The following is a 56,308-nucleotide window of genomic DNA, read 5'->3' on the forward strand; positions in this document are numbered from 1 at the left end:
GCAGACTTCCATGGAAAAGTCGCAGCATGGCTTCCGGGAGAATCGGTCGATTTCGTATTTGATTTCGTGACAGCACCCGGAGCGGATCAAATTGCGCCGATCAGCGGTGATGCACTCGAAACAAAAGGAAATTTCGAATTCTTCATGGTGAAAAAACAGACACGTAAAAAATTAGGTGAGCTGTTGGCACTTTGGAAAGCGCCACGCACAAAAGAAACATTAAACCAAATCGATGCGATTGGTCTGAAGAAATGGTTGGCACGTAATGAATTCCGCTCGGAAGATAAGCCGTGGGATTACCTGAACCGCCTGCATGTCTTGTTATTCCTTGATCAAATGACGACGGTCATCGATGATCATCAATTGACGACGTTGTATGAGCAAATCGTCCGGAAAACACCGGTGCCGACAAGCTTCGTCCGTCGCCAAGGTGAAGTCCGTCGTGTCGTGAATCAGTTTGCGGATAAAACGGAGTTCACACAAGTCGATTTAGTCCGTGCGTCACTCGTCCGTTACTTGTAAAACATACGAAAACGCAGAAACCCCCCGTCTCCTCACTGTACAGTGAATCGAGGCGGGGGGTTGTTTAGTTAGCGGGCACGATAAAAAGTGATCGTCTCGGCAGTCGTATCATAGAGCAACCATTCACGTTCGACGAGAACGGGTCCGACGTTGATCGCGTAACGTCCACGCTTGATTGAAATCGGAATGCCGGGATGGACGACCAATCGTTTTCCGTTTTTGAACAATCCCCGGACATGACTGTGTCCAAAAAACAACAGCCGGTCCGGATATTCGGATGTGTCAGGCGTTAAGTCGTAACTCCACTTCAGCTGGTCGCCGTGAATGAAGCGGGCGGACGCCAGTTGTTTTGTCCGATCGGATAAGCGGAGTTGGTCGAGAACACGCGACACTCCGACCGGGATGAGGGAAAACAACCGTTCTTCCTGATTTCCGAGTAAGGTTTCAAAAAAAACCAGCTTCAAAAAATCCGGATCCAGTGTCACGACATGTTCGATTTCTTCAAACACATACCGTTTCGCACGTTTTTTTCCGATATGACATTCATGGACATCGCCGAGTGAAAAAACGACCGCATTTGGCGCGGTCGTCTGAATGTCTTTTAGGACAGCCCGGGTGTCGGGCAATGAACTGTGCAAATCCGTGATGAGTGCATACTGCATGTGGCATCGCTCCCTTGTACTAAGAGTATACCCTGCGTTGCATGCGGCTCATCCTCTTTTAATTAAGCCGGATCAACGGTAACGCCACGTTCGGCAAAGACGACTTTGGCGACTTCGAGTGCATTCAGGACACGCGGGAATCCTGTGTAGGGAACAAGGTGCATGATGGCTTCAACGATCTCGTTGCCTGTTAATCCAGCTGTCAGACCGGTATTGATATGAAGGGCAAGTTGCGGTTCCGTCCCTTGGGTGACAAGGGAAGCAATCGTGACGATCGCCCGGTCGCGGTTAACAAGTCCGTTCCGGCTGTAAACTTCACCGTAAGCAAAATCCGTGATCCATTCACCGACAGCAGGTGCGATATCTTTTAATGATTCAGCGATTTTTTCATGTGTCGACTGTGCCGAATTGACATCCGTGAACTCGTTTAATTTTTTAAGACCTACTTCATGTCGTGTATCTAAGTTTGTTGCCATGAGTAATAACTTCCTTTCTGTTGTGAACGATACAACTTATCTTAAAGGAAGAATATTCATGCTACAAATACATGGTTTTTATACATATCATTCATTTTTAGAATGAATTTCTTGGACGAAGCGGATCCATTCGCGTGTCACGTACGATTGGTAACGCCCCGTCGGAACCGCGACACCGAGTTGCCAAGGGACACTTGTATCCAGTGGAATGGTTTTGACCCCGTTGATCGTCATCTGTTTCGCAAGAGAGCGCGGAAGCAGCGTGACGGCATTTCCTTCCGCGACAAGGAGACAAAGGAAGTCCCACTGGGAACTGACATGATTGACGGTCGGATGAAAACCGGCTGCGTCACATGCCTGCAAAACGACATCATGAAGCGAAAACGTTTCGTTGAATAGAACAAACGGCATTTCGGCGACCTCTTCGAGCGCAATCGATGTCCGCGTAGCGAGCGGATGGTGTTCCGGTAAAAACAGATGAAGTTCTTCCTCGATGAACGGAAAGACCGTCAAGTGTTCGTCGGCCGGAAAGACCGTCGCAATCAAATCAACTTCGCCCGCAACAACAGCTTTTTCAAGCGCATGTCCGCCGGCTTCCGTGATTTCAATCGTGATCATCGGATAGCGTTCGCGGAACAGTCGGAGCAGGCGGGGGAAAAATAAGGAACCAATCAATGGCGGGACACCGATCCGGATGGTTCCTTTCGTCAGATGCATGACGTCATAAAGATGTGAAGGCAGGTCCGCCAATTGATTTAAAATCTTTTCACCTTCTTCGAGTAGCGTCACGCCGGCATCGGTCAAGACGATTTGCCGCTTGCTCCGGTCAAACAATTCGATATCGAGTTCTTCTTCTAAATGGCGCACCATCTTACTGAGTGTCGGCTGTGTGACATGCAGGTGATCGGCTGCCCGGGTAAAGCTCTTAAAGCGTGCTACTTCTGTAAAGTATTCCAATTGACGGAAATCCATCGGCTCCACTCCTATTCTTTTAGGTTATATATATCATAACAAGTATTCATTTTTATTATTCGTTTTCTAAGCGTACAGTAAAAGAAACGAATCAGTAAAGAAGGAGCAGATCATCATGAAACAACTCGAAGGAAAAGTAGCATTAATCACTGGAGCAGCAAGTGGTATCGGTCTTGAAATCGCGGAAGAATTTGCACAGGAAGGTGCGAAAGTCGTCATCGTTGATTTGCAGGAAGTGGCGGCAAAACAAGCGGCGGAAACACTTCAAGGCAAAGGATTCGAAGCTTTTGCAGTAGCGGGAGACGTCACGAGTGAGGCGGCCATCAAGTCGAGCATCGAACAGACGATGTCGCATTACGGACGGATCGATATCGTCATCAACAATGCCGGTATGCAGCACGTCTCACCGATTGAAGAATTCTCGACTGAAAAATTCGATTTATTGCAAAGCATCATGTTACGGGCACCGTTCCTGTATACAAAATATGTTTTCCCGATCATGAAAGAACAAGGATTCGGCCGTATTTTGAACATGTCATCGATCAACGGACTCATCGGCTTTGCCGGTAAAGCTGCGTACAACAGTGCGAAACACGGCGTCATTGGTTTGACGAAAGTTGCAGCCCTTGAAGGGGCGACATCCGGTATTACCGTCAATGCGATTTGCCCGGGGTATGTCGATACACCACTCGTTCAAAAACAATTGTCTTCGCTTGCTGAAACACGGAATGTCCCGCTGGACCGTGTGCTGGAAGAAGTCATTTATCCGCTCGTCCCGCAACATCGTTTACTTCAAGTAAAAGAAATTGCCGACTACGCGATTTTCTTGGCGAGTGATAAAGCGGCGGGCGTCACAGGTCAAGCCGTTGTGCTCGATGGCGGCTATACAGCGCAATGACGATAAAAAATCCCTTTCTCCGGTAGGAGAAAGGGATTTTTTTGTGCTTAACGGAAATTGATGAACTGAACGTCGACGGATAGTGGTAACTCACGTACGATTTGCATGACTTGTTGCAGGTCGTCGCGTGATTTTGCCGTGACACGGATTTGATCATCTTGAATCTGTGTTTTTACTTTGAGTTTCGATTCCTTGACGGCCGTGTTGATTTTTTTCGCATCATCACGGTCGATTCCGCTTTTGAGGATGACGCGTTGACGCACTGTGTTACCAGCCGCCTGCTCGACCTTTTCATATTGCAGGTTTTTTGTCGGGACTTCACGTTTGATCAGTTTTGCCGTCAATACGTCTTTGACTTGGTCCAGTTTGAAATCGTCATCAGAAATGAGGATCAAGTCCTCTTTCTCCAATTTCATATCACTTTTTGAACCTTTGAAGTCAAATCGGTTCGTGATTTCCTTTAACGCAACCTGCATTGCGTTTTTAACTTCCTCGATGTTGATCTGTGACACGATGTCGAATGAATTATCTTTTGCTGCCATTTAAAATCTCTCCTTTCGTTCCTTCATCATTTTAGCATATTTGTCTGAAAATGCCCTGACTTCTCAACGAAGTGGAAAGAAAAGAACGAGAAAGGTGAACAGTCGAAACGTTCACGGTTCTGAAATTTTGCTATAATGAAAACCATGAAATGAAAGGGGTGCATGGCTTTGAAACAAACAGCAGATATGTTGACGCTCACACCAGAAGAGCTGGATGAGCGGTATGCCTATAAAGGATCGGATTTAGGAGCGACGTTTGATGAGACGACGATACAAGTTCGGTTATGGGCACCGACAGCCGAACGTGTCGCCATTCGATTGTACCGAACATTACGAGCGAGGAAAGTCGAAGAACTCGAAATGACAGCAGATCAGCAGGGGACATTTGTCGTCACACTGGATCGAGCTGTGTATGAAGGGTACTTCTATACGTTTCAAGCCAGCATCGCTGGACAGAAAATCGAAGCGGTGGATCCGTACGCCAAAGCCGTCGGGACGAATGGCAAGCGGGGGGCATTGATTGATCCATCGACGATTCAACCGGAGCGTTGGATTGAAGAGCGCCCATTGTTCCACTCGTCACAAGAAGCGGTCATCTATGAATTACATGTGCGAGACGCGACAAGCCATCCGGCGAGTGGGGTCATCGAGCGTGGAACTTTCCGCGGTCTGACGGAAGCCGGAACACGGACACCGTCTGGCGGATTGACAGGTCTTGATTATCTGTCTGATTTAGGTGTGACGCACGTCCAGCTTCTCCCGATCTATGATTTTGGTTCGGTGAATGAAACGGCACCCCGGGATCCGGATAACTACAACTGGGGTTATGATCCGGTCAATTACTTTGCGCCGGAAGGATCATACGCGTCGAATGCCGATGATCCGACTGTACGGATTTTAGAGCTCAAAGCGTTGATTCAGGCGCTGCACGACCGGGGAATCCGTGTCGTGATGGATGTTGTCTTTAACCATGTCCATGACGCGGAAACGGCACCGCTCGGACAATTCGTGCCCGGTTATTTTTACCGCCACGAAGCAGACGGTACGCTGTCGAACGGCAGTTTTTGCGGAAATGATACGGCGTCAGAACGACTGATGATGCGTAAGTTCATTCTCGATTGTGTGACGTACTGGGCAAAAGAATACCACCTCGACGGATTCCGGTTTGATTTGATGGGGTTACACGATGTGGAGACGATGAACCAAGTTCGTCATGCGCTTGACCGGATTGATCCATCGATTTTAATCATCGGAGAAGGATGGGATCTTGATACACCCCTGCCACTCGAGGATAAAGCCAATTACTTTAATGCACCGCAAATGCCCGGTATCGCGCACTTCAACAATGGGTTGCGGGACGGCGTCAAAGGAGACGTTCAAACGCCGACCGATCGTGGTTTCATCAGCGGAGCGTTTGAACGGACGAATGAGGTCAAACGGGGAATCGCCGGGAACGTTTCATCGCAAGGATTTGCGGATGAGCCAAATCAGGTCGTCTCTTATGTCGAAGCACATGACGATTTAACGATCTGGGATAAGTTATCCGTGTCGCGTCCGGAAGATACGGATGAAATCCGCCGGAAACGGCAAATGCTTGCGAATGCCATCATTTTGACCGGGCAGGGCATTCCCTTCTTACATGCGGGACAAGAATTCTTCCGGACGAAAGATGGGATTCGTGACAGTTTTAACGCAGGTGAAGTCGTGAATCAACTGGATTACGAACGGGCTGACGAGTTCCGTTACAGCGTTGAATATGTCAAAGGATTGATTGCGTTACGTCGTCAATATCCGATGTTCCGCCTCGAAAACACGGCGATGATCCGGAAGCACCTTCGTTTTCTGGAAGAAGGAGAAGGCATCATTGCGTATGAACTGAAGCGGACGTATGAAGGATATGTCGAACGGCAACGTGTGTATCACAACGCGACAGAGCACGATGTGACAATCGAGTTACCGAGCGGTGAGTTTGAAGTTCTCGTTGAAGAAGGGGCAGTAAAAATTCACGCACCCCGTCTTCACGAAGAAAAAGTAATCGTCGTCAAGGCCTTATCGACGACTGTGATTGCAGAGCGTAAGGCAGACTATAAAAAGTACGCGGTAGCAGGTGGAGCCGCATTGACGATTCTTGGTTTGTTATACGCAGCGAGCAAACGACGCAATAAAAACAAATAATGATGGTTTAGTGTTTCTTTTAAACGAGGCGTAGTTGGAGAAATCGGAGTTCACGAACGTGGACTTCGATTTTTTGGTGTGGACATACATGGAATTCATCCGGATGACAGTCCTGTTGCGGTGTCATCAGAATGACTTAATGATTTTGAGCCTTTTCTGTTTTAATTCAAACCTTTCGGGAACATACTATAAGTAGTATTTAGAGTGCTGGTTTTTGAGAGGATGTAATCTATGTTTGGCTTCAACGATATTTGGAAATTTTTCTTTTCGTTCTTTTTGCTGTTACCGATTGTGACGTTAATTCACGAAATGGGTCATTACTTTTTTGCCCGTCTGTTCGGCGGCAATATGGAGATCAATATCGGATCCGGCAAGTCTTTGTTGCGGGTGGGACCGATTCGGTTAAACCGTGTTTATTTTTGGGACGGCTGGTGTCAGTATGAGGCGCTGCGTTACGAAAATAAATTTACGAACATCATGGTTTATGCTGGCGGCGCGATTTTCAATCTGGCGAGTATTCTGATTGTAAACGGTTTGATTTACGCCGGGCTGTTCGAGACGTCGATCTTTACGTACCAATTTGCGTACTTCTCGTTTTATTTCATCTTTTTCTCATTGTTCCCGATTGACCATCCGAATGGTTATCCGAGCGACGGGAAAGCGATCGTCAATGTGTTCCGTTACGGAAAGTCCAAATACAATCCGCAGGCTTAAGACATCGGGTCGGTTGGATGAAACGAATGAATGCCCTTCTTTTAGCGAACAGCGCATAAGAGAAGGGCATTTTGAAAAGAATTAATCTGATGACGGCGGCGTGTCATCTTTTGATGCAGCATCCGACTGTTCACTTTCAAGCTCAACCAGTTTTTGAATCAAAATGTGTCGCGGCATGTGCATCAATTGTTCGAGCGGCACATTGAGACGTTTCGAAAGTTCAACAGCTGTTTCTGCTGACAGTTGTAGGGGTTTCATCGTAAATATTCCTCCTTTTCGTATAACTTCAGTATACAGGAGGTGCTCGCAGAGCGCATCGACAGTAGCTAGAAACAGAGAAGGTTGATACCGTAGGAAGTAGGAAGTGATGCGTATGTATAAACCAGCTGCTGAGCTGTTGCTCCATGAGTCTGTATCTCTTTTTGACCGGTTCGGTGATGATCTGATTTTATATCGGGATCAGTACGGATTTACAAAGTGTGACGCAGACTTAAGAATACGATGGGAAACAGCGTGTGCATATGTTCCGTTCACCTGGTATTTTGAACCAGAAGGACATCGGGTATTCATCGTTTTTAACGAAACATCGACCTTTGGTTTGTTGGATTTAGAAGACGGACGTCTTCAATATATGAAACGGCCGGCACTCTTTTCGGATGCTTGGTTCAGTAATCTGTATTATTGGCAGGGTGAAGAAATTTTTATGTATTCAGCCGAAACGGATGTTGTCCGTTATTGTTTTGAAACCGAGCAAGGAACATTTTCAGACTATGCCGAAGCCCCTTTATTTGGACGTCTCATTGAACGCGGGTACGATCCGGAGTTCGCATTTGAACGTTTGATTGCTCCGGCAACAATCATTTCGTATGATATGATCCAAACACGTTATGTGATTTGGGACGCTATGACCGAGGCGGAAAACGTCATTCCTTTCTCGGAGTATGAAGAATATCTGCTTGTAGATCGCCATCAGAATCTATTTTCGATTACCGATGCGACACGCTTTTATTTATATGAAGAAGATAAATTGAAGTTTAAGTTTGATGGTTGTCAGTCCTCCGTTTTACTTAAGACGGTATTGTTGGACGGAGCGGCACAACGTCTTGCCATCGTTTCAACCTCTTCCAATTTCGGCACGACGTGGCTGCAGATTTTTCAAAAGACGTAAGCACATCCTTTGTCCTATCAGGCGAAGGATGTGTTTCTTGTATACGAAAAGAGGGGGATGACAGATGGAACGATTTGGTCAGTACGTAGTCCGGTTTCGAAAAACCATCAGTTTGCTGTGGTTGATTCTTTTGATTGTCCTTGGTTATTTTGCGGTGCAGCTTCCGGATCAATTAAAAGGGAACGGCTTCACCCGGGACGGCGAGTTTCAGCAGGTCGAACGGATCTTGGAACAAGAATTTACGCAGGATCCGCATCAAATCATCGTCTTGTTTGAAGGGGATGACGAGATCATCGAACAAGAGATGAACCGTCATGTCACCGCGTTTCGGACGATTGAGGGAGTCGGACAAGTCGTCGGGAATAAGGAAAATCCGGAAGCTTTGAAGGACGGTAAGGGGTACGTGTCGGTCGGGATACCCGACATCGAACCGTCTTGGGTGAAGGCGGTTCAAGACAAACTCGATCCGCAGGACGGCAGTACGATTCGATTGACGGGTGAGCCGTTGATCGTCGACGACTTGAATACAGCATCGAAAAACGATTTGGTACGGGCCGAGTTGATTGGTGTGCCGGCCGCCATGCTCGTGTTACTCCTCGTCTTCGGCACACCTCTTGCTGCCGTCCTACCGCTCATCATGGGACTCGTGACCTTCATTTTCGGGGCAGGGACCTTGTATTTCATTGCGGGTCAACAAGAGTTATCGATTTTTGTCTTGAATGCCGTCGCGATGATTTCACTGGCACTCGGTATTGATTTTTCTTTGCTGTACGTCAATCGTTTTCGGGAAGAACGGACAGCCGGACGGTCGATTACAGCAGCGGCTGAAGTGTCCGTCGCAACAGCCGGACGATCGATTTTATTCTCCGGGATTTGTGTGTTCGTCGGGTTAGCCGGACTGCTCGTAATTGACGTCGACGTCTTTCAAGCAGTCGCCATCGGCACGTTGGTATCAGTGCTCGGAGCAGTCATCAGCGCCGTCACGTTACTGCCGGCTTTGCTTGCACTGCTGGGTTCCGGGCTGGAAAAAGGCCGGATTTTTAAAGCCGACTCGGAGCAGGGCGAAGTCCGATGGCGCAAGCTGGCGCGTTTCGTCATGAAGCGTCCCGTTGCGATCACGTTATTTTCTTTACTGTTGCTGTTGCCGTGCTTAATTCCGCTGCGCGATCTGGAACTGAACATTCCGCAAGCGAGCGCCTTACCGGAAGACTATGAATCACGTCTGGCATTTGAAGCATGGGAAAAAACCTTTGGGGATGATGGCACGGATGCCGTCGTTTTACTGAAAGCTGATTTTCAGACAGAACAGGGGCTGGAGCAACTCGAGGCACTGACGACACGCCTCGAAGCGGACGAAGGCGTCCGGGGAGTAGTTTCCGCAAGCTCGCTCGCTGAAGCGAACGGACTCGAGGTCACGCAGGTCGCAGCAACGGAGCAGGGGAAACAACAACTGGCCTCCTTGATTGCGTTTGAGAACGGGATTGCCCGGGTGAATGTGAATTTAACGGGAGATCCCGGCGATAAGGCGTCACAAGAATGGGTCCGTGAAATTCGGGAGCAAGGGTACCAAGTCGGAGGACCGGCTGCGTTTAACCAGGAAATCTACGATGAAATTTATTCGAAGATGCCGCTTGCTTTGGGACTCGTCCTGCTTGCGACATTCATCATTTTATTGTTTGCCTTCCGATCCATTCTGATTCCGATCAAAGCCATCTTGATGAACCTGCTCAGCCTTGGCGCAACCTTTGGTTTACTCGTCATCTTGTTTGAATCGGGCTGGGTTTTCCCGGCAGAGACGATCGGGATTTTGACACCGGTCTTCATCTTTTCACTTGTGTTTGGGCTGTCGATGGATTACGAAGTATTCCTTGTTTCACGGATGGAAGAGTACTACGAGGAAACAGGCGACAATGATATTGCGACAGAGATGGGTCTTGCGAAGACCAGTAAAATCATTACATCGGCCGCCTTGATCATGATCGTCGTCACGGGTGCCTTTGCCTTCACCGGGGTGAGCCCGATCAAGCAGCTGGGCGTCGGGATTGCCTTGGCGATTTTCATTGATGCGACCATCATTCGGATGTTTTTAGTCCCGGCACTGATGAAGCTGTTTGGACACTGGAACTGGTGGTGGCCGGGCGGACGGACAAAACGAAAAATCAAAGTCCATTAAGCGGACCGAACATCGGCTAGGCACATCATTGGTCATTTGACGGAACACGGGCGTATACTGACGATATTCAAGTTAAGATTTCAGAGGAGGATATGCTTCAATGGCTAATGAAAAGATGTTTGATACGTTTACACTTCCAAACGGAGTAATATTAAAAAACCGGATTATGATGGCGCCGATGACAAACTACGCGGCAGAAGAAAACGGTGAAGTGTCGGAAGCGGAACTTGCTTATTACGCAGAACGCTCGGGTGGGGTTGGTGCAGTCATCACAGCCTGTGCCAACGTCACAGCTGACGGGCAAGGATTCCCGAATGAGTTCGGAGCAGAGCGCGACGAATTGGTACCAAGCTTAAAACGTCTTGCAACAACGATTCAAGATCAAGGCGCAAAAGCAATTCTGCAGATTTTCCACGCGGGTCGTATGGCGCCGCCGGAACTCGTCGGCGGACAAACTGTCAGTGCGAGCGCAGTGGCTCCGGAACGTGAAGGTGCAATGACACCACGTGCCCTCGAGGCAGAAGAAGTGGACGCAATCATCGAAGCGTTTGGTCAAGCAACACGCCGTGCGATGGAAGCTGGATTTGATGGAGTAGAGATTCACGGTGCGAACACGTACTTAATTCAACAGTTCGTCTCGCCACACTCAAACCGTCGCGATGATAAATGGGGCGGCAGTCTCGAAAAACGTCTTGCGTTCCCGCTTGCGGTCGTTGATGCGGTCGAAGCAGTCGCAAAACAAGACCCGTCGTTCATCGTCGGTTACCGCTTCTCACCGGAAGAAGTCGAAAACCCGGGAATCACTCTCGATGATACGATGCAACTCGTCGACGCTCTTGCGAAAAAAGACCTCGACTACTTGCACGTTTCCGTCATGGACTTCTTTGCAGGATCGATTCGTGATCAAAACGAAACACGTTCGCCGATCAGTTTGGTGCAAGAACGTGTTGGACAACATGTTCCGGTCATCGGTGTCGGATCACTCCACACACCGGAAGAAGTCGAGCGTTCGCTTGAAGTGGTTCCACTCGTCGCGCTTGGTCGTGAACTGATCATGGAACCAAAATGGGTCGAAAAAGTCGAAGCAGGCGACACGGCTTCGATTCGGACTGAACTTGATCCGTCGGCACAAGCAGAACTTGTTGTACCGGATGCTTTATGGCAAGGAATCACAAGCCGTCCGGGCTGGTTCCCAATCAAACAAACAACGAAATAAGCAACAAACAGATAGAAAAGGAGCGGCTCAGAATATGAGCCGCTCCTTTTTCAGATGAAGAGAATTAATAAGCAACTTCACCCATCCGGACACCACAAAAACGGTGCAGTTCGACCGGATGTTCGATGTTCGTCCGGTCCAACATATCCTGCAGCAACAAGGCACAGATATAGGCATCTTCTTTCGCATCGTGGTGTTTAAAGGAAACCCCCAAAAATTCTGCCATCGTATTTAACTTATGGTTCGGCAACCAGGGGTAGAGTTTCCGTGACAACTTGACCGTACAGCCATACTGAAAAGACGGCATTTGATACAAATCATATTTTTGAATCGCTTTTTGAAGTGCCCCCATATCGAAAGAAGCGTTGTGGGCGACAATGAGTTCCGCGTTTTCAATCAGCTCGAATAAACCGTGTGTTGCCATCGCTTCGGGTAGCGCCGGCGCATCCCAGACGTCGCTCGGACGAATGCCGTGGACACGAATGTTGCCGGCATCAAAGTCTTCCTCCGGATTGATTAAAACTTGTTGGCTTGTAATGACTTTCCCTTCGGATAAAACCGACCATCCGAAGGCACAAATGCTGCGACTGTTCCGGTTGGCCGTTTCAAAATCAATTGCCAGTGTGTAAGGTGACATATCAGCACTCCTTTTTTAACAGCATACCGTATTTTGATTTAGAATGCATGTTCGTCTTTTCTTTTCGTGAAAAAAGCCCGTCTGCCGAGCGGCAGGACGGACTGTCGGTTATTTGGCCTGTGCGGCTTTTGTTTCCGGTTCGGCGTACTCATTTGGTTTAAAGAGCATGATCCGGTCCCGGTAGGCAAAGACGATGGCTGTCAAGACGGCCATCAAATCGGCGATCGGAAAGGCGAACCAGACCCCCTGGACTCCGAAGAAGACCGGCAAAATCAGGACGAGCGGAATCGTATACAACGTTTGTCGGGACAAAGACAGGAACAAGGCGATCCGTGCCTTTGCCAGTGATTGATACATCCCGTTGATGATCATCTGAATACCGTAGACAAATGAGATCGCAAACAGAATCCGCATCGCCGTGGAACCATCATCCAGTAAAGTGGCGTCTTCGGTAAACATCCCGACCCAGAAACGAGGGAACAGTTGAATCAACAGCCAGAGCGTGATCGATAACGTCAAACCATAACGAATCGCCAGTTTGATGGCTTGCGACATCCGGTCAAACTGTTTTGAACCGAAATTATAGCCGACAATCGGTTGCATCCCTTGGACGATTCCCATGATTGGCATCCCGACGAGCGCCATGAATTTGTTGATGACAGCAAATGTCGCCAGTTCCGTCGTCCCGCCGTACCGAACGAGCATGTGGTTGACGGTAATGAACAAAACGGATTGCGAGACTTGCATAATGAAGGAGGAAGATCCGATTTGTCCCATCCGGACAACGAGTTTCGGATCAAAACGGAACGCTTCCCGATTAAGTACTAAACTCGTTTTTTTGGCTTTCGTAAAAAAGAACCGGAAAATCAGGATTGAACCGACGATTTGAGCGACGACCGTTCCGAGTGCCGCTCCTTGAATTCCCCAGTCGAGTCCGAAAATGAACAATGGGGTTAAGACAATGTTGATTGCGACCGTCGTCAGCATGACACGCATCTGGTAGCTTGCACGGCCTTCCGCCCGCAACATGGCGCTTGAGGCCATTGTCAGCATGAAGAACGGGGAACCGAGCAGCAGGACACGTAAGAAATCAATACTGTACGGCATGATTTCCGGTGTCGCCCCGAACACACGCAACAACGGTTCAACAAAGATGAACGCTGCCACGATCGCAAGCATACTGACGACGAAGACGACCATTAAAACATTCGCATACGCCCGGCTGGCCCCGTCAAGGTTTTTCTGACCGAGCCGTTGGGAAGCAATCGCTGCCCCGCCGATCCCAACGGAGTTGGAGATTGCCATCAAGACGAGCTGGACGGGAAACGCAATTCCGACGGCAGCAACAGCCGCCGTCCCGATGCCTTGCGCAACAAAAATCGTGTCGACGATATTGTAAAGCGCAGTCACGAGCATACCGATCATTGCCGGAAGCGACAGACCGATCAGGAGTTTATTGATGGGTGCTTCTCCCAACCGAGCCGTATTTTTATTCATCATCAGGAGAGCCTCCTTTTTTTAAAAACAGGTGGATTGATTTTCATTCAGATTAGTCGCTTCTCCGGACGGATGCAAGCAATCCATCCAGGCAATGTGCAAAATGAGATATTCTCATCACAAAAGGCATCCCGCAGGTGAACAGCGGAATGCCTTTTTTCTGTTTATGGGTTAAGACGGGGTCGGAAGATATCCTTTGGAATATTCAAAGGCGATAAAGAGAATCGCACCAAGTGCCAAGTAGGCAAACAGCGTAATCGTCTGCTGTTTTTTCGGCATCTGATGGTACTCGACCGACTTTTCTGCTTCGATCAACGGTTCGATCCGCTGGTCCAACCGGCGTAATAACGCATCATAGTCATTGGCGGAGTCATATTGATAACGCAACATGTCGTCCGCATCTTTTTTGGCATCTTCCGGGCTGGCACTGCGTAAATCTTGGAGATCTTGACGGAGTGACCAAGCAATCGGATCATACGTCGCAACCGGTGTGTCATCGGCATCGACGGCTTCGTCGCTTGTCGATGGAACGGTTTCTGTCGCCGCCAGCTGCTCCTGCTCGAGTTTCGCCTGAAGCACACGGCTTCGGGCTGCCCGGTAAAACATCAGGACGGATTTATTGTCCTCATATTGTTTCGCGAAACGGTATCGTTTCCAAACGGCACTGCCGCCGAGGAACGCGATCAATAACAAAATGATGCTGAAATGCGTGATGCCGTATGCAATCAAGGCAGCAAGGCCGGCGACCCAGACGACAATCGGCAGACCGGCTAAAATCCGTCCGCCGTCCAGCGGACTGACCGGCAGCAAGTTGAACAGGTTCAACAAAGCACCCAAGTGGAAGATGACGAGCCAAAAATCATTTCCGGTCACGGCGTATCCGATCAAAAGCGGGATGAGGGAGAACAGTCCGGCGAGCGGACCCCCGTAAGCTAAAATCGCTTCTTGTTTCGGCGTCCGGAATGTATCCTTAATCCCGATGACAGCCCCCATGAACGGCACAAAAATCGCCGATCCTGTCTTGAAGCCAAGTCGTTTAGCAGCCGCTAAATGACCCATCTCATGAATGAATAAGAGGTACAGCAAACCGACACCAAACCAGACACCAAAAATTTGCGCATAAAACAATAACGAAATGCCGAACGAGATTAACGTCCCGCCGAATTTAGAGAACTTTAAAAGAGCAAGCAGGACTTTACCTTTTGAGAGTAAAAATGCTCCGGCGACGGCTAAGCCTCCCCAACGTTTTTTATCCATCGTTCATAACCTTCCTTCATCATCTGACTACTGTCTCTAGTGTACGCTAAAAGACGATGGAAGGTTTCGTTTCAGGTGTCAGCCGAACGTGATGAAAAAGCAACTTCCGCCACCGGGACGGGCTTCACTGCCGACGGACAGATGATGATGTTCCGCCAACGCGGCAGCGATGGAAAGACCCAGTCCGCTGCCGGACCGGTCGCGTGCTTCATCGAGCCGGTAAAACCGATCGAACAGACGGGCGCGCTGCTCCGCCGATAAGCTGGTTCCGTGATCGAGAACTTCGAGCCGGTCCGGTCGAAGACGAATTTCCGGATCTTTGGCATATTTAATCGCATTGTCGATAAAAATCGTCAAAATCCGGACAAGTGCTTCATGATTCGCTGTGACGGAACCGGTGGCGTCCACCGGAATCAGGACATTGTAGGCATGATTCATCCGGTCCGCAACTTCTGTGCCGAGCTGCTTCAAGTCGATCGTCTCTGTCGTCGTCTCGCCATATCCGAGACGCGATAGTTCAAGCATCGGTTCAATCAGTCCACTCCGCATCGTATGCGTTTCGTTCAGGATATTACTGATGGATTCTTCGAGGACATCAGGATTTGTCTTACCCCAACGCTTCAGCAGTTTCGCATACCCTTCGATGACGGTCAGCGGCGTCTTCATCTCATGCGAGACATCGGCGACGAACTGCCGTTGCTGTTCCATTGTTTGGTCGACACGTCCGATCATCCGGTTAAAGACTTTTCCGAGCTGTCCGATTTCATCATTTTGCTGTTCCGGAACGGTCTCGAGTGTGCCGGAGTCAGAAATCCGTTCCATCGTCTGACTGAGTTGACGAAGCGGACGTAACGTTTGATAGGCGATGAAGAAACTGCTGAGGAAGGCGATGATGACCGCGATGATCAAGACGATCGAGAAGGCGAAGATCAAGGTCGAAATCGTATCATCGACGGTGTCGTCTTCAAACAGATAAGCTTGATCCTCATGAACGATGCCAAACCAATTACCGGATTTAAACGGTTCGTCTCTGGTCGTCGGAATACCGGGGAGATCGCGTGCCCGCACATCGCCGTTGACGGTGGCGGAATCATCATCCTCTTCATCGTTTGCGATGACCCAGCGTCCGTCGTCACGGGACAGGACGACGGAATCTTCATGCAACGTCAACAAGGCTCGGGTCGAGGAATCATCTTCCATCAGCTCCTCGGCTTGCTCGAGTTGGGTGAAACGGGATTCAATCAAATGATCGCGTACGACATAGGTGACGACTAAAAAAGATAACAGCAACAAGAGTGTCGTGAACAACGTCACCGATAACGCCAGTTTGGTTCGTAACTTCATCCTTTCTCCTCCCTTAAGACATAGCCGATGCCGCGAACGGTCTGAATGAGGGGAGACTGGCTGCGGTCCATTTTTTTGCGTAAATACCGAATGTAGACATCAACGATATTCGTTTCGCCGAAGTAGTCATACCCCCAAACCCGATTGAGGATTTGCTCACGGGTCAAGACGTGTTCCTTGTTTTCCATCAGATAGGACAACAAATCGAATTCGCGTGGCGTCAAATCAAGCGGGACGTCGTTGCGAAACGCTTCATGCCGGTCCAAATCCAGCAAGACATCGGCGTAATGAAGCTGATTGGTTTCGACGGCGGCACGTGTCGTCAAGCGGAGTAAGGCCCGGATCCGGGCCAACAATTCTTCGATTTCAAACGGTTTCGTCACATAATCATTGGCACCGAGATCAAGACCGGCCACTTTGTCATACACTTCGCCTCGTGCCGTCAATAAGATGACGGGAACCGGATTACCTTTTCCGCGAAGCCGTCGAAGCACCTCGAAGCCGCTGAGCTCCGGCATCATCACGTCAAGTAAGACGAGATCGATGTCGTTCTCAGCAGCTACTAAGCCATCTTTACCGTTGAAGGCGACCTGCGTCGCGTATCCAGCGTGGTTTAATTCCAGTTCAAGTAGGCGGGCGATTTTCGAATCGTCCTCGACGATTAAGATGGTCGGTGCCATAGACTTCCTCCTTACGACTGTTCGTCGAGTTCTGTCACTTGCTTCGATTCGTTCAACTCAAGTTCGACTTGTGAACCAACCTGTACATCATTATCCTGTTCCATGTTTTGCGCACGTTCAAACGTCACGTTTTTACCGTTTTGTTCAATGACGACTTGTGTGTCCGTCACACGGACCAATGCACCACGGATATCTTGATCTTCCGCTGCATCGTCTTCTTGGCGGTCAGCGTTCCGGTCGTCCCGATCATCCGCATCTTCACGGTCGAGCTCCCGGACGAGACCGGCTGCTGTCAGTTCAAGTTTGACGGTATCACCGGCTTGCGCTTGGTCGATCTCTGCCCGATCGCTGAAGCGGTACGCTTGATCCGAACCATTTTGAGTCAAGACGATTTGTTCATTGGACAGCTCTTTGACGACACCGGTGACTTCATTGCGGTCATCGTCGGATGAATCGTCATCTCGACCATCCCGGTCATCGTTCCGATCATCTTCCCGTTCGAGTTCCCGGACAAGACCGTCCTGATTGAGTTCAAGTTTAATCCAATCGCCGGCCGCAGCTTGTTCGATTTCAGCAGATGAGGCAAACGAATACGATTGATCCGAACCATTTTGCGTCAGTGTCACCGATGTGTCGGATATTTCTTTTAACGTTCCTTCTATGTCTTGATCATCATCCCGAAATGCGCTCGGAAGCGACTGCTTGACGTTGCTTGAAACTTTTGTGGAAGCTGCTTCAACTTTTTGTTCAACTTGTTCTGAAGTCGTGACCGTTGAATTGACGAGAGAATGTCCCGGACCGGTGAAAAGTAAGAAGGCGCCGGCTCCCGTCAAAACGGTTCCTGTGATGGCGATTGAAGCGAGACCGCGTTTTACAAAATTCTTTTTGGGCTTATCCGTACGTTTTTCGTTTGTCATGATGATTTCCTCCTCAGTAGTGGTAGCTGCTTTTCTTATTCTTAGAATAGCGCCCGCAAGTGAGAGGAGACTGAGGATTAGATTAAAATTTGATGAGAAATCAAATCGATTTGATGAAACGGGCAGGATTCCCGCCGACGACAGTGTTTGGGGCGACATCTTTGACGACGACACTTCCGGCCGCGATGACGGCATTGTCCCCGATCGTCACACCCGGAGTGATGACGGCACGTCCGCCGATCCAGACGTTGTCCCCGATGACAACCGGTTTCCCGAATTCATAACCGCTGTTGCGTTCGACGGGATCTAACGGATGTGTCGCTGTATAAATGTGGACGCCCGGAGCGAGCATACAGTTGTCGCCGATCGTAATCGGACAAATGTCGAGCAGCACACAATCGTAATTGGCATAAAACCGGGCACCAAGCGTGATGTTGTAGCCATAATCACATTTAAAAGACGGTTCGATGTAAAAATCCGTTTGTTCCGTCCGTAAAAGTTGTTGCAGGAGAGACTTTCGGGCAGGCAGCTCTTCGATGCTGAGTTGGTTAAATTGATGACAAAGCATCTGCGCCCGTTTTCGGTCCGCCACGAGCTCCGCATCCCCGGCTAAATACAACTGACCTTGAATCATCTTTTCTTTTTCTGTCACATGAATCATCTCCTAAGGGTATGTATATCTTCATTAGACTAAATCGGACGGGGAGAAGCAACTGATACCAAAAAAAGCGATTTTGATGTCGCCATCAAAATCGCTTTTTACTCTAGTATTCAATTAAGCAAGTTCAATTCCGCCTGTGACACCATAAATTTGTGCCGTGACATAACTGGCATCATCTGAAGCGAGGAAGACATAGACGCTCGAAAGTTCGACAGGTTGACCACTCCGTTTAAGCGGTGTTTCTTGTCCGAATTCCGGAATGTTTTCGCTTGGTTGACCACCTGAGATTTGCAATGGTGTCCAGATTGGACCCGGTGCAACAGAATTGACACGGATGCCTTTTGGTGCGACTTGTTTCGCAAGTCCCCGTGTAAAACCGTTGATGGCAAATTTCGTTGACGCGTAATCAAGCAGGTTCGCACTTGGGTTGTAGCCTTGAACCGAAGTCGTCGTGATAATCGAAGCCCCTTCTTTTAACAACGGAAGGGCGGCTTTGACGACCCAGAACAGAGAAAAGACATTGATTTCATATGTTTTGCGAAGTTGTTCCGTCGACAGGTCCATGATGTCCTCGACGGCTTGCTGTTTGCCGGCGACGAGTGCCAGAATATCGATTCCGCCAAGTGATTCGTGTGCTTCTTTGACGAGTTGTTGACAGAACGTTTCATCACTGAGGTCGCCCGCCAGTAAGTACGCTTTTTGTCCGGCAGCTTCGACAAGTGCTTTAACTTCTTCAGCGTCTTGTTGTTCTTCCGGTAGATAGTTGAGGAAAACATCTGCACCTTCACGTGCATAAGCAATGGCAGCGGCACGACCGATTCCAGAATCGCCCCCTGTGATCAAGGCCTTTTTCCCGATCAGTTTACCGGAACCTTTATAACTTTCTTCGCCACAATCCGGGATTGGCTCCATTTTTGCCTGGACAGCCGGTGCATCCTGATATTGTTTTGGGAAGTCATCATTAAAATATTGTGTAAGTGGATTGTTAGACTGGGACATGAATTGATTCCTCCTAGGTAGTGGTTTGATTTGCATAAGAAGTATGTTCCCTGTCACTTCACGTCTAAACGTCAATTGATTAATCAAGTGAAGTTTTCGTTAAGTAGAAAAGGACGCTCAGTAAGGCTGTAGCAACAACTAACCGTAGCGGACAGAGGGCAAATAAAAAAATCGAAGTCCACAGAATGTGAACTCCGATTTTGATTAAAGACAGGGTGGATGACCGATCAGACGCGTTCTGATGTCAGTTCTTTCATTCCTTGTAAAGCGGCTTGATTCAGTAAGTTCCATGGTTTGTTGTAGTGCGGTTGGAAGAAGAAGTCGACGAAAGCCAGTTCTTCAAGCGTCATCTCATTTTGAATCGCCACTGACAAGGTGTTCATCGCCTGGGTGAGGTCAACTTTTGAGATGATTTGCGCACCGACGAGGCGGTGTGTCGCAGTTTCGTAGACAAGTTTCAACTGGACGTTTTCAGCTGTCGGCATGAACTCGGGACGGTAAGCATCTTGAACCGTCGTACTTGTCACTTCTAAACCGAAGAACGGAGCAGCATCTTCTGTCAGACCGGTCGAAGCAATGTTCAAGTCATACAACCGGAGACCGGACGTTCCTTGTGTTCCTTGGTAGCGGATTGTCGGAGCGAGTAAGTTTTTCCCGACGAGTGTTCCCATTCGGACAGCATTTGTGGCGAGCGGAATATAAGCGTGTGTCCGGGCCGGATTGTAGTAGACGGCACAGCTGTCACCGGCAGCAAAGATGTTCGGATTACTGGTCCGCATATAGTCGTCGACGATGATTGCTCCGTTCGGCAACATGTCGATTTGTCCTTTTAACAATTCCGTACTTGGTCGGAAACCGACACAGAGAATGACGAGATCCGTCTCAAACGTTCCTTTATCTGTGACGACTTGTGTGACATTACCGTCCACGCCGGTAAAGCTTTGAACGGTCTGATTCAACTCGAGGTGAATCCCGCGGTCTGTCAATTCACTTTCAATGATATCCGTGAATGAACGATCCAAGTATTTATTTAAAATCCGGTCGGCACTGTCGATGAACGTGACATCTTTGCCGTATGCTTCGAATGCTTCAACCAATTCAGCACCGATGTAACCGGCACCGACAACGGTAATCCGCTGGGCATCCGTTGCTTTTTTGATGATGGTTTGCGCATGGTGATAGTTTTTGCAGAGTTCAATTTGATTCAGTTCAATCCCGGGAAGCATCGGGATGATCGGCCATGAACCAGTCGTCATAATCAATTTATCGTACGTATCCTGAACGGTTTCACCCGTTAAGAGATTTTTTGCAAGAATCGTTTGGTTCGTGCTGTCGATTTCCAGGACGTCATGTTTTAAGCGCATCTCGGCACCGAGTTCAGTCAGTTCATCCGGTGAAGAATAAAACAGCGACTCCGCATGCTCGACGACGCCACCGACATGAAGCGCGATGCCGCAAGAAAGGAATGAGACGTTATCGTTTCGTTCGTAAACGGTGATATCCAGTTGTTCGTGCTGTGAAGCCAACTCTTTAACTGCTGCTGTTCCTGCGTGTGTACAACCGATGACTGCTACTTTCATGAGTAAAGTCCCCTTTTCGTTTTTGTTTGTGATAAAAATCACATTCATTTGATATTCTTAGTGTATTACTTCACAATGTTGTTTTCAAGTACTTTGTTCACCATTGAGCATAATAATGTCTAAATTGTGAATGAGTGAGCAAAAGTGGGTATCGGGATCGAGGTATCGGTTCATCTGTATCGTTTCTGTTAAAAACGTGTAAAACTGTTTTAGTTTCTGAAGTTCAGGTTATAATGAAGAAGACAACAAAACGAAAGGGTGGAAACCGATGGATACCGAGAGGATCGATCATCTATTCAGCTTACCTGATTTTTAGCAGTGCCAATCTTCATTGAACAGGAAGGTAATGGCTTGAAAAAAATCAGGGAGAGCGAAAATAGATGAATACCCAAACGGGACAACTACACCCTCTCCCATGGACGATACGGGAGAGGACAACAACACATGAAACGAATTATAACCATCTTGGCCGGAACGCTCATTATGGCGTTTGGCTATTACACCTTGAATGAACAATTTGGATTGGCAGAAGGCGGATTTATCGGTCTGTCTTTACTCGGACGTTACTTTTTTGACATTAATCCATCGATTTCGATGATCGTACTCGACATTCCGTTTTTTATCGGAGCGTTATACTTTAAAGGAAAACGTTTTGTCAGTGAAGCACTTGTATCGGCAGGCGCATTGTCGCTGTTCTACGAAATGTGGTACCGACTGGATTTGTTTCATTTTCCGGAACAGGCATGGCCGGCAACACTGATCGCTGCTGTCGCCAGTGGAATCGTGACCGGCTATGGTCTCGGTCTCGTTCTGAAAAGTGGCGCGGCAACAGGAGGAGATGATTTGTTGTCGATGGGCCTCAGTAAACTGACCGGCTTATCAATCGGGACGATTTTATTTGGTCTTGATGCCATCGTCCTCGTCATCTCACTCGTCTATCTGCCGTTGAGTCTAACGTTATATACGTTGCTCGCGGTCGCGATTGCGGGACGTGTCGTCTCGGTCATGACACGCGAACCGGTCGTTACACCGATTCCGGTAGCTGAACTGAAATGAACAAATCCCTCCTGACATCAGGAGGGATTTTGTTTTACGATAAAAGAGAGTAGAAGAAAGGGGACACATAAATGATTAGACAAGCAACTGCCAATGACGCGGATCAAATCGCACCGTTGATTGAACAGGCGATTCATGAAATTGCCGAGACCCTGACCGGAACACAGGAGAAGGCATTAATTTTGGAGCGGCTCGCGCTGTTTGTTACGCAAACGGGAAACCGGTTAAGTCACGAGAACATTCTCGTCAAGGAACTGGACGGGCATGTCGTCGGCATCGTCATCGCATACGCAGGAGTAGATGCGGCACAGTTGGATGAGCCGATTAAACATCAGCTCCGCGAGTGGACCGGAGAAGAGGTACAGATTGATCAAGAGACGGAAGGAAACGTCTTTTATCTGGATACGTTGTCGGTGGATGCGGCATACGGTGGAAAAGGAATTGGGTCTGAGCTGTTGCAGGCAGCGGCGGACGAAGGGGAGCGGCGTGGATTACGGGCGTTTACGTTAAATGCGGATCAGACGAATGCTGGTGCGCAACGCCTGTATCGGCGTCTTGGATTCGTTCCGGTCAAGACGATTGAAATCAGTGGCGGACAATTTGATTATATGGAGCGACCGTATTCAACTTGAATGACGAGGAAAGTACTTCGAATTCGGTTCAAGATTCGTTGATACGCAGACAAGACTTCGCTTTCCGCGGGCGAAACGTGAGCCTCCGCGTCGCCTGCGCGACTTACGGGGTCTCACCTGTTCCGCTTTTCCCGCAGGAGTCTTCGTCTTGTCTGCTTTTCAACGACGTTTTGTTAAGCTGTTAAGATCGATACACTAAGAATCTGGATTCAAAAAATCACTCGCTTCACGCGACTCCTACAGGAAAAAGCGCAAGTCGCCTTGCGCTGTCAGAGACAAACAAGACCCGATTTTCTGCCTGATGGAGGCAGGAAAACTGGCTTGTGTCTCGCCTGAGGAAAGCACGTGAAAAAGAGTGATTTTTTATGTTTAGCTTAATTAGGTGGCGATGATTTATGATTCGACCGGATCCATCATTGTAAAAAACGTTGTAACAGAACGGATTCGACAGGTGTAATCTGCTCTTTCAAACGAGAAGCTGCACACAACCGTAAACAAGCCTCGAATCCGGTGACTTTTCTGATGCGCTTAAAGTAACAGACACGGTACAAATGACTGAGGATGAAGCGGGAAACGCGTTCTGCCGGATTTCGTAAAGACATTCGTCCTCCGTAGCGAATCAATAAAAAAGTACGGGCGACGTCCATCAGTGGATTGCCGATGGAGGCATCCATCCAATCGATGACATAGACGTCTTCTTTGACAAGCAACAGATTATACGGGTGAAAATCACCATGACATAAAGTATGTCCCGCTACAAGTGCACTGTGAGCAGGATATCGTTCTTGAAGAAGGGGTAACCCGTCGACGGATAACGTATGAAGATACCTTTGTAAGGTGACGATGGTCGTCATGTAGCGGAGAATCCGAACGGGATGACGTTTCATCAAATCACCGAGCGATTCACCTTTCAAGTACTCCATGCGAATGGAATAATCAACTTGATTATAGACACGAGGTGTCATCGGAAAGTGGTTTTGAATGGACAGATGATTTAGAAATTCCTGCTGGATCGATGCATGCGGAACATGTGCGTGAAACTGCTTTCGAACAATCGTCGCAGTTTCTTGTTGAATCGTTGCCGTGTTTCCGGTTCCGATGATATTCATCCAAATTCGCTCCTTATCGTAAGATCATCCGGTACAACCGCGCTTCCGCATCTTCCGGTTCGAACCGGGGATCACTCGTAAAGCGAAAAACTTCCGTCACTTCGATTGGTACATCTTCCGCCAGTAACCGTTTGAGCAATCGTCCGGTCAGATAGACCTCCTGTGATTTTGGTTCCGCCCGCCATTTGCTGACGGATCCAATCGGGACAATCGTAGCGTCAGGACGTGCCATCAAAAACTGACGTTCTTCTTCATCCGTAAAGATGGTCGCGGACGCGGATAAGCCGGTAATGGCTTCCGCCAGCTGAATCGTAGCCGGTTTAGTAGTCGCTTGTTGATACAAGGCGATACTTCCGATCAGCAATTGAATACATAAAAACGGAACAAACCAACGGATCGACAGACGGCGGACGAGTAAAATCACAAGCAGTAAGACGAGTGGTAAGACATGCCGCGGTTTATCGATGTTTTGGGCAAACCAGACCCAGAGAAAATAACCGGTTCCGGTAACACTCCACCAGAGAGGGAACGAACGGAAACGTTGGCAAAACAAGAACAGTCCCGATCCGAGACCAATCCAAGTGGCAAATCCAAGACCATGCCAACCGATTTGTTTGATTGTCAATCCAAGTCGTTCTAATAGGGTGGCGTCATCCGTTTGCGCCGTGCCTCCCCAGTCCGAGAAATGACCCGTCACGAAGTTGAGTGACAACTGGGTAAAGGAAGCCGGTCCGCCGACAGAGAAGGCGACCGGTAACAGCCAAGCGAGTTGAGCGAGTAGCAGGACTGCCATCTCTGACACGACTTGCCAAGCATCACGCCGTGCTTGCCACAGTAAAAACAAGAGGATGATTCCGAACGGTGCATAGGATAACCGGGTCGCCATCAACAGACCGAACAAGAGGTACGGCAAAAGACGGAACTGCCCCTGTCGTGCGCGTTCGACACTCCAGACGAACCAACAAAGAACACCAAGGGCGAGACCATCCGACATCCCGGTTGCGGACAAGACGACAAGGGAAGCCGTCGACACGACCGTAAAAGCAGCCAGCAGACGAACCGTATCGTATCGTCGGCGTTTGAACAGCAGGTACAGCGGAACCAGTCCGCTCGTGAAGCCAAGCATCGAGACGATTCCAAGGGCACGGACAGGTTCAAGCCCGAGTCGTGCGAGACCGGTCGCGAGTAAGATGAAAAACGGGTACCCGGGGAAATGTGGCTGCAAATTCGCCAAGTCATACTGTCCGACCGCTAACGTGAAGTTGGCGATATCGTAGCTTGCGACAAACGGACTGACCAGATAAAGGCGTCCGGCGGAAAACACGAAGATCAGAACGACAACCATGAAAAAAAGCGATCGTCCACGTTGTTGTGGATGACCGCTTCGAACCGTCACGAGACCTCCTTCAGTTTCTTGACGGTTTTTGGTGCGCGATTTTGACGCATCAACATGAAGCCGGCGAAAGCGAAGTATCCCCACCAAGCGAAAACTTGTTCGATGGACGGATTATGGCTGTAGCCGAACATCGCCCCCATGAACGTTCCGATTTGACCGCTGATCAATGTCGTATTGCCCGTATCACGTAAATATTGAATCTGATCGATATAGTGTTCCGGCATGAAAGCCACGATGTTATAAAGGGCGGCCGGTGTACCGTCTGCATTCGTCAACAGACTGCCGAGCAACCCAAGATCCTGGAATCGACCAATCGTTTGGACGAGCATGCCGGCAGCGATGAACAAGATTAAGACGCCGGTCACTTGGAAAAAGCGTTTGACGGGAATCTTCATCGTTCCGGAAACGAATAAGTAGCCGAAGATCAAGGCGAGCAGGAGACCGGAGACAGCACCGTAGCTGGTCAGCACCTTCTCGATTTCACCACCCGAAATCGCTGCGAAGAAGAAGACCGTTTCGATCCCTTCCCGGACGATGACGAGGAACGAATGGACGATCATCGTAATCGCACTGCCGGTCGAGACCGCGGCAGCGACTTTCGCTTGCGAGGCCTGCTGGTTTTCCTTTGCCTCCTTGCCCATCCAAAGCACCATATGGGTTAAGAGGAAAACAGAGATGATCATGATTCCAAGACGTAAATACGTATCGCTGCCGAAGCTTGCGAAACTCGTAAAGACGACTTGGAACAAGAAGGCGACACCTAAACTCGCGAGTAAGGCAAGTCCAACACCGGCGTAGACCCATTTTTTATATTGTGGTGCATTGAGCCGATCGAGATAACCGAGAATCAAGCCGACGATCAAGACGGCTTCGAGACATTCGCGAAGGGTGATTAAAAACGCCTGAAAATCCATGTGTCTTCCTCCTTATTGAGCGCGTCGTTTCTTACGCTGACCGATGATGACGATGACGATTAAGATGATGACAAGACTGATGGCGACCGTTTTCCAAATGTCATCTGTCCCAAAGGATTGACCGAAAATGGAGTCCTCTTCATCAAAAACACCTGTCTTCTCTTCACCCGGTAAAACGAACAGCGGGGTGACAGTATCTTCAATCTGTTTAATGTTTTGATCAAATGTTTTTCGATCACTTGCTTTTTTCCCGACTCCAAACAAACCGGGGTTTCCAAGCGCCGCAAGTGAATCATCAAAAGCAGTATACAATGAATCACTTGTCTTTGCACCATCACTTTCTTTGACGTAAGGTGCGAGCACATCATATGTGCCGCGTGCTTTAGCGAGCAACAACTTGGCCTGTCCGAAATCATCGAATTGTTCCTGCGCGAAGTGCAGACGACGTTCGATGTTTTGACGCAAAGCGACCCGGTAGGCTTGCTTGGCAGCATCGGCATCTTCCTTGGCTAACGACGCATCGATTTTTTCTTTTGCTTCCGGGAAGTAGAGCGTAAATTCCTTATCGTAGGCATCGATGGTTTCTTTGGCTAACGTGTAATCGTTTTGGTCAAGCTGTTCCTCAAACTGTTTATAAGCTTCCGCAAAAGCTTCCTTTCCTGGATCGCCGTAGCTGTAGGCGAATGCCGGCAACGGTGTAGTGAGCAGGAACAAGAAGGCGATGACGGTGATGAAAAGCGGTTTTCTCATCCGAGATGCTCCTTTCGTTCAAAACGTTCTTCAGACGACAGTGGGACGATCGGGCGACGCCATTCCCGGTAAATCGCAGGGAGGACGCGCTGGATATAGTTAAAGCGAATAAAGGACTTTCCGGCTTCCCGCACACGGTAACGAATCGGGACTTCCTGCAACCGGAACCCTTTTCGAACAAGATTCAGTGTCAGCACTTGGGCATAGTTATAGTCGTGGATGATTTCCGCATGTTTACACGCCGCACGGGAAAAGGCCCGCATGCCGCTTTGTCCATCGTGAATCCGACGTTTTAATAAGACGCACTGTAACCAGGTAAAGACATGATTGCCGATATACCGGTACAAACGCATCCCGTCGACCGTTCCGAGAAAACGGGAACCAAACACATAGTCGGCCTCATCGAGAAGAATCGGTCGGACGACGTCGGGAATCTGATCCGCCGGGTATTCGTTATCGGCGTCAATCATGACGGCGACGGTCGCGCCATGGGCATAGGACCGGAGCAGTCCTTCCCGAACGGCAGCTCCGAGCCCGCGATTTTTAGGGAAACGATAGACATGGGCTCCGTGTTGCCGGGCAATCTCAGACGTTGCATCAGTGGATCCGTCGTCAATGACGATCGTTTCGACAGGCAGTCCATCGATTTCAGCCGGAATGCGTTTTAAGACAAGCGGCAAGGAGACTTCTTCGTTATGGGCCGGAAGAAAGACGACGATTTTTTTCATGAGGATTCCTCCTTAAAGGCTTCCGTCAGTAAGACACCCCGGCTGTCATGCGGGATATCAGCACCAAGCAACTTCGTAATCGTTGGTCCAAGTGACAGGATATGCCGGTGTGTATCAACTTTCAGACCGGCATGGACGTGTTTGCCGTACATCCAAAACGGAACAAACCGTTCTCCTTCATCGAGATGACCATGACCGCCGATCCCGTCGGCTTGTCCGTGATCCGCCATGACAATCAGTGTTGCATCGTCGAGCTTACCGAGCCGGTCCAGTTCTTCGCAAAATTCAGCCAGTAAGGCATCGGCTTCTTCGATTTTCTGGACGTATTCGGAATACAGGGTGCCGCGGCTGTGACCGGTCTGATCGGTGCCGATCAATTGAATCGCCAGTAAATCCGGATCTTCTTGCTGGACGATTTGTTTGGCGCGATCGACGATGTTGCGGTCCGCGACATCATTATGCATGACGGCTGTCACGGTATGAACGTCTTTGGCACCGAAGGCATCGACGAGATGAGCGATTCCAAGAATCTTACCGGTTTTCCCGACGTCGCGCAACCGGTCAAAGACCGTATCGGTTTTGACCCCTGTCGTATTCCAAACCATGTTCGAATGGATACCGTGTTCTTCCGGACGGGCTCCGGTGAACATGGAACTGAAACAGACGACCGTTCGAGCCGGATAGACGGTCTCCATGTTCGTATACTCCGTTCCTTCTTGGCGGAGACGTTCGAGAAACGGCGTGTTCGCCGCCATGTAGCGATCTTTCCGCATGCCGTCGACGATCAGGACATAGACTTTTTGTGATGTCGGAATCGGTGCATCGACGGTTGATTCGGTCGGCAGTTTCGGCTTCCAATCGAACAGGTAGTGATGGAGGACCCAGGCGAACAGGAACAGCCCAAGCGGAAACCAAAGATAGGACCAATCCAGTGTCTGTTCGATTGAAGCGGTTTGCCAATACGCGAGTAAAAGTCCGACTTTCGGCAGCTGTTCTTGGGCATTTCCGCTCGTCGAGTCACTGTTTTTAAGGACCAGTTTCCAAAAACGTGTGAAGTTGAGCCAGTTGGTCCCGATCCGGAGGTGATAATAGATCGTCCCCCAGAAAAAGACGGTGAAGAAGAAATAAAGACCGGCTCCATACGCAAACAGCGGCAGGAGACGCGTGTCCGTTCCTTCGATGAACAACCAGACGATCAACGGAAGCCAAAGATAATTCCGTAAGAACAACGGAAAATCAAACTTCCAATATAAGACGAGCAGCGGCAGGGTCATCAGGAATCCAAAGCCGACACCGCTGAGTGAGCCTTGCGTCAAAATCAGATAGCTGAGAAACACACCGATCGTAAAAATCGGTGTGAAGGGTTTGCCTTCATTCAATAAGTTCCACATCCGTGCGGCAACTTTTTCAAAACGGGAAGCACTTTTCATGCAGGTCATCCTTTCGTATCGTGCTTCTTAAACTGGGTGAACAGTAATGTAACAATCGGGAAATGGCGGATGAGCACATAAACCGGCGCTAAAAATGCAAACGCATATTTAAAGAGATGCGTCATCAAGGCGAGCTCGTACGGGTTGGCCATACCCGCAAGTTGCAAGACCGTTCCCATCGCAAGTTCATACGTTCCGAGTCCACCCGGGGTAAACTGGGCGATTCCGGACAAGATTCCGGCACTCATCGCGACGAGGACAAGCGGAAAGGCGATGTCGGCATCGGCACCTTGCAAGAGACAAAAAACAGCCACGGCTTCAAACAGCCACGCCGCCGCCCCGTATCCAATCAAGGGATAGATCGTCTTGATCCATCGCCGGACCAGCAACAAGGCGAGCAGACCACCGGCAAACGCAAGCCCGGCGACCCACATCGTCTGTCCTAATAATAACCCGGCAGCGACAAAAAGACCGAGTACGGATAGGTCGATGCCGCGTTGGGCGACAAAAATCGCCGTTGTCCGTTTCATCGGACTGCCAATCGCTCGCGCCGTCAGCAGGCGAACCGCTTCTCCTACCTTGACGGGGGAGAGGTGATTGATTGCGAGACCAAGATACAGACTCGTTAGGTAAACCGCGGTAGACGCATTTTTTTCGTCCGCTGTCCGCCAAGCGCGTGCGCGTAAATAAAAAGCGAAAGCGTAGGTGACGGTAGCGACCACTGTCCAGTAAGACGTCAACAGGGTTTGGAGATAGTCATACACAACAGGCAGTTCGAGGCCAAAACGGACGAGTAAAAAAAGAGCTGCCAACGTCAGAACGACGCCCGCAGCTCCACGTATCACAGACGATCGCGATGCCATGTGATCATCCATTCCATTCCATCAGCGAGCGTGACGGAGGGAACATAACCGAACGTCTGCCTTGCCGCATCGGTGTTACTCCATGTCATTGAGACATCTCCCGCCCGGGCGGGAGCAAATGCCACCGGCACGTCAAACCGTTCCCCGAGCATCGCCGCGGCGTCGCGCACCGATTCCGGACGGTTGGCACCAAGATTGAAAATACCGGTTGCCTGTGCTTGCAAGGCTTGCTCCATTCCCCGTGTGATGTCGTCGATATAAGTGAAGTCCCGAATCGGGTCACCGAAAACGGTCAACGGTTGACCGCGTAGCGCCTGTTCGATGAATCGATACAATGCCATGTCAGGTCGTCCGGCAGGGCCATAGACAGTGAAGAAGCGGAAAATCCCGATTTGTAGACCATACAGATTCTGATAAGCCTGACAAAAGGTTTCCGCACTGTACTTGGCTGCGGCATAGGGACTCATCACCTGTCCGGTTGCTTGATGTTCCAACAGAGCACCCGTTTGTTCCCCGTAGACGGAGGAAGAAGAAGCGAAAAACAGATGCGGAATGGCATATGTGCGCGCTGCTTCGAGGACGGTCACCGTCATCGCGATATCATCCTCGATGTACCGATGCGGTTCCTGTAACGAACCGGGGACGCCGGGCAAAGCGGCGAGATGAAATACGGCGGCAAAGGAGTGACTGCCGAACCAAGTCGGCAAATCCTCATGCACGTTTCCTTCAAACACCTCAATCCCGTTCTGTTGCAAAAGACGAGCCCGCTCCAGCTTCAGTTCGACGTCATAATAATCCGTGAAGGCATCGATGACACTTACAGTATGACCGCTTGCGTGAAGCCGAAGTGCAAGAGCGGATCCGATGAAACCCGCGCCTCCTGTAATTCCGATCTGCATGTCGCGTTCCTCCGATTCCAATCGATTAGTTGAGTGGCTCTAAGGCGTCAACGATTTTATCACCTGTCGTTTCGGCTTTCAGGTCGCCTTTTTCGACAAGGGCATACCAAGCGTTGGCGTCAGACAAGACCGTGCTGGCTTGTTCTTTACCGAGACGGCTCTCAAGTGTCGGTTTCATTGCGATGATGAACATGTTTGCTTCCATCGCCTCGACCCGTGCCGTATCGACGTCTTTTTTCTCAAGCGCTTCTTGTGTTTCTTCGTGGTAGCCGTCGATCTTTTCCGTTAATGCTTTGGCGAATAAGCTTTCCACTTCTTTGAACTTGACACCCTCTGGTTTTGTTTTTGAGAAGTCATAGAGGTCTTTTAATTTAGCAACCGCGTCTTCATCGCCACCGGCCAGTGATTCCTCGATGGCAAGTAAGAAACCGTATCCTTCCGCTTGCTCCATCTGTAATTCTTTTTCATCCGTTCCGGCTTTGACGCCATCCTCGATTTTTTGAGCGTAACCGAGAGCGGCAAGATAGAACGAACGGTAGATGGATTTATCCGTCAACTGTTTCGCGACGTTAAAGTCCGCGACGTTTTTTGCAGCAATCGCTTCTTCTTGTGCCGTTAAGCCGGATGAGATTGCTTGAGCAATCGCTTCTTCATTTTTAAAGCCGTAACTCGCGTCACGCTTTTCTGCAGTTGGGATGAAGACTGTCTCGGACATGTCCTTGATATCGTTTAATGCAGCAGTCGCTTCGTCGGTTTTACCGGCAGCAACGGCTTCTTCTGCTGTCGCTTGTGTCGATTTTTGGAGTTTATAGAAGTAAGACTGAATGCCTTTGTCCACGAGTTGACGGGCAACGTTCTCATCCAGTTCTTTTGATTCGACACCCGCTAATGCGGAACTGATGACTTCTTCAATTTCAGGAGCAGCCGTCGTGACGCCGCCTTTTAATTTCGATTCATAACTCGTCGTGACCATTTTCCAATCGATGGCTTGACCTTCTTTTGCTTTGTCGAGCTCCGCCTTGATGGAACTGTAGATTGTCAGTTCATCCTTCAGGGTTGTCGCTGCGATCCCCGCATCTGTTTTTGTTTCAGACGTTTGCTCCGTTTTTTCTTTTTTCGGAGCCGTTGTTGTTTCTTCCGCGTTGCCACAAGCCGCAAGAAGTCCTGCTGTAATGAAAAGTGAAGCTACTTTTAACCGTTTTTTCATGATTGATTCCCCCAGAATATAATAAATATCGATAAATGATGTCGTTTTCACAAATCTAACTATAGCGAGAATAATTCTCATTGTCAATTGAACTTAAAGATGAAAAAAATGGCTTCCGAGGTATCCCGGAAGCCATTTTAAGGTGATATTTTACTGAACTTGGTCATACAGTTTCGTGAGGTAGCTGAAGACTTCATCCGATGCTTGGAACATCATGACCGAGTGTCCGAAAATTGCTGCCGGATTAAAGCCGTGATCCAAATCGATCGTTGAAGCGATTGTGACGTCACGATCGCTGTCGAGGACAACGCGGAAGTATTTGAATTCTTGGTTAAAGTCGTTGATGGCATTTAAGATTGGAAGATCCTCAACACCGTCTGGTACGTGTGTAATCGTCCGAGCAAACAGTTCAACGTCGGTCGCTGTTTTACTGAAGACGATCATCATCATCGGTTCAGCACCCGCCGGCGTTTTTTCCTGTGTCATGAAGAAGACGTGTGTTTCATTCTCACGTGCTTCCATCGGGATACCTTTTTCGACTAAGAACGCTTGGAACTCTTCCAGATATTGTTGTTGCACAGCCGTTACCCCGTTTTCATTTGTTTCCGGCTGACTGTTTTGGTTGATCGGTGTGACTTTGTTATCGTTCGTGTCTTTTGAGTTACGATCCTGATCCATGATTAAATCCCCCTTATAAATACTGTAATCTCAGTTTCAAGCATTTTAGATGGAATTGCAACTAATGTCCGTTATCCTCAAAGGAACATTTTCATTTTAAGGTAAGACATCTTTGTGAATGAACGAACAGATAACTTGAAAATGTATACCTGAATGGGTATATTGGTACACATAGACCATAATGGATTCTACTCAAGGAGGAAGACGGAATGAAAACGATCATTGTAGGTGGAGTAGCTGGTGGGGCGACGGCGGCAGCACGGTTGCGCCGATTGGATGAAACGGCGGAAATTATCCTGTTGGAACGGGGGAAGGAAATTTCTTTTGCGAACTGCGGTCTACCCTATTATATCGGTGACATCATTAAAGACCGAAATAAACTGTTGGTTCAGACTCCTGAAGGAATGAACGCACGGTTTAATCTGGATGTCCGAAATCTGTCTGAAGCAATTCAAATCAATCGTGAACAAAAAACCTTGATCATTCGGAAAGTCGATACCGGAGAAGAATATGAAGAAACATACGACCAGTTGATTTTGTCACCGGGAGCAAAACCAATCCGACCGGGCATTCCGGGGCTGGAGGAAGCGGAAAACGTCTTTACGCTACGGAACATTCCGGATACCGACAAGATGCGTCAGTATGTCGACGAAGCCCGTCCGTCTCATGCAACCGTCATCGGCGGAGGATTTATCGGTCTTGAGATGGCGGAAAACTTAGTCGAGCGTGGGGCACGAGTGACACTGATTGAGATGGCGGACCAAGTCATGGCACCGGTGGATCCGGAAATGGCAGCAATCGTTCATGAGCACCTCCGGGCGAAAGGGGTCGACTTGATCTTATCGGACGGCGTGGCCCGCTTCGAAGAGGCCGGTACACGTGTCGTGTTGACGAGTGGAAAAGTAATTCAGACGGACATGAATATCTTGTCGATCGGCGTCATGCCGGAAAGTAATCTAGCGGCAGATGCCGGACTTGAGCTCGGAATCAAACAAACGATCCAAGTCGATGAGACACTGCGGACATCCGATCCTTCGATCTTTGCGATCGGGGATGCCATCGAGGTCAAAGATTACATTACAGGAGAACCGGTCCACGTTCCACTTGCTTGGCCGGCCAACCGTCAAGGGCGCCTCGTCGCCGATATCATCAATGGGCGAGACGTTCGGTACACAGGAACACTTGGCACGGCAGTCGCAAAAGTCTTTGATTTGACGGTCGCTTCAACCGGCGTCAATGAAAAACGTCTTCGTCAGTCCGGACGCCGGTATGAAGCGGTTCATCTGCATCCCGGTTCGCACGCCGGATATTATCCAGGCGCCAGTCCGATTTCGATGAAGCTGTTGTTTGATCCGGTCGACGGAACGATTTTTGGCGCACAGGCGATCGGGATGACCGGTGTCGAAAAACGAATCGATGTCTTGGCGACAGCGATCAAAGGTGGTCTGACGGTTCTCGATCTTCCGGATTTGGAACTGTCCTACGCTCCTCCGTACAGTTCAGCCAAAGATCCCGTCAATATGGCCGGCTACATTGCCTCAAACATCGTACTTGGCGACAGTGAAAACGTCCATTGGCACGAGATTGATCAGATTGTCGCGAACGGTGGTTTATTGCTGGACGTCCGTGAACCGTCTGAAAATGAACTCGGTTCGATTCCGGGATCCGTTAACATTTCCTTGCCGACATTACGTCAGTCGCTGGAGGAACTGCCGAAAGATCAACCGATTTACGTGACGTGCCAAGTCGGATTACGCGGATATGTCGCGAGCCAGTTACTCAAACAACATGGTTTTGATGTCAAAAATCTAAGTGGCGGTTACAAGACATGGGCAACGGTCAATCGTGACCGTGAAGCGAGAAGCCAAGTACGGGAGGAAACAGCAGTGACGATTACGAAAAGTGAGCCGAAACGAGCAACAAAAGAGCAGATTACGTTACTGGATACATGCGGTCTCCAATGCCCGGGCCCGATTGTGGAATTAAAAACGAAGATGGATCAACTGCAAGACGGCGATCAAGTTTTCATCAAAGCATCGGATCCCGGATTCCTGCCGGATGTTCAAGCGTGGGCACATAAGCTCGGTCATACCGTCCATACGGCGGAAATGAATAAGGGAATCGTCGAAGTCTTGCTTGAAAAAGGAATGGCAACGGCCGCGCCGATCCAGTCTGACGTCACGAAAGCGGACGATGCGACGATGGTCGTCTTCAGCGGAGACCTCGATAAAGCACTGGCATCGTTCGTCATCGCGCAAGGTGCTCAAGCGATGGGCAAACAAGTGACGATGTTCTTTACGTTCTGGGGACTGAATGTCATTCGAAAACCGGACGCACCATCCGTTGAGAAGGCACCGATGGAACGGATGATGGGCATGATGATGCCGAAACATGCCGGCGATCTTCCGCTCTCGAACATGAATATGGGCGGGGCTGGTCAAAAAATGATGAAAAAAGTCATGAAGGACAAACAAGTGGATGCGCTTGAGACGATGATGGCGAAAGCACAGGCGGCAGGAGTTCGGATGATCGCCTGCACGATGTCGATGGACATCATGGGAATCAAAAAAGAAGAATTGTTGGATGACATCGATTATGGCGGTGTCGCAAGTTATCTTGGCGCGACGGATGACGCCAATCTCAATCTGTTCATCTGATGTACTCGATTGTTAAATAAGAGAGATGTCTTCAACAAGCCCCGATTACACGGGGCTTGTTTTTTTACGTTAAACCTCACATTGGATGTGAGGTTTTGTGATTTTTTGTGCACTTGAACGACTTAAAAGAAGGAAATGAATTTGATTTTCTGAAATTATTTTCGTATCATAGAACACATGTGAAAAAAGGTTACATGATGGAACGTTTAATGAGGAGGAAGACACGTGGAAAAACAATTCATGGAGTTAGTCAGTAATATCAACGATGTATTATGGTCGAGCGTTCTCATCATTCTATTAGTCGGGTTAGGCATTTATTTTACGATTCGGATGGGATTCGTCCAATTTCGGATGATTCCGGAAATGCTTCGCCTGTTGTTCCAAGGAACAGATAAAGGAAAAGACGGTGTTTCGCCGTTCCAAGCGTTCGCCATCAGTACGGCAGCACGCGTCGGAACCGGAAACATTGCCGGTGTCGCGACAGCGATCGCGCTTGGTGGACCCGGTGCCGTCTTCTGGATGTGGTTGATCGCTTTAATCGGATCGGCCTCTGCCTTCGTCGAAAGTACGTTGGCGCAGATCTATAAAGTGCGCGATGATAAAGCATGGCGTGGTGGTCCGGCCTATTACATGGAAAAAGCACTTGGACAACGTTGGCTCGGAGTGGTCTTCAGCATCTTGATCACAATCGCTTTTGGATTTGTCTTTAACTCGGTGCAGTCGAATACGATCTCTTTGTCACTTCAAAGTCAGTATGGCATCGATAAGACATGGATCACAGTCGGACTTGTCGTATTGACGGCACTTGTCATCTTCGGTGGTGTCCGCAGTATCGCGAAAGTCGCAGCGTTTCTCGTCCCGATCATGGCGGGTGGTTACATTTTAATCGCCCTGTACATCATGGTGACGAACCTTGAAGTTTTACCAAGCGTCTTCGGTTTGATTTTCCAAGAAGGATTGCTTGAATTCAAAACGCTTGCAGGTGGAGCGATTGGAGCAGCGGTCTTAAACGGAATCCGTCGTGGTCTCTTCTCAAACGAAGCAGGGATGGGGTCAGCCCCTAACGCTGCTGCGACGGCAGAAGTATCGCACCCGGTCAAACAGGGTTTGATCCAATCATTTGCGGTATTCGTTGATACGTTGCTGGTCTGTTCGGCAACCGCGATGATCGTCTTGGTCAGTGGTGTCGCGACAAAAGATGCGAGTGGAGAACCGGTTGCCGGAATCGATTTGGCACAAGGAGCACTTGCTTCACAAGTCGGTTCGCTTGCGACTGGATTCATGGCACTTGCGATTTTCTTGTTTGCGTTCAGCTCGATTGTCGGAAACTATTATTACGGTGAGTCGAACATCAGCTTCATCAATGACAACAAAACGTTGATGACGATCTACCGGGTGATTGTTTTAGCGATGGTCGTATTTGGTTCGTTGGTTCAGACAGCCGGACTGGTCTGGGCACTAGCCGATATCTTTATGGGACTGATGGCGATCGTCAATCTGTATGCGATTTTCCGGTTATCGAAAATTGCCAAATTGGCACTGGATGATTACCTCGTTCAACGCCGAAACGGTCAAGATCCTCGTTTCCATAAAGATTCGATTCCGAATCTTCCCGGGAAAGAAACGCTTGAAGCATGGCAAGATGACGATACAAAAGAAAAAGCAATCTAACAAACTGAGGGTCAGAGCAATCTGATCCTCTTTTTTGTCTTTGGATTTCAGGAATCATCATTAAACAGGTGAGAAAATGGGAATACTAAAAAAAACGGTCGGAAGGAGGGGGAGGATGGAAAATGTTCATTATGTCCGAGTCGCAGATGCCGTTTGGGATTCTTTTGGTGATGATCCGCACATCATCATGGACTGGATTTTGTTCATCCATGAAACACAGCCCGACCATGAACAGTTGTTTGCGCTCGAAGAAACAACACCGTTGTACCAATTGATGAGTCAAATCGATATCTTCATTGATCAGGAAACCCATTACAATCTGGGGCGGGCAATCGTCGGGGAAGAGTTAATCGTCAATGAAGATCATGCGGCGATCGTCGGCATCCTTCCTTTACCGCTCTTAATCATTTCTTCCGAGGTGATGCGGAATTTTGACCGACAGGCGCTTGAAGTGATTTACCGGGAAGCGGGGCGGCAAGGAGAATTTGATACGGTATGGGAGCAGTTCGGTGACTTGCGCGCTTATTTCCGTCAGGCAGAAGAAGCAGAAGAGACGATTCTTGTCTATTATGTATAGCGCGGTAATGACCACGAAAAAAAGGAATCACGCGTTCTTTCACGCACGTTTCTCAAACGAGACACCCTGTAGGAGCTGCGTGAAGCGAGTGATTCCTGATTAACGAGAAGAGAGGGGTGGCAGATAAGTCTGCCACCCCTCTTCATAAAGCAATCGTTCTAAAGCGTCAGCCTGTTGTTAACGGCAGTGCTTAAAAGTCGATTTCATCCGGATCTGGTCCAAGACGGACATCTGTTGCCAAACGATCAATCTTCTCGAGATCGTCCGCATCGAGTTGGAAATCAAACACATCAAAGTTTTCCGCAATCCGTTCAGGTGTGACCGATTTTGGAAGAGCAACGATGCCGTTATCCAAATGCCAACGCAAGACGACTTGTGAAGGAGATTTACCGTGTTTTTCGGCAATTTCCTTAAAGTCATTGATTTCAAGGAATTTCCCTTGCATGAGCGGGCTCCACGCCTCGACTTGGATGCTGTGGTCCTGTAGATATTCATGCAGTTCGTGTTGCGGAAGTTGCGGATGAAGTTCCACCTGGTTGATCATCGGTGTCATCAATCCTTCTTCAGCCAGTGTATCGAGGTGATGTTCTTTGAAGTTCGAAACACCAATCGCTTTGATTTTCCCAGCTTCGTAAAGCTCAACCATCGCTTTCCATGCTTCAATGTACCCTTCGACCGGCCAGTGAATCAAATAGAGGTCCAAATAATCGGTCTCTAATCGTTCGAGTGACTCAGCGAAAGCTTCTTTAGTGCGTCCGGCACGAATATCATCGTTCCATACTTTAGACGTTAAGAAGAGATCTTCACGGTTCACGCCGCTTTCTTTGATTCCTTTGGCGACACCACGTTCGTTTTTGTAAACGGCAGCCGTATCAATATGACGGTAACCGACACGAATCGCTTCTGCGACGGCAGCCGGTGCTTCCGTCTCTTCGTCGACTTGCCAGACTCCGAAACCGATCTGTGGAATCGTGACACCATTTGAAAGTTTTGCGTATTGCATGTATATACTCCTCCTTCAATGAAACTAGAATATGGAATTGCTCGTTTAGTTTAGCATGAACTCAGAATCACGTCTGTTTAGACGCTCAAAGCAGGAGGTAAGCTGTTAGAGAGCGAACAAAGTGGGTATATCCATACATGAAGTGAGGTGTAAAATCATGGCACGATCCGTTAAAAACGTACCAAAAGGAGTGTGGGCCGGACTTGCGACGCTGTTAGGCGCTCAAGCGACCTTCCTGTTCCTTGGCGCCCGTAAAACCGGGCGTAATCCGTGGGTGTGGGGTGGCGCAGGGCTCGTTCAGTTCCCGCTTCCAGCCATCGCGTATTTCATTCTTAACCGGCAAGAACAGAAGAAAAAATAATCAAAAACAAGTCCGGTCGCGCTGCAGGCGGCCGGACTTGTTTGTTTTACGAAATATTTTCTTTGCGCACAGCAGTGTTTTTCCGGCGCGGGAATCCAAAAAGAATCGCAAGGGATCCGCACACGAACAATAAGAACGGATAGAACAGATACGGAATCAGTTCCGGAGAAGCTGTTTTCGTCAACTCCGCCGCAATCAGCAACTGGGCGCCGTATGGGATGATTCCTTGAACCCCACACGAGAAGATGTCGAGAATGCTGGCTGACTTCTTCCGATCGATGTCATACGTATCCGCAATCTCCGCTGCGAGCGGTCCAGCCACAAGGATCGAAATCGTATTGTTTGCCGTCGCGAGGTTTGTCGCTCCGACAAGCGCAGCCATACTGAACTCTGCGCCGCGGCGTTGCGTGATTTTTCGAGTCAGTGTTTCTTTCAGATAGGCGATACCGCCGTTAAAGGTGATCAGACTGACAAGACCACCCATCAGTAATGTCAAAATCGAAATTTCAGCCATGCCCATCAATCCTTCGGACATCGATAGCACGAATCCACTTAAACCGAAGCTGCCGTCGAGCATACCGATGATTCCTGTCAAGGCGGTTCCGCCGATCAAGACGAGGATGACGTTGACGCCGAACAAGGCCAAGACGATGACGGACAGATACGGAATCAGTTTATAAAACTCGAAGGCCTTCGCGTCGACGACATCTCCGGCACCTGAAACAAATGCCAAGATGATGACGGTCAAAATCGCTGCCGGAAGCACAATCAAGAAGTTCGTTCGGAATTTATCACGCATATTGGTTTTTTGCGTGCGGACCGCTGCAATCGTCGTATCGGAGATAAACGACAAGTTGTCCCCGAACATCGCGCCCCCAACGACGGCGGCAGCCGCGATGGCGACATTGACACCAGTCGCTTCGTGAATACCAAGTGCGATCGGGGCGAGCGCCGCAATCGTACCGGTCGAAGTCCCCATCGCCATCGAGATGAAGGCAGCGATGATGAACAATCCGCTCATTAAGAGAGACGGCGGTAAAAATGTCAGTGACGCGTTGACGGTCGCTTCGATGGCGCCGATCGCATCCGCTGTTCCGGAAAACGCACCGGCGAGTAAGAAAATAAAGACCATGATCATGATGTCCGGATTTCCGGCACCCGTTGCAATCCGTTCCACGGTTTGATTGATACTGCCTTTGGTCGTCACGGCAGCAAAAATCAAGGCAATCAATGCGGCAATCAGAATCGGGAACTTATAAAAGTCGTCATAAAAGATGCCGGCACCGATAAAGAGGACCAAAAAGACAAGTAATGGTAGAAGGGCCCACTTGTTTGGTGTAATCGTCTCGTTCATAAAATCACTCCATTTCTGCATGTACAAAAAAAGACTCCTTCGCAAGAAAGAAGGAGGTCTTTACTGAAAAAGACGCTCTTCTTATCTCTCAAGCCGTAGCTTGCTGGATTTGGCACAGTACGATTCAATCGTCCGCTGCCGAAACATCATTGGGCCAGTCCCTCCGTCTCTCGCGATAAAAAGAAGTCATTTAATTGTCTGAAATACGTTTTCTACCGTAACGTATCTTTTAATGCATGTCAACACTGCTTCACTGCAGTGCTTTTTTGAGTGTCGTGACATTTTCATTCATCAAGTCAAAATAAGAAGCGTCCTGTTGTTCTTTTGTGACCGATTCCAAGTTATGAATCGTGATGGCTTCAGCTCCGATTTCTTGTTGGATGACCCGGGCGACTTTTGGGGAAACCGTCTCTTCAAACGCAATATATTTCAAATCGTGCATCTTGGCTTCTTTGACGAGGGCAGCCAGTTCTTTTTGCGAAGGCTCGTCAGACGGTGAGATGCCGGCGATCGGCAGTTGAGAAAAACCGTAGCGTTCCGCTAAATATCCGTAAGCGGCATGTGTCACGAGCAATTCTTTTTTGGAGCCGTCAGCAACTGCTTGCTGTAAGTTTTGATCGAGCTCATCTGCCTGCGTATCAAATTCAGCCAGATTTTTTTCGAACGTCGCTTTTTTGTCCGGTACTTCTTTTGCCAACGCCGTCGAAATCGATTGGGCCATCATTTTGGCATTGTTCGGATCAAGCCAGACGTGCGGATCGTACTTGCCATGATCGTGTTCTTCTTCTGAGTGCTCATCTTCTGAGTGCTCGTCTTCATGAGCATGTTCTTCGTCGTGTGCGTCTGTCTCTCCATGAACGTGTACCGTGGCACTCGCTTCAAGCAAATCGATGCCTTTACTTGTCTCGATGAACCGGACATCGTTTCCTTTGAGACTGGCTTTGATTTTTTCTGAATACGGCTCAAGCGTCGTTCCGGTCAAGAGGAACAGATCCCCTTGTGCGATTTCTGTCAGTTGTTTAGAAGTCGGTTCATACGAATGGGGATCGGCACCAGGAGGAACGATCATCTTGACATCGACATCAGCGCCGCCGATTTCTTTGGCAATCGCCGCTGTGGCGAACGTTGATGTATAGACGTTGAGTTTTTGGTCGGCGGCATCTTGATTCGAACCTGAATCAGATGATCCACAGGCAGCGAGGAAAGTGGCGCTCGCGAACGCGACCGTGAAAGCGGGAATTAACTTTTTCATATGTGTAAAACCTCCAAGAAGTATTAAAACGTAATTATTCCGATTTGAACCTTTTCACTATAACGAATCCAAAACAAAGCGTCAAGTACAAGAGCGGGAAGAAGTTCGACTTCTAAAAAAATGGGGTAAAAGACTAATAAGATTAAAAATCGTGAGTATGCCCGGAGGTGATGAGGTGAGACGGGAAACAGCATGGTTGATGGGAGGGGCTGCGCTTTTGACGACGGCTGCTGCCGGTGCGAGCATCTGGAACAATTACGGTGCTCTTTTACGGTGGACGGAACCGGCGCTTCCGCTTGCGGAAACCCAACTGGCTCCACGGACCGTTTTGTATAAAACGATCGGCGAGAAGGAGCTTAAACTGGATCTGTACTATCCGGTCGGTGAAGGACCGTTTCCGGTGGCGATTTATGCACATGGTGGAGCGTTTGTCAGAGGAGGCCGTGATGATCTCTTTTGTTTTACACCGATCGTGGAACGTTTTTTAGAGCTTGGCATCGCGGTTTGCAGTATCGATTACCGATTGTTTGAAGACGGCAGTTACTTCCCGGATAATTTGGAAGACGTACGCGACGCCCTCTGTTTTTTAAATCAGGAAGCCGATGAGTTGCGGATTGCGCGGGGACGAATGGTCCTTTGGGGAGATTCGGCCGGTGCAGCGTTGATGTTGACGACCGCCCTGGCACCGATGGAGTTCATCGGTGAACAGAAAGCGGAACAACTCCCGCTGATCAGCGGCGTCATCGCCTTGTATCCACCAACGAACTTCTTATTATTCAAGTTCATCCAGACCTGGATTGCCCATATCAAATTTTATGGGGGAGGACGGGAGGAATGGCGTGCACTCATGACACGTGTCTCACCCGCAACTCATTTGACCGCCGATTCACCGCCGATCATGCTGTTGCACGGAAAAAAAGATCCGATCGTTCCCTTTACGCAGGCGCTCCATTTCATTGAAAAAGGAGCCGATGTCGGGGCGGATGTCCGGTTGTTTTCGTTTCCGAACGGAACCCATTCACTGGCCAGCTTTGCGCAGACGGAAAACCCGCTCAAAATTGAACGGCTGCTCGACCGGATTGAAGCCTTCAGCTGTCAAGTCCTTGTCCTGCCGCCTCGTGAGCCTCTTCACTAAGTAAAGAAACATGATACAATCAGTCATATTTCTTTTTGAAGGAGACAATGAGATGACAGAAATTTGTTTAGTGCGCCACGGTCAGACCGATTGGAATTTAAACGAACGGATTCAGGGGCGGGAAGATATTCCGCTGAACGAAACAGGGCGGTGGCAAGCCGGCTTGAGTGCGACGTATCTCGCACAGGAGAAATGGGATGTCTTGATTTCCAGTCCGTTGTCCCGCGCGGTCGAAACGGCGGAAATCATCGGCCGTGCCGTAGGACTCGAGCTGACGGAAACGGATGACCGGTTGGTCGAACGCGAATTTGGGTTTGCATCGGGCAAGCCGATCGCCGGAATTTATGAAGCTGTCCAAGCCAATGATACGGACCGTGTCCCGGGTCTTGAGACCGAACAGGAAATTCAGGCCCGTGTCTTCGCAGCTGTCGAAGAGTTGACACAAAAACATCGAGGAAAACGTCTGTTGATCGTCTGTCACTCGCACACGATCAAAGCCGCCTTATCCTCGATTGATGACACATTCAGTTACCGGACACCGCTTAAAAATGCGTGTGCCAACTATATTCGTTTTTCCGACCGGTATGAAATCGACCGGATTAATGTCGCCGATCACATCCTGGACTGGACGAAACGTCCTTAACTGATTTTCGGATTTTCTTGTAAGTACTGTTTAAACGTTTCCTTGGCGATGCTCGTGATATGAGCACCACGTTTGGAACGGCGGTCTTTATACTCCTGAATCAATGCTTCCCCTGTGAAATGATCTTCGACGACTTCGCGTAAAATCGATTCGGATAAGTCATTTTTCATCATCACCATTTTTCCGGTGAATAAATAAGAGGTGCCTTCGTTTAACGGTGTACACTCGAGTGGTGTGATGATCATGGCAGCCGGATCGTTATCCGGTCGTGAGATTGTGATTTCGATCAAGGCCCGCAGATTTTTTGCGAACAGTTCATCGATGATCGGTTGATCATGTTTTAAGACGACGATTTCAGCCACCCACTGGGCCGTCTGATCGGTACTGACAGTCAATCCGTCTTTGATCGTAACCGGAATCGTTGTATCCCGGCCGGACTCGTCCATTAAGATACGCAGTGTGCACAGTTTAAAAGTTTTCACGAAAACTCCTCCTTGCATGAATGTACGCAGATTTTCTCCAGTATACCGTGACCATACAGATGATGGGAAAGTTTTAACGAGGATTTTCAGGTGAACTATGTTTAAATGAAATTAGAAATCAGAAACAGGAGGACCGTTCATTATGCCGCAAGCACTTATAGGAGTATTAGGAATCATTGGAATCATTTTACTTGCCCATCATATCATTATGTATTGGCATGCTGAGCCAACCGATCGTCCGACGCTTGCCTACCGCATAGCGCTCCTGATTGCCTGTCTGCTTCTCATCAGTGGAAGCGACCACTTGATTAGTATTTTTTATGCCGATTCCTTGGCGGAGTTTGGTCAACGGATTACGTATATCGTCTTCATCGGAGGTGCGCTTGGTTTCGCGTGGTACTTTCGTCAACAAATGGAACAAGCGACAGCCCAAATGACACCAACACCAAACGAAACAGCCCACTTCAGTTGAAGTGGGCTGTTTTTTTATTTAATGCCGCTTGCTTTACGTGTGTCGCGAATCATATCGAGCTTCAACTTCCAGAGGCGGTCGCTGAAGGTGATGGCATAGACTTCCGGCAGGCGGAGACGTTTGTACTCTTCCCACAGACGGCCGATCTGCTGTTCGTGGAAATGGCGGCTCTCTTCAATCGTCGGGACGGTATAAATCATGTCCCCTTCCGTGAAGATTGGTGTCAGGAGACGCTCGACGTTGAAGTTTTCGATCCGGTTCCGGAACGACGGGTCCCGGACATCGATCAAATCGATGGAATCAAGATCGGTCGGATCCTCGTCCATCAAAGTGATGTAGTCTCCTTTAAACTTGTTCGTCACCCGGTCGACGATCCGGTACACTTCCTTGATGTGTGGTGTCGTCGTCTTCGCTTTCGAGGAAGAGACCTTGATGACAGGAGCAAGTTCCCCGTTTACTTCCCTGGCGACTAACTTATAGACCATTCCCAGCGCCGGTTGTTCGTACGCAGTGATGCCGCGTGTACCGACGAGGAATGTGTTCGCCTGTGCTCCTTGAATCCGTAAATCCTGAATGACATACTCGTCCAAGTCACCCGACAAGACGATGTCGACTTCCGGGAAACCGGCTTCGTCAAGCATTGTCCGAGCTCGTTTCGACAGATAAGACAAGTCACCGGAATCAATCCGGATCCCGCGTAACTTATGTCCTTTTGCCGCGAGCTCTTTCGCGACGATGATTGCATTTGGTAAACCGCTTTTGAGCGTATCATACGTATCGACGAGCAGTGTCGCTTGATCCGGATAATAAGCGGCGAATGTCCGGAATGCGGTCAATTCGTCATCGTGGAACTGGATGTCGGCATGCTCCATCGTCCCGCCTGAAGGGATTCCGAAGTCACGTCCGGCAGAGGCGAGGCTTGTCACGTCAAAGCCGGCCAGGTAAGACGCGCGTGTGCCGAAGTAGGCGGCGTCAATACCTTGTGCCCGGCGTGCTCCAGCTTCTAAAAACTTCGCACCCGGGGCCGATTGACGGATCCGGGCATATTTCGTCGCGATGAGTGATTCATGGTTCGCGATGTTGAGGATGGCAGTCTGCAGCAGCTTGGCTTCGAAAATCCGTGCTTCGATGCGAAGAAGCGGTTCATTCGGAAAAACGATTTCGCCTTCCTTGACGCTTGAGATCGATCCCGTGAACTTGAAGTTCCGGAGCTCGTCTTTGAACTCGTCCGGGAAACCGATCATCTTTTGAAGGTACGTGATGTCTTCTTCCGTGAAATGAAGCGTCTGGACGTACTCGATGATATTTTCGAGTCCGGCAAAGACGACATATCCGCCTTCAAACGGATTCGTCCGGTAGTAGACATCAAAAACAGCACGTTCATTGTGACGCCCTTCCTGCCAATAAATGTACATCCATCGCGGAAGATAGAGGTCAGTATGAAGTGCAAGGTTACGTTGTAACATGAAGACAGATCCCTTCTTATTCGCCGACGACGTCTGCGCCGAGCGATTGTTTGAAATGTGTAAGAGCCCAGTCGTGTCCGACCGCATTAAAACTCGCGACCGCATCCGCATGGACCACGATTTTATATCCGAGATTGTAGGCGTCGACGGCTGTATGCAACACACAGATGTCCGTGCAGACACCGACGAGGTGAACTTCACGAACTCCACGTTCCCGCAGGCGTAAATCCAAATCCGTTCCGGCAAAGGCACTGTAACGTGTTTTGTCGATGACATGATCCGCGACCCGTGCCATTTCGGCGACTTGCCCAAACAGATCCCGGCCGTGGGTGCCGCGGATGTTATGCGGCGGGAAGAGTAACGTTTCCGGATGGAAGGTATCTCCTTCTTCATGGATGTCGTTTGCGATGACGACGTAGTCTGCGGACGAAAACTCGTCCATTAACGAGGCGATGCGACCTTCGATGGCTTGGCCGGGTTTCCCGCACGTCAATTTCCCTTCGTCAGCGACGAAGTCGAACGTATAATCGATGACAATAAGCGCGCGCATGAGCGTCTGCCCCTTTCTGTATGGAAGATAGTGTTCTCTTTCACATTGTACTCTATCTGCGCCGGAAGACAAAAGGAAGAAATCGGAGGGGGGAGGTATAAGAAAGCGTAAAAGTAGGGTATAAGGTATAGGACGAAAATAATTGTGGAGGAGGAATATGGCATGAAAAGGTTGAATGAGTATGAAGTGGAAGAACGCCTGGAAGGATTGTCTGAATGGCGCGTGGTCGATGACGAAATCGTCCGTGTCTATACATTGGATTCGTTTCCGGCAGCACTGGATTTTGTACAGGAGGTGGGTTCGGTTGCTGAGCACCTGAATCATCACCCCCGCATCATCATCGATTATAAAAAAGTTACGCTGGCGGTTACGACGCATGATGCAGGCGGTCTGACCGGCAAAGACTTCGAACTCGCGGAGGCCTGTGATGCCATCTAAACTTTCCATCACATTCGGTAGCGGTAGTTTTGTTGATCAAATTCGTGCGCGTGATCCACACATTCGTGCGGCAAGCGGAAGCGGAGAAGCCCTGTTGTTTATCGAGACAGATGGGAAATCACCTTTCCAAAGTGGAAACACCTATACATTGCTTGAGACGCGCGGCAATTTTCAAGAACAAGGCAGCTTGTTCTATTGGTCGGTTCCGGCCGATCGAAACAGCGGCGACTTGTTCGTCCATCAGGTCATGTCGAATCCAAAAGTCCTTGGCGCTGAATATGACAGCTTTCAGGCTGTCCGGATCGCCCGCGTCGAGCGTGGGGACGATTTGGTCTTGTTGATTCAGTTCGGCAATGACGGGGATGCGACACGATATGCGAAATCAGTTGAACGACTGACGGTCGACCAGTATGCTGAAGAAGCAGGGAAGTCGTTTGCGCCTTCTCCAGTCATGAAACGGTACCAGCTTTTACAACCGCTTTAAGTTACATCAAGACCAGTCTAGGGGGAATAACAGATGAAGAAGAATTACTTTTTAGCAGCAACAGTCGGCGGAGCGCTGATCGGAGCAACGTTATCGATGCTTCATAAAGACACACGCCAAACACAACTCGCCGCAGTCAAACGGGCGTTTGGTGGAGCCGGGACACAACTTTCTGCCGTCAAACAAGATCCGAAAGGACGTTTTGAAGAGCTTCGTGCGCTGTACACGGACAATCAAGAAACGATCCACAATCTGATTGATGATGTAAAAGACTTGGCGGAATCGTTACGGAAATAAGAGACGAAAAAAGAACGAGCTGCCCTGAATTCCGACTAACGGAGATCAGGGCAGCTCGCTTTTTTTGTAGAGGCATACAGACGTATTAAATGAAACGTGCAAGCAGACCGAAGACGGCGAAGGCGACGATGACATAAAAGATGATGCGTCCCGTCTGACCCGAACCGCTCGTATAGACGACCCGACCGCTTGCTGCCGACCGCTTGCCGACATTAAACGGACGCGTGAACGGAACGGCACTTTTTCCAAATACGAAACCGGCAAGGAATCCGAGGACGAATCCATACAGGTGACCAAATACGGATACGTTTGATCCGAGCAACGTGAAGATGGCGGTGATGGCACTGAAGATGTAGACAAGGCGTGCGTCATCCGCTGAGATCACTGTCCGTTTAAAACGACCGAGATAGACATAAAATCCGAGCAATCCTAAAATCGCTCCGGACGCCCCGGCTTGACCATAAAAGGGTTCGTTGATTTTCGTGAAGTACGTCAAGACGTTGGCGAGCGTACCGACGAGAAGATAAAACGATGCGAATTTCGCATGACCGATCATCCGCTCCAAGGCAGGGGCGAAGATGACCAAGGCAAACGTGTTGAAGGCAATATGCCAGAAGTCATAGTGCAGGAACGTTGCTGTGACGACCCGCCACCATTCACCGTTGGCGATGAACAGATTGATGGCTGAACCATAATTGAGCGGTGAGAAGCCCAAGTTGAAAAAGGCATTCAACTGTTCGATGACAAACAGAGCGACTTGGATTAAAATGAACAACGAAACGACCGGATAAGAACGTGTGAACGTTTGTAGGTTTTCCGTTCGACTAAACATGACAACACCTCGCTTCCCCTTCATTCTATATGAAGACAGCGAAGAATAGAACTGTGGAGGCGTCAGAAATGATTTTTGGAATAGGACTGGATCTGGTTGAACTCGAACGGATGCAACAGACATTGTTACGTCAGCCGCGGATCGTACAACGGGTTTTGACCAAACGGGAGCAGGAACGGTTTGAAACGTTGTCCGGCGTCCGGAGCCTCGAATATTTGGCGGGACGATTCGCCGCGAAAGAAGCATTCGTCAAGGCCCTCGGAACCGGGATCGGATCTGACGTATCATGGCTCGATCTCGAAGTGTTGAATGAAGCATCCGGCCGTCCGGTCATGACGGGACCGTTTGAGGGCATCATTCATCTCTCGATCACCCATTCCGATCAATATGCGGCTGCACAAGTCTTACTAGAAAAGAGGAGTTCAGATGTATCGACCAACTTGGATAGAAATTGACCGGGAAGCCATCGCGCATAACGTGCGTGAAATCAAGACGCGCCTCGGCGACCAGTCGATGATGGCTGTCGTCAAGGCGGACGGATACGGGCATGGTGCCGTGACGGTGGCGGAAATCGCTTTGGCGAACGGGGCGGACATGATTGCCGTCGCTTTACTGGAAGAGGCCATCGAATTACGGGAAGCGGGGATTCAGGCGCCGATTCTCATGCTTGAAGCTTTGCTTCCTGAACATGCGCCCGTCGCCTCAAACTATGATGTCGCAGTACCTGTCTTTTCAGCCGACTGGCTGCGGGAAGCCAAACGACATTTGACTGAAATCGATCATTTACGCATTCACATCAAAGTCGACAGCGGAATGGGGCGGCTCGGCTTACAGACACTTCAGGAACTGGACGAACTGCTTGCTGAACTGGATTCTGATTTACTGGAACTTGAAGGGATTTATACGCATTTCGCGACTGCAGACGAATTGACGAGCCGGTTGTTCGATCAACAGCAAACCCGCTTCCTGCAATTCGTCGAGCGTGTGCCGGGTATCCGCTATATTCATGCTGCCAATTCAGCCGGCGCGATTCGACTGGCGGGTCAAGCGCCATACAACATCGTCCGTGTCGGCATTGCGTTATATGGAGCGTTGCCGTCTGACGAAATGAGTGCTTACTATGAGTTCTTAAAACCGGCCTTCTCATTAAAAAGCCGTCTTCTGCAAGTGAAGCAAGTCGAACCGGGGCAAACGATCAGCTACGGCGCGACCTACACGGCACCGACGGATGAATGGATCGGAACGGTCCCGATCGGATACGCCGACGGGTGGTCACGTAAATTTCAAGGATACTCGTTGATCGTCAACGGATATCCGTGTGAAATCGTCGGCCGTGTCTGTATGGATCGTCTGATGATCCGGTTGCCGGAAGAATACCCGGTCGGAACGGAAGTGACGTTGATTGGAGCAGGTGCACCGATTGACGAGGCGGCTCACTGGTTGGGGACGATCAATTATGAAGTCCTTTGTCAGTTTTCGAAGCGTGTTCCGCGGATTTAGTTTTTGAAATGACATCAATATGATGGCAAAAAAATGTTATTTGTTTGAATTTTGATTGTATTTTCTGAATTTGACTGATATATTGAAGTAGAAAGTGAGTCGTTCGTTAAGGTTTCAGTGAATCTGGAGGTGCCATTATCTTGGTCCAACAACGGGAAAAGCAATTTGTTGAGCGAAATGTAGCGAAGGAGACGATTGGGATGAAGTCGAACCATACGACCGAAGAACGCAAACGTCAGCTACGTGAGGAATTGAAACGTGGTTACGAAGAAATGGCAGCGATCAATTTATCAATCGTTGGCGAAATGTTCCAGATTGAAACGGAGGCGGAGTTCTCGCTCCTACGTCAAGTAAGCGGGGTGTAAGCTTTGATAGTCAAACGTGGCGACGTGTTTTATGCAAATTTGTCACCTGTGGTCGGATCGGAACAAGGAGGCGTTCGTCCTGTCCTTGTCCTACAAAATGATATTGGTAACCGATTCAGCCCAACTGTAATCGTGGCTGCGATCACGGCACAGATCGACAAAGCCAAACTACCGACCCATGTGGAAGTATATCGAGAGCGACACGGATTAGAACGTGATTCGGTCATCCTACTTGAGCAGGTCCGTACAATCGACAAACGCCGTCTAACGGATAAAGTCACGCACCTAGATCCTGACACGATGATGAAAGTAAATAGTGCCGTCGCGATCAGCCTAGGCTTGATTGATTTCTAGGCACTTACATATAACAGCGAGAAGAGTCGATACATCTGTATACGACTTTTTTTGAACATTTTTTTAAATTTTGGTTTAAAGATGTTTGAATGCGGGAATTACATCAGAGTGACCTTTTCTTTAAGAAGGGTTATCCCGTATTATTTAAACTATATAGATAGAGAGAACACATAGCAGATTTTCCTTGAGGAGGAACTTGAAGATGGATTTAACAATTAAAACAGAGCAACTAGATGGTCAGACGCATCTCTATATCGCAGGAGAGATTGATACGTATACAGCACCGAAACTTCGTCAAGAACTCGTACCAGCCGTTGAAGCAAATGATGTCGTCGTTCATTTAGATGAGATTCATTATATGGATTCAACAGGTCTTGGCGTGTTTGTCGGCGCCTTAAAAGCTTCAAAGAAAAACGGAACATCGTTTACACTCGTCGGTGTGTCTGAACGCATTCGTCGTTTGTTTGAAATTACTGGTCTTTCTAGCATCATTACAATTGATAGTGGTGTACGAGGTGGAACGCAATGAAAAACGAACAACTTGAAATGACACTTCCGGCAAAACCGGAATATGTTGCCATTGCCCGTTTGACGGTTTCAGGCGTCGCGAACCGGATGGGTTACACATACGATGACATCGAAGACATTAAAATCGCTGTTTCGGAAGCCTGTGCCAACGCGGTTCAGCATGCGTATGAAGGTGAACAGGATGGATCGATGGCGTTGACATGCAATGTCTACCCGGATGATCGTCTTGAAATCATCGTCAAAGATAACGGTGTGACATTTGATAAAGACAGCGTTAAACGCCAAAGTGAACCGATCACCGATTCACACGATTTAGACTCTCTGCATGAGGGGGGACTAGGGATCTTAATGATTGAAGCACTCATGGATCAAGTCACGATCGAGAAAGCAAACGGCGTCACTGTCCATATGACAAAATATATGAATAGAGATGAGGTGGGTCAAAGTGCCAGCAAAGTCTCAACAACGCCATCACAGTGATGACGAAGTCCTTCGACTAATTGACCTATACCAACAAGATGACCAAGATGAGGAAGTTCATGCGGCATTACTTGCACGTTATTCAGACCTCGTTGAGGCACTCGCCCGTAAATTCTCGCGTGGTCGCCCGATCCATGATGACCTCGTTCAAGTCGGGATGATCGGATTGCTTGCTGCACTCCGCCGTTTTGATAAAGAGTTTGGCCGGAGTTTCGAATCGTTTGCTGTTCCGACAATCATCGGAGAAATCAAACGGTTCATCCGTGATAAGACGTGGAGCGTTCACGTGCCGCGTCGAATCAAGGAACTGGGGCCAAAAATCAAAAAAGCCGTCGAAGAATTGACGACAGAACTGCAACGTTCACCACGGATTGATGAAATTGCAGCTCGTCTGGAAGTATCGGAAGAGGAAGTTCTCGAGACACTTGAGATGGGGAAAAGTTATCAAGCCCTTTCTGTCGACAGTTCGATCGAAGCCGATCAAGAAGGCAGTACGGTCACGTTGCTTGACCTCGTCGGCAATCAAGAGAACGGCTATGACTCCGTTGACCAAAAGCTGATTCTTGAAAAAGCCTTTGCTGTTTTGACGGATCGGGAACGTTCGATTTTAGAATGTGCGTATTACCGGAACATGAGTCAAAAGGAAACCGGGGAATTACTCGGTATTTCACAGATGCATGTCTCCCGTCTTCAACGCCGTGCGCTGCAAAAGCTACGCGAAGCAATCAAAGTAGAACCAAACGAAGTATTTTCAAAAGACTGATGCGCTGCATCAGTCTTTTTTTGTGTCCTGTCGATTCTTCGGTATAATGAACACGAGGTGAGGAAGATGGAAAAGAGAATCGCAACAGAATTGAATTTACGACTAGCGCAAGTCAAAGCCGTTTTACAGCTGACGGAAGACGGGGGAACGATTCCGTTTATCGCCAGGTATCGAAAAGAACAAACGGGGGAACTCGATGAGGTCGAAATCAAAGCGATCCTCGACCGCCATAAAAGCATCACACAACTGGAAGCAAAACGAGACGATGTTCTCCGAAAAATCGAAGAACAAGGTGTCATGACAGCAAAATTGAATCAAGCGTTGCGTGAAGCGACGACATTACAGCAGATTGAAGACTTGTACTTACCGTTTCGTCCAAAACGGAGAACAAAAGCAGAAATCGCACGGGAAGCTGGATTGACGCCGTTCGCTGATTTTCTACGTTCGCCCAAAGCATACGATGAGGACCAATTCAAACAGTATGTCGCGGCGCATGGGGAAGGCGAAGCGATTGCCGGAGCACAGGCCATCATCGCGGAAGAATGGGGCGAACAAGCAAGTGTCCGGGAGCATATCCGGAAGACGGCGTATCGGTTTGCTGATATCGTCACGAAAATCAAGAAGGACGCCGTTGATGAGAAACGTGTGTTTGCCCAGTATTACGAATACAGTGAACGGATCCGTCAAATCGTGCCGCACCGGATTCTGGCCATCAATCGTGCCGAAGCCCTAAAGATCGTTTCGGTGAAGATAGTGTTGGAGGAACAGCAAATTCTTCCGTATCTGCTCCGTCCATTTAACCGGTTGGCGGAACAAAAACGCCGCTTGGTCGAGGAAGCCGTCCAAACGGGCTACAAGAAATCAGTGTTCCCGGCAATCGAACGTGAACTACGGAATGAGTTGACGGAAAAGGCGGAAAATCAAGCGATTGAAGTATTCGGAAAAAACTTACGCCAACTGTATATGCAGCCTCCGATGAAAGGGAAAGTCATGCTTGGTCTCGATCCTGCATACCGAACCGGTTGCAAGTGGGCCGTCATTGATCCGACCGGTGAAATGAAAGAAGTTGGTGTCGTCTACCTGACGATGTCGGAACACAAAGCGCAGGAAGCGCGCCAAGTCTTAACAAATCTCGTGAAACGGTACGGGATCGAACTGATTGCAATCGGAAACGGAACAGCTTCCCGTGAGACGGAATCGTTTGTTGCCGACTGGATCAAAGGACATGAGCAGATTGCCTTTACGATCGTCGACGAGGCGGGTGCAAGCATTTACTCCGCGTCGGAAATCGCGCGCAGTGAATTTCCGGATTTGCAAGTCGAGCAACGCTCAGCGATTTCGATTGCACGACGTTTACAGGATCCGTTGGCGGAATTGGTCAAAGTCGATCCGCAATCCGTTGGTGTCGGGCAGTACCAACATGATGTCACGCAGACGAAGCTGAAAGAGACGCTCGACTTTGTTGTCGAGACGGTCGTCAACCAAGTCGGAGTCGACGTCAACACGGCTTCTGAGTCATTACTCGGTTATGTTGCCGGCATTACGAAAGCGACGGCGAAGAAAATCGTCGAACGTCGCTCGGAACTGGGGGCTTTCGAATCACGGAAGGAACTGCTGAAGGTTCCGCGCCTGGGAGCGAAAGCGTACGAACAGGCAGCCGGATTCTTACGGATTCCGGAAGGTAGTCATCCGCTGGACCGGACACCGATTCACCCGGAGCAGTACAAGACGGTCGAAGCGTTGTTCAAGCAACTGGGCTTATCGTTACAAACCGTCGGGACAGAAGAATTACGCTCGAAGCTGGATGAGTTGTCTGTAACCGAGACGGCGCAATTGCTTGAGGTGGGGGAACCGACTTTACGTGATATCATCGAAGCCTTGCAACGTCCGGAGCGGGATCCCCGGGAAGCGCTTGATAAACCGTTGCTCCGTCAAGACGTCTTGTCACTCGATATGATCCAAGTCGGCATGGAGTTCCAAGGAACAGTGCGAAACGTACTCGACTTTGGTGCCTTCGTCGACATCGGCGTGAAAGAGAGTGGACTTGTTCACATCTCGAAGCTCAGTAAAAAACGGGTCAAACACCCGCTGGACGTCATCGCGGTGGGAGACATCGTGACCGTATGGGTGACGAGTGTCGAACCGGAACGCGGACGCATCGGTCTGACGATGGTCAGTCCGTCATGACGAATGAACAATTACAGCAATACGTCGAGCAGCTTTCGCTCGACGTGTTTGCTTTACCGTTTCGGCATAGGGCAGTTTTTAATGAGCGGTTACGGACGACAGGCGGACGTTATTTTCTGGCGGATCACCATCTGGATTTTAATCGGAGCTATCTTGTGGACCACAAAATTTTTCGTGGCATCGTCATTCATGAGTTGTGCCACTATCATTTGCATCTGCTCGGAAAGGGTCATCGCCATCAAGATCATGACTTTAAAGAGTGGCTACAGCGGTACGGCGGGTTACGATACAGTCCCCGTTTAAAAGAAAATGAAAAAAAGAATCACCTGTATGAATGCGAGAAATGTGGGACATTATATAGAAGGAAAAGAAAGATGAATCCGGAACGATACCGTTGCGGACAATGTCGTGGAAAGATTTTTTACAAAAGTAGTTGACGTTCATTTCGGAGCATGATAAATTATAGAAGTCGTCAAAACGACAGCAACTAAACAACTTCTCGTCACTAAAAACTTTTTTAAAAAAGCATTGACGAAGAGAAAGAAAGTTGCTAATATAGAAAAGTGTTCTGAAGCGAACGTCACGTTCCGCAATAGCTCAGTGGTAGAGCAACCGGCTGTTAACCGGTAGGTCGTAGGTTCAAATCCTACTTGCGGAGCCATTATCTTTGGAGATGTACCCAAGTGGCTATAAGGGGCGCCCCTGCTAAGGGTGTAGGCCGGGAAACTGGTGCGAGGGTTCGAATCCCTCCATCTCCGCCAGACCTCTTATGTGAATTTGTTACTTGAGAATAGTTATCAGTTTTTAAATGGCCCGTTGGTCAAGCGGTTAAGACACCGCCCTTTCACGGCGGTATCACGGGTTCGATTCCCGTACGGGTCACCATTTTGGAGGATTAGCTCAGCTGGGAGAGCATCTGCCTTACAAGCAGAGGGTCGGCGGTTCGATCCCGTCATCCTCCACCATTTTTAATTTCATACTTAGTTTCACAAAAATGTGGTCCTGTGGTGTAGCGGTTAACATGCCTGCCTGTCACGCAGGAGATCGCGGGTTCGAATCCCGTCAGGACCGCCATTTTTGGGCTGTGGCCAAGTGGTAAGGCACTGGATTTTGATTCCAGCATGCGAAGGTTCGATCCCTTCCAGCCCAGTTTTTCGTGTCATTAGCTCAGTTGGTAGAGCATCTGACTTTTAATCAGAGGGTCGCAGGTTCGAATCCTGCATGACACACCATTTTAATTTTAAACTTTATATTTGCGGTCGTGGCGGAATGGTAGACGCGCTAGGTTGAGGGCCTAGTGGTGGCAACACTGTGGAGGTTCAAGTCCTCTCGACCGCACCATAGCGCACCCTTAGCTCAGCTGGATAGAGTACTTGACTACGAATCAAGGGGTCGGGAGTTCGAATCTCTCAGGGTGCACCATATTTTGTTTGCTTTTGACGGGCCTATAGCTCAGCTGGTTAGAGCGCACGCCTGATAAGCGTGAGGTCGGTGGTTCGAGTCCACTTAGGCCCACCATTTTCAAAACAAACGATGACGAACTTTGAAAACTGAACGATGAGGCAAAAAACGTATCTTCGGATACAAACAATGAATGAAGCGCAAGCTTCGTCAACGTGACTTCGGTCACACAACGAGCAAGTCAAACACTTTATGGAGAGTTTGATCCTGGCTCAGGACGAACGCTGGCGGCGTGCCTAATACA

At 49.1% G+C, this 56,308-nt stretch carries 59 protein-coding genes, 10 tRNA genes, 1 riboswitch and 1 other annotated feature (2 of these 71 running past the window's edge); of the genes, 38 read left to right on the top strand and 31 right to left on the bottom strand.

Annotation, left to right across the window (positions count from 1 at the left end; translation table 11 throughout):
* Positions 1-522: the 3' portion of a hypothetical protein gene (locus P397_RS0102135; RefSeq protein WP_026831758.1), read on the top strand. It extends 84 nt beyond the left edge of the window; 522 of the gene's 606 nt are visible here — the last part of the coding sequence; the start codon falls outside the window, past its left edge; it ends in the stop codon at positions 520-522.
* A 68-nt stretch (positions 523-590) separates the two neighbouring features.
* Here the strand turns inward: P397_RS0102135 and P397_RS0102140 are convergent, their stop codons facing one another.
* The 3 genes from P397_RS0102140 to P397_RS0102150 form a co-directional block, all read right to left on the bottom strand.
* Entirely contained in the window at positions 591-1,184 is a 594-nt protein-coding gene (locus P397_RS0102140) for a metallophosphoesterase family protein (protein ID WP_028105473.1), read from the bottom strand.
* 62 nt (positions 1,185-1,246) lie between these two features.
* Positions 1,247-1,660, bottom strand: a complete 414-nt coding sequence (locus P397_RS0102145; RefSeq protein ID WP_026831760.1) for a carboxymuconolactone decarboxylase family protein — start codon at positions 1,658-1,660, stop codon at positions 1,247-1,249.
* An 87-nt stretch (positions 1,661-1,747) separates the two neighbouring features.
* On the bottom strand, positions 1,748-2,632 hold the full coding sequence (locus P397_RS0102150) for a LysR family transcriptional regulator (RefSeq protein ID WP_028105474.1): 885 nt from the start codon (positions 2,630-2,632) through the stop codon (positions 1,748-1,750).
* A gap of 115 nt (positions 2,633-2,747) precedes the next feature.
* Here P397_RS0102150 and P397_RS0102155 point away from each other — a divergent pair, with 115 nt between their 5' ends.
* A complete protein-coding gene (locus P397_RS0102155) occupies positions 2,748-3,530 on the top strand; it encodes a 3-hydroxybutyrate dehydrogenase (RefSeq protein ID WP_035387557.1) in 783 nt (260 codons plus the stop codon).
* 47 nt (positions 3,531-3,577) lie between these two features.
* Here P397_RS0102155 and P397_RS0102160 read toward each other — a convergent pair whose 3' ends face one another.
* The gene (locus tag P397_RS0102160; RefSeq protein WP_026831763.1) at positions 3,578-4,072 is read right to left on the bottom strand and encodes a YajQ family cyclic di-GMP-binding protein; all 495 of its coding nucleotides are present in this window, start codon (positions 4,070-4,072) and stop codon (positions 3,578-3,580) included.
* 162 nt (positions 4,073-4,234) lie between these two features.
* Between P397_RS0102160 and pulA the strand changes: the two genes are divergently transcribed.
* Positions 4,235-6,247 (top strand): type I pullulanase, encoded by a 2,013-nt coding sequence (gene pulA / locus P397_RS0102165; RefSeq protein ID WP_028105475.1) that lies wholly within the window; start codon positions 4,235-4,237, stop codon positions 6,245-6,247.
* 231 nt (positions 6,248-6,478) lie between these two features.
* A complete protein-coding gene (locus P397_RS0102170; protein ID WP_028105476.1) occupies positions 6,479-6,961 on the top strand; it encodes a hypothetical protein in 483 nt (160 codons plus the stop codon).
* Between the two features lie 81 nt (positions 6,962-7,042).
* Here P397_RS0102170 and P397_RS17715 read toward each other — a convergent pair whose 3' ends face one another.
* A complete protein-coding gene (locus P397_RS17715) occupies positions 7,043-7,219 on the bottom strand; it encodes a YycC family protein (RefSeq protein ID WP_064506614.1) in 177 nt (58 codons plus the stop codon).
* Positions 7,220-7,334: 115 nt separating this feature from the next.
* On the opposite strand from P397_RS17715, the gene P397_RS0102180 reads away from it, so the two are divergent.
* The 3 genes from P397_RS0102180 to P397_RS0102190 all read left to right on the top strand — a co-directional run bounded on the left by P397_RS0102180 (position 7,335) and on the right by P397_RS0102190 (position 11,518).
* On the top strand, positions 7,335-8,129 hold the full coding sequence (locus P397_RS0102180) for a hypothetical protein (protein ID WP_028105477.1): 795 nt from the start codon (positions 7,335-7,337) through the stop codon (positions 8,127-8,129).
* A gap of 64 nt (positions 8,130-8,193) precedes the next feature.
* Positions 8,194-10,302 (top strand): MMPL family transporter, encoded by a 2,109-nt coding sequence (locus P397_RS0102185; RefSeq protein WP_028105478.1) that lies wholly within the window; start codon positions 8,194-8,196, stop codon positions 10,300-10,302.
* Positions 10,303-10,402: 100 nt separating this feature from the next.
* Complete coding sequence (locus tag P397_RS0102190) at positions 10,403-11,518, top strand: NADH-dependent flavin oxidoreductase (protein ID WP_028105479.1); 1,116 nt, start codon at positions 10,403-10,405, stop codon at positions 11,516-11,518.
* A gap of 64 nt (positions 11,519-11,582) precedes the next feature.
* Here the strand turns inward: P397_RS0102190 and P397_RS0102195 are convergent, their stop codons facing one another.
* The 9 genes from P397_RS0102195 to P397_RS0102235 form a co-directional block, all read right to left on the bottom strand.
* Complete coding sequence (locus P397_RS0102195; protein ID WP_028105480.1) at positions 11,583-12,155, bottom strand: 3'-5' exonuclease; 573 nt, start codon at positions 12,153-12,155, stop codon at positions 11,583-11,585.
* Positions 12,156-12,263: 108 nt separating this feature from the next.
* Positions 12,264-13,655: an MATE family efflux transporter gene (locus P397_RS0102200; protein ID WP_026831770.1), complete on the bottom strand. Its 1,392-nt coding sequence runs from the start codon at positions 13,653-13,655 to the stop codon at positions 12,264-12,266.
* Between the two features lie 168 nt (positions 13,656-13,823).
* Complete coding sequence (locus P397_RS0102205; RefSeq protein ID WP_028105481.1) at positions 13,824-14,909, bottom strand: site-2 protease family protein; 1,086 nt, start codon at positions 14,907-14,909, stop codon at positions 13,824-13,826.
* Between the two features lie 78 nt (positions 14,910-14,987).
* A complete protein-coding gene (locus P397_RS0102210) occupies positions 14,988-16,253 on the bottom strand; it encodes a sensor histidine kinase (RefSeq protein WP_026831772.1) in 1,266 nt (421 codons plus the stop codon).
* Positions 16,250-16,933: a response regulator transcription factor gene (locus tag P397_RS0102215; RefSeq protein WP_026831773.1), complete on the bottom strand. Its 684-nt coding sequence runs from the start codon at positions 16,931-16,933 to the stop codon at positions 16,250-16,252. The genes P397_RS0102210 and P397_RS0102215 overlap by 4 nt, the downstream gene beginning before the upstream one ends.
* A gap of 11 nt (positions 16,934-16,944) precedes the next feature.
* The gene (locus P397_RS0102220; RefSeq protein ID WP_028105482.1) at positions 16,945-17,850 is read right to left on the bottom strand and encodes a hypothetical protein; all 906 of its coding nucleotides are present in this window, start codon (positions 17,848-17,850) and stop codon (positions 16,945-16,947) included.
* Positions 17,851-17,950: 100 nt separating this feature from the next.
* Positions 17,951-18,502 (bottom strand): maltose acetyltransferase domain-containing protein, encoded by a 552-nt coding sequence (locus P397_RS0102225; protein ID WP_026831775.1) that lies wholly within the window; start codon positions 18,500-18,502, stop codon positions 17,951-17,953.
* Between the two features lie 123 nt (positions 18,503-18,625).
* The gene (locus P397_RS0102230) at positions 18,626-19,510 is read right to left on the bottom strand and encodes an SDR family oxidoreductase (protein WP_026831776.1); all 885 of its coding nucleotides are present in this window, start codon (positions 19,508-19,510) and stop codon (positions 18,626-18,628) included.
* 227 nt (positions 19,511-19,737) lie between these two features.
* Entirely contained in the window at positions 19,738-21,090 is a 1,353-nt protein-coding gene (locus P397_RS0102235; protein WP_026831777.1) for an FAD-dependent oxidoreductase, read from the bottom strand.
* Positions 21,091-21,534: 444 nt separating this feature from the next.
* Between P397_RS0102235 and P397_RS17045 the strand changes: the two genes are divergently transcribed.
* Together P397_RS17045 and P397_RS0102245 are read left to right on the top strand one after the other, a co-directional pair.
* Positions 21,535-22,146: a YitT family protein gene (locus P397_RS17045; RefSeq protein ID WP_035414018.1), complete on the top strand. Its 612-nt coding sequence runs from the start codon at positions 21,535-21,537 to the stop codon at positions 22,144-22,146.
* A gap of 71 nt (positions 22,147-22,217) precedes the next feature.
* Entirely contained in the window at positions 22,218-22,778 is a 561-nt protein-coding gene (locus P397_RS0102245) for a GNAT family N-acetyltransferase (protein ID WP_028105483.1), read from the top strand.
* Between the two features lie 413 nt (positions 22,779-23,191).
* On the opposite strand, the gene P397_RS0102250 is transcribed toward P397_RS0102245, so the two are convergent.
* The 10 genes from P397_RS0102250 to P397_RS0102295 all read right to left on the bottom strand — a co-directional run bounded on the left by P397_RS0102250 (position 23,192) and on the right by P397_RS0102295 (position 32,752).
* The gene (locus P397_RS0102250) at positions 23,192-23,887 is read right to left on the bottom strand and encodes a phosphotransferase family protein (protein ID WP_028105484.1); all 696 of its coding nucleotides are present in this window, start codon (positions 23,885-23,887) and stop codon (positions 23,192-23,194) included.
* Positions 23,888-23,900: 13 nt separating this feature from the next.
* Positions 23,901-25,283 (bottom strand): glycosyltransferase family 39 protein, encoded by a 1,383-nt coding sequence (locus P397_RS0102255; protein ID WP_028105485.1) that lies wholly within the window; start codon positions 25,281-25,283, stop codon positions 23,901-23,903.
* Positions 25,280-26,197: an FTR1 family iron permease gene (locus P397_RS0102260; protein ID WP_026831781.1), complete on the bottom strand. Its 918-nt coding sequence runs from the start codon at positions 26,195-26,197 to the stop codon at positions 25,280-25,282. Before P397_RS0102260 ends, P397_RS0102255 begins: the two co-directional genes overlap by 4 nt.
* Positions 26,198-26,209: 12 nt before the next feature.
* Positions 26,210-26,947, bottom strand: a complete 738-nt coding sequence (locus P397_RS0102265; protein WP_028105486.1) for a hypothetical protein — start codon at positions 26,945-26,947, stop codon at positions 26,210-26,212.
* Complete coding sequence (locus tag P397_RS0102270; RefSeq protein WP_026831783.1) at positions 26,944-27,675, bottom strand: glycosyltransferase family 2 protein; 732 nt, start codon at positions 27,673-27,675, stop codon at positions 26,944-26,946. Before P397_RS0102270 ends, P397_RS0102265 begins: the two co-directional genes overlap by 4 nt.
* Entirely contained in the window at positions 27,672-29,105 is a 1,434-nt protein-coding gene (locus tag P397_RS0102275) for an alkaline phosphatase family protein (RefSeq protein WP_028105487.1), read from the bottom strand. Before P397_RS0102275 ends, P397_RS0102270 begins: the two co-directional genes overlap by 4 nt.
* 5 nt (positions 29,106-29,110) lie before the next feature.
* Positions 29,111-29,968, bottom strand: coding sequence for a lysylphosphatidylglycerol synthase domain-containing protein (locus tag P397_RS0102280; RefSeq protein ID WP_028105488.1), 858 nt, complete (start codon positions 29,966-29,968; stop codon positions 29,111-29,113).
* Positions 29,947-30,867, bottom strand: coding sequence for an NAD-dependent epimerase/dehydratase family protein (locus tag P397_RS0102285; protein WP_035414020.1), 921 nt, complete (start codon positions 30,865-30,867; stop codon positions 29,947-29,949). The genes P397_RS0102280 and P397_RS0102285 overlap by 22 nt, the downstream gene beginning before the upstream one ends.
* A 25-nt stretch (positions 30,868-30,892) precedes the next feature.
* The gene (locus P397_RS0102290; protein WP_028105490.1) at positions 30,893-32,074 is read right to left on the bottom strand and encodes a hypothetical protein; all 1,182 of its coding nucleotides are present in this window, start codon (positions 32,072-32,074) and stop codon (positions 30,893-30,895) included.
* Positions 32,075-32,224: 150 nt separating this feature from the next.
* The gene (locus tag P397_RS0102295) at positions 32,225-32,752 is read right to left on the bottom strand and encodes a type III secretion system chaperone family protein (RefSeq protein ID WP_026831788.1); all 528 of its coding nucleotides are present in this window, start codon (positions 32,750-32,752) and stop codon (positions 32,225-32,227) included.
* A 209-nt stretch (positions 32,753-32,961) separates the two neighbouring features.
* Between P397_RS0102295 and P397_RS0102300 the strand changes: the two genes are divergently transcribed.
* The 3 genes from P397_RS0102300 (at position 32,962) to P397_RS0102310 (ending at position 37,657) form a co-directional block, all read left to right on the top strand.
* Positions 32,962-35,409, top strand: a complete 2,448-nt coding sequence (locus P397_RS0102300; protein WP_028105491.1) for a CoA-disulfide reductase — start codon at positions 32,962-32,964, stop codon at positions 35,407-35,409.
* Between the two features lie 225 nt (positions 35,410-35,634).
* Positions 35,635-37,080, top strand: coding sequence for an alanine/glycine:cation symporter family protein (locus P397_RS0102305; protein ID WP_028105492.1), 1,446 nt, complete (start codon positions 35,635-35,637; stop codon positions 37,078-37,080).
* Positions 37,081-37,195: 115 nt separating this feature from the next.
* Entirely contained in the window at positions 37,196-37,657 is a 462-nt protein-coding gene (locus P397_RS0102310) for a hypothetical protein (RefSeq protein WP_028105493.1), read from the top strand.
* A 190-nt stretch (positions 37,658-37,847) separates the two neighbouring features.
* Here P397_RS0102310 and P397_RS0102315 read toward each other — a convergent pair whose 3' ends face one another.
* Positions 37,848-38,660 carry an aldo/keto reductase gene (locus P397_RS0102315; protein WP_026831792.1) on the bottom strand — a complete coding sequence of 271 codons (813 nt, stop codon included), beginning with the start codon at positions 38,658-38,660 and terminating at the stop codon, positions 37,848-37,850.
* Positions 38,661-38,817: 157 nt separating this feature from the next.
* Here P397_RS0102315 and P397_RS17050 point away from each other — a divergent pair, with 157 nt between their 5' ends.
* A complete protein-coding gene (locus tag P397_RS17050; protein ID WP_035387561.1) occupies positions 38,818-39,021 on the top strand; it encodes a hypothetical protein in 204 nt (67 codons plus the stop codon).
* A 46-nt stretch (positions 39,022-39,067) separates the two neighbouring features.
* Here P397_RS17050 and P397_RS0102325 read toward each other — a convergent pair whose 3' ends face one another.
* Both P397_RS0102325 and P397_RS0102330 read right to left on the bottom strand, forming a co-directional pair.
* Positions 39,068-40,375, bottom strand: coding sequence for a Na+/H+ antiporter NhaC family protein (locus P397_RS0102325; protein ID WP_026831793.1), 1,308 nt, complete (start codon positions 40,373-40,375; stop codon positions 39,068-39,070).
* A 78-nt stretch (positions 40,376-40,453) separates the two neighbouring features.
* Positions 40,454-40,557: riboswitch (SAM riboswitch) on the bottom strand.
* Between the two features lie 68 nt (positions 40,558-40,625).
* Positions 40,626-41,627, bottom strand: a complete 1,002-nt coding sequence (locus tag P397_RS0102330) for a metal ABC transporter solute-binding protein, Zn/Mn family (RefSeq protein ID WP_028105494.1) — start codon at positions 41,625-41,627, stop codon at positions 40,626-40,628.
* Between the two features lie 175 nt (positions 41,628-41,802).
* Between P397_RS0102330 and P397_RS0102335 the strand changes: the two genes are divergently transcribed.
* Positions 41,803-42,762 (top strand): alpha/beta hydrolase, encoded by a 960-nt coding sequence (locus P397_RS0102335; protein WP_028105495.1) that lies wholly within the window; start codon positions 41,803-41,805, stop codon positions 42,760-42,762.
* A 52-nt stretch (positions 42,763-42,814) separates the two neighbouring features.
* A complete protein-coding gene (locus P397_RS0102340; protein WP_028105496.1) occupies positions 42,815-43,405 on the top strand; it encodes a histidine phosphatase family protein in 591 nt (196 codons plus the stop codon).
* Here P397_RS0102340 and P397_RS0102345 read toward each other — a convergent pair.
* Positions 43,402-43,887 carry a YwpF family protein gene (locus P397_RS0102345; RefSeq protein WP_028105497.1) on the bottom strand — a complete coding sequence of 162 codons (486 nt, stop codon included), beginning with the start codon at positions 43,885-43,887 and terminating at the stop codon, positions 43,402-43,404. The two genes, P397_RS0102340 and P397_RS0102345, sit on opposite strands and share 4 nt — an antisense overlap.
* Before the next feature lie 142 nt (positions 43,888-44,029).
* On the opposite strand from P397_RS0102345, the gene P397_RS0102350 reads away from it, so the two are divergent.
* The gene (locus P397_RS0102350) at positions 44,030-44,359 is read left to right on the top strand and encodes a hypothetical protein (RefSeq protein ID WP_026831798.1); all 330 of its coding nucleotides are present in this window, start codon (positions 44,030-44,032) and stop codon (positions 44,357-44,359) included.
* Positions 44,360-44,373: 14 nt separating this feature from the next.
* Here the strand turns inward: P397_RS0102350 and P397_RS0102355 are convergent, their stop codons facing one another.
* Together P397_RS0102355 and P397_RS0102360 are read right to left on the bottom strand one after the other, a co-directional pair.
* The gene (locus P397_RS0102355) at positions 44,374-45,825 is read right to left on the bottom strand and encodes a nicotinate phosphoribosyltransferase (protein WP_028105498.1); all 1,452 of its coding nucleotides are present in this window, start codon (positions 45,823-45,825) and stop codon (positions 44,374-44,376) included.
* A gap of 16 nt (positions 45,826-45,841) precedes the next feature.
* Positions 45,842-46,375, bottom strand: a complete 534-nt coding sequence (locus P397_RS0102360) for a cysteine hydrolase family protein (RefSeq protein ID WP_028105499.1) — start codon at positions 46,373-46,375, stop codon at positions 45,842-45,844.
* 162 nt (positions 46,376-46,537) lie between these two features.
* On the opposite strand from P397_RS0102360, the gene P397_RS0102365 reads away from it, so the two are divergent.
* The 3 genes from P397_RS0102365 to P397_RS0102375 are packed head-to-tail and all read left to right on the top strand — an operon-like array spanning position 46,538 to position 47,594.
* Positions 46,538-46,813, top strand: coding sequence for a 4a-hydroxytetrahydrobiopterin dehydratase (locus P397_RS0102365; protein WP_026831801.1), 276 nt, complete (start codon positions 46,538-46,540; stop codon positions 46,811-46,813).
* Complete coding sequence (locus P397_RS0102370; RefSeq protein ID WP_026831802.1) at positions 46,803-47,297, top strand: hypothetical protein; 495 nt, start codon at positions 46,803-46,805, stop codon at positions 47,295-47,297. Before P397_RS0102365 ends, P397_RS0102370 begins: the two co-directional genes overlap by 11 nt.
* A 33-nt stretch (positions 47,298-47,330) precedes the next feature.
* Positions 47,331-47,594, top strand: coding sequence for a hypothetical protein (locus tag P397_RS0102375; RefSeq protein WP_026831803.1), 264 nt, complete (start codon positions 47,331-47,333; stop codon positions 47,592-47,594).
* A gap of 85 nt (positions 47,595-47,679) precedes the next feature.
* Here P397_RS0102375 and P397_RS0102380 read toward each other — a convergent pair whose 3' ends face one another.
* Positions 47,680-48,426: a rhomboid family intramembrane serine protease gene (locus tag P397_RS0102380; protein WP_028105500.1), complete on the bottom strand. Its 747-nt coding sequence runs from the start codon at positions 48,424-48,426 to the stop codon at positions 47,680-47,682.
* A gap of 68 nt (positions 48,427-48,494) precedes the next feature.
* On the opposite strand from P397_RS0102380, the gene acpS reads away from it, so the two are divergent.
* The 19 genes from acpS (at position 48,495) to P397_RS0102475 (ending at position 56,121) form a co-directional block, all read left to right on the top strand.
* Positions 48,495-48,881 (top strand): holo-ACP synthase, encoded by a 387-nt coding sequence (gene acpS / locus P397_RS0102385; RefSeq protein ID WP_026831805.1) that lies wholly within the window; start codon positions 48,495-48,497, stop codon positions 48,879-48,881.
* Positions 48,853-49,926, top strand: a complete 1,074-nt coding sequence (alr, locus tag P397_RS0102390) for an alanine racemase (RefSeq protein ID WP_028105501.1) — start codon at positions 48,853-48,855, stop codon at positions 49,924-49,926. The genes acpS and alr overlap by 29 nt, the downstream gene beginning before the upstream one ends.
* 140 nt (positions 49,927-50,066) lie before the next feature.
* Positions 50,067-50,291 (top strand): hypothetical protein, encoded by a 225-nt coding sequence (locus P397_RS0102395; RefSeq protein ID WP_012371670.1) that lies wholly within the window; start codon positions 50,067-50,069, stop codon positions 50,289-50,291.
* Positions 50,292-50,294: 3 nt separating this feature from the next.
* A complete protein-coding gene (locus tag P397_RS0102400) occupies positions 50,295-50,645 on the top strand; it encodes a type II toxin-antitoxin system PemK/MazF family toxin (RefSeq protein ID WP_014971520.1) in 351 nt (116 codons plus the stop codon).
* Positions 50,646-50,847: 202 nt separating this feature from the next.
* Complete coding sequence (locus tag P397_RS0102405) at positions 50,848-51,174, top strand: STAS domain-containing protein (protein ID WP_026827246.1); 327 nt, start codon at positions 50,848-50,850, stop codon at positions 51,172-51,174.
* Positions 51,171-51,653 (top strand): anti-sigma B factor RsbW, encoded by a 483-nt coding sequence (rsbW, locus tag P397_RS0102410; protein ID WP_026831807.1) that lies wholly within the window; start codon positions 51,171-51,173, stop codon positions 51,651-51,653. Before P397_RS0102405 ends, rsbW begins: the two co-directional genes overlap by 4 nt.
* Positions 51,619-52,416: an RNA polymerase sigma factor SigB gene (gene sigB, locus P397_RS0102415; protein ID WP_012371666.1), complete on the top strand. Its 798-nt coding sequence runs from the start codon at positions 51,619-51,621 to the stop codon at positions 52,414-52,416. The genes rsbW and sigB overlap by 35 nt, the downstream gene beginning before the upstream one ends.
* Positions 52,417-52,482: 66 nt before the next feature.
* The gene (locus P397_RS0102420; protein ID WP_028105502.1) at positions 52,483-54,603 is read left to right on the top strand and encodes a Tex family protein; all 2,121 of its coding nucleotides are present in this window, start codon (positions 52,483-52,485) and stop codon (positions 54,601-54,603) included.
* Entirely contained in the window at positions 54,600-55,040 is a 441-nt protein-coding gene (locus P397_RS17720) for a SprT family protein (protein WP_081776944.1), read from the top strand. Before P397_RS0102420 ends, P397_RS17720 begins: the two co-directional genes overlap by 4 nt.
* A 149-nt stretch (positions 55,041-55,189) precedes the next feature.
* Positions 55,190-55,264, top strand: a tRNA-Asn gene (locus P397_RS0102430).
* An 8-nt stretch (positions 55,265-55,272) separates the two neighbouring features.
* Positions 55,273-55,364: transfer RNA gene (locus P397_RS0102435), tRNA-Ser, on the top strand.
* 49 nt (positions 55,365-55,413) lie between these two features.
* Positions 55,414-55,488, top strand: a tRNA-Glu gene (locus P397_RS0102440).
* A 4-nt stretch (positions 55,489-55,492) separates the two neighbouring features.
* A tRNA-Val gene (locus P397_RS0102445) sits at positions 55,493-55,568 on the top strand.
* A 33-nt stretch (positions 55,569-55,601) separates the two neighbouring features.
* Positions 55,602-55,677: transfer RNA gene (locus P397_RS0102450), tRNA-Asp, on the top strand.
* A 4-nt stretch (positions 55,678-55,681) separates the two neighbouring features.
* Positions 55,682-55,753 (top strand) — tRNA-Gln (locus P397_RS0102455).
* Positions 55,754-55,759: 6 nt separating this feature from the next.
* Positions 55,760-55,835, top strand: a tRNA-Lys gene (locus P397_RS0102460).
* A 23-nt stretch (positions 55,836-55,858) separates the two neighbouring features.
* Positions 55,859-55,944 (top strand) — tRNA-Leu (locus P397_RS0102465).
* A 4-nt stretch (positions 55,945-55,948) separates the two neighbouring features.
* Positions 55,949-56,025 (top strand) — tRNA-Arg (locus P397_RS0102470).
* A 19-nt stretch (positions 56,026-56,044) separates the two neighbouring features.
* Positions 56,045-56,121: transfer RNA gene (locus tag P397_RS0102475), tRNA-Ile, on the top strand.
* A gap of 140 nt (positions 56,122-56,261) precedes the next feature.
* Positions 56,262-56,308, top strand: a sequence feature (16S ribosomal RNA rRNA prediction is too short); it runs 847 nt beyond the window's last position.

The sequence above is a fragment of the Exiguobacterium undae DSM 14481 genome (genome assembly GCF_000620805.1).
GTDB classification, from domain to species: domain Bacteria; phylum Bacillota; class Bacilli; order Exiguobacteriales; family Exiguobacteriaceae; genus Exiguobacterium_A; species Exiguobacterium_A undae.

Bases quoted from the DNA above. Each gene is read 5' to 3' on its own strand.
- P397_RS0102140 (WP_028105473.1), bottom strand. From the start codon at position 1,184: ATGCAGTATGCACTCATCACGGATTTGCACAGTTCATTGCCCGACACC.
- P397_RS0102145 (WP_026831760.1), bottom strand. From the start codon at position 1,660: ATGGCAACAAACTTAGATACACGACATGAAGTAGGTCTTAAAAAATTA.
- P397_RS0102150 (WP_028105474.1), bottom strand. From the start codon at position 2,632: ATGGATTTCCGTCAATTGGAATACTTTACAGAAGTAGCACGCTTTAAG.
- P397_RS0102155 (WP_035387557.1), top strand. From the start codon at position 2,748: ATGAAACAACTCGAAGGAAAAGTAGCATTAATCACTGGAGCAGCAAGT.
- P397_RS0102160 (WP_026831763.1), bottom strand. From the start codon at position 4,072: ATGGCAGCAAAAGATAATTCATTCGACATCGTGTCACAGATCAACATC.
- pulA (WP_028105475.1), top strand. From the start codon at position 4,235: ATGGCTTTGAAACAAACAGCAGATATGTTGACGCTCACACCAGAAGAG.
- P397_RS0102170 (WP_028105476.1), top strand. From the start codon at position 6,479: ATGTTTGGCTTCAACGATATTTGGAAATTTTTCTTTTCGTTCTTTTTG.
- P397_RS17715 (WP_064506614.1), bottom strand. From the start codon at position 7,219: ATGAAACCCCTACAACTGTCAGCAGAAACAGCTGTTGAACTTTCGAAA.
- P397_RS0102180 (WP_028105477.1), top strand. From the start codon at position 7,335: ATGTATAAACCAGCTGCTGAGCTGTTGCTCCATGAGTCTGTATCTCTT.
- P397_RS0102185 (WP_028105478.1), top strand. From the start codon at position 8,194: ATGGAACGATTTGGTCAGTACGTAGTCCGGTTTCGAAAAACCATCAGT.
- P397_RS0102190 (WP_028105479.1), top strand. From the start codon at position 10,403: ATGGCTAATGAAAAGATGTTTGATACGTTTACACTTCCAAACGGAGTA.
- P397_RS0102195 (WP_028105480.1), bottom strand. From the start codon at position 12,155: ATGTCACCTTACACACTGGCAATTGATTTTGAAACGGCCAACCGGAAC.
- P397_RS0102200 (WP_026831770.1), bottom strand. From the start codon at position 13,655: ATGATGAATAAAAATACGGCTCGGTTGGGAGAAGCACCCATCAATAAA.
- P397_RS0102205 (WP_028105481.1), bottom strand. From the start codon at position 14,909: ATGGATAAAAAACGTTGGGGAGGCTTAGCCGTCGCCGGAGCATTTTTA.
- P397_RS0102210 (WP_026831772.1), bottom strand. From the start codon at position 16,253: ATGAAGTTACGAACCAAACTGGCGTTATCGGTGACGTTGTTCACGACA.
- P397_RS0102215 (WP_026831773.1), bottom strand. From the start codon at position 16,933: ATGGCACCGACCATCTTAATCGTCGAGGACGATTCGAAAATCGCCCGC.
- P397_RS0102220 (WP_028105482.1), bottom strand. From the start codon at position 17,850: ATGACAAACGAAAAACGTACGGATAAGCCCAAAAAGAATTTTGTAAAA.
- P397_RS0102230 (WP_026831776.1), bottom strand. From the start codon at position 19,510: ATGTCCCAGTCTAACAATCCACTTACACAATATTTTAATGATGACTTC.
- P397_RS0102235 (WP_026831777.1), bottom strand. From the start codon at position 21,090: ATGAAAGTAGCAGTCATCGGTTGTACACACGCAGGAACAGCAGCAGTT.
- P397_RS17045 (WP_035414018.1), top strand. From the start codon at position 21,535: ATGAAACGAATTATAACCATCTTGGCCGGAACGCTCATTATGGCGTTT.
- P397_RS0102245 (WP_028105483.1), top strand. From the start codon at position 22,218: ATGATTAGACAAGCAACTGCCAATGACGCGGATCAAATCGCACCGTTG.
- P397_RS0102250 (WP_028105484.1), bottom strand. From the start codon at position 23,887: ATGAATATCATCGGAACCGGAAACACGGCAACGATTCAACAAGAAACT.
- P397_RS0102260 (WP_026831781.1), bottom strand. From the start codon at position 26,197: ATGGATTTTCAGGCGTTTTTAATCACCCTTCGCGAATGTCTCGAAGCC.
- P397_RS0102265 (WP_028105486.1), bottom strand. From the start codon at position 26,947: ATGAGAAAACCGCTTTTCATCACCGTCATCGCCTTCTTGTTCCTGCTC.
- P397_RS0102270 (WP_026831783.1), bottom strand. From the start codon at position 27,675: ATGAAAAAAATCGTCGTCTTTCTTCCGGCCCATAACGAAGAAGTCTCC.
- P397_RS0102275 (WP_028105487.1), bottom strand. From the start codon at position 29,105: ATGAAAAGTGCTTCCCGTTTTGAAAAAGTTGCCGCACGGATGTGGAAC.
- P397_RS0102280 (WP_028105488.1), bottom strand. From the start codon at position 29,968: ATGGCATCGCGATCGTCTGTGATACGTGGAGCTGCGGGCGTCGTTCTG.
- P397_RS0102285 (WP_035414020.1), bottom strand. From the start codon at position 30,867: ATGCAGATCGGAATTACAGGAGGCGCGGGTTTCATCGGATCCGCTCTT.
- P397_RS0102290 (WP_028105490.1), bottom strand. From the start codon at position 32,074: ATGAAAAAACGGTTAAAAGTAGCTTCACTTTTCATTACAGCAGGACTT.
- P397_RS0102295 (WP_026831788.1), bottom strand. From the start codon at position 32,752: ATGGATCAGGATCGTAACTCAAAAGACACGAACGATAACAAAGTCACA.
- P397_RS0102300 (WP_028105491.1), top strand. From the start codon at position 32,962: ATGAAAACGATCATTGTAGGTGGAGTAGCTGGTGGGGCGACGGCGGCA.
- P397_RS0102310 (WP_028105493.1), top strand. From the start codon at position 37,196: ATGGAAAATGTTCATTATGTCCGAGTCGCAGATGCCGTTTGGGATTCT.
- P397_RS0102315 (WP_026831792.1), bottom strand. From the start codon at position 38,660: ATGCAATACGCAAAACTTTCAAATGGTGTCACGATTCCACAGATCGGT.
- P397_RS17050 (WP_035387561.1), top strand. From the start codon at position 38,818: ATGGCACGATCCGTTAAAAACGTACCAAAAGGAGTGTGGGCCGGACTT.
- P397_RS0102325 (WP_026831793.1), bottom strand. From the start codon at position 40,375: ATGAACGAGACGATTACACCAAACAAGTGGGCCCTTCTACCATTACTT.
- P397_RS0102330 (WP_028105494.1), bottom strand. From the start codon at position 41,627: ATGAAAAAGTTAATTCCCGCTTTCACGGTCGCGTTCGCGAGCGCCACT.
- P397_RS0102340 (WP_028105496.1), top strand. From the start codon at position 42,815: ATGACAGAAATTTGTTTAGTGCGCCACGGTCAGACCGATTGGAATTTA.
- P397_RS0102350 (WP_026831798.1), top strand. From the start codon at position 44,030: ATGCCGCAAGCACTTATAGGAGTATTAGGAATCATTGGAATCATTTTA.
- P397_RS0102355 (WP_028105498.1), bottom strand. From the start codon at position 45,825: ATGTTACAACGTAACCTTGCACTTCATACTGACCTCTATCTTCCGCGA.
- P397_RS0102360 (WP_028105499.1), bottom strand. From the start codon at position 46,375: ATGCGCGCGCTTATTGTCATCGATTATACGTTCGACTTCGTCGCTGAC.
- P397_RS0102365 (WP_026831801.1), top strand. From the start codon at position 46,538: ATGAAAAGGTTGAATGAGTATGAAGTGGAAGAACGCCTGGAAGGATTG.
- P397_RS0102370 (WP_026831802.1), top strand. From the start codon at position 46,803: ATGCCATCTAAACTTTCCATCACATTCGGTAGCGGTAGTTTTGTTGAT.
- P397_RS0102375 (WP_026831803.1), top strand. From the start codon at position 47,331: ATGAAGAAGAATTACTTTTTAGCAGCAACAGTCGGCGGAGCGCTGATC.
- P397_RS0102380 (WP_028105500.1), bottom strand. From the start codon at position 48,426: ATGTTTAGTCGAACGGAAAACCTACAAACGTTCACACGTTCTTATCCG.
- acpS (WP_026831805.1), top strand. From the start codon at position 48,495: ATGATTTTTGGAATAGGACTGGATCTGGTTGAACTCGAACGGATGCAA.
- alr (WP_028105501.1), top strand. From the start codon at position 48,853: ATGTATCGACCAACTTGGATAGAAATTGACCGGGAAGCCATCGCGCAT.
- P397_RS0102405 (WP_026827246.1), top strand. From the start codon at position 50,848: ATGGATTTAACAATTAAAACAGAGCAACTAGATGGTCAGACGCATCTC.
- rsbW (WP_026831807.1), top strand. From the start codon at position 51,171: ATGAAAAACGAACAACTTGAAATGACACTTCCGGCAAAACCGGAATAT.
- P397_RS0102420 (WP_028105502.1), top strand. From the start codon at position 52,483: ATGGAAAAGAGAATCGCAACAGAATTGAATTTACGACTAGCGCAAGTC.
- P397_RS17720 (WP_081776944.1), top strand. From the start codon at position 54,600: ATGACGAATGAACAATTACAGCAATACGTCGAGCAGCTTTCGCTCGAC.